This window comes from Companilactobacillus nuruki (assembly GCF_002872255.1).
Classification (GTDB): domain Bacteria; phylum Bacillota; class Bacilli; order Lactobacillales; family Lactobacillaceae; genus Companilactobacillus; species Companilactobacillus nuruki.
Genome location: NZ_NIPR01000005.1, coordinates 1 through 57,671 on the forward strand (window position 1 = coordinate 1; position 57,671 = coordinate 57,671).

A 57,671-nucleotide genomic window follows, 5' to 3' on the forward strand; every position below is an offset into this window, starting at 1 on the left:
TTAGATGTCATCTCAACAGACAACTTAATTATCTTACCGAAGATGCAAGATCAAGTCAAGCATTTCTTTAAAATAATTTGGAATCAACAGTCAAGCGATAAAGCTTGAAAGCGTTGATGCCATTGCTCTGTCGCAACAACAAGATATATATTACCTTTAAAGGTAAACTGATGCAAGTACTTTTTTGTATTTTTTTCAATTTATTTGCTTACGATTGATTATTTGCTTGTTTCTTCCTATTAATTAGCAAATAACAATTAATTTAAATAAAAAGATGGCCTTACCCTTTTGACCAATACTATAGCACGATTTTAATCCTAAAATATCACTACTTCTATACAATTTATTCGATAAAAAAGAGAGATGATCAAATACTAGCTCCCTTTTGCCTTATTCAATCTGAATATAACTTTTGTTTTTCCTATCACTAAAAGAACATCTTGCTAACTATAATTGTAAAAACTAATAGAACTATCGATGCCAAAAGCGACGCATACACGGCTTTTTTTCCACTATTCAAAAATACTTTGAAATTGACACTCATCCCTAATGCAGCCATAGCCATTCCTAGAACTATATACGCTAACTTAACTAACATATCCAGAGTTCCGTTCGACATTGGCACAAAAGTTCCTATTACACTTGTTAACAAGAAACCTGCCATAAACCAAGGTATTGGCAATTTTTCTTTTTCTGTACTAACGTACTTGTTTTGACGTTGATACCAAATTCCAATTATTAAGGCAGCCGGTGCTAATAACAATACCCTAGATAGTTTAGTAATAATCGCTGAACTTAGACTAACCGCACCGCCTGCTCCACCAGTTGCAATAGCATGAGCAATTTCATGTAACGATCCACCGGCCATTACACCGAACTGAGTTGGTGTCATATGCAACAATGGTTTTATAGCGATTTCAATTAACGTGAAAACTGTTCCCAAAATTGCAACAATTGCAACAGCTAGTACCTCATCATCATGTTTAGCGTTTTCTTCAGCCTTTGAAACTTTTATTTGAGGTGATATTCCCATAACAGCAGCTGCTCCACAAATTCCTGTTCCACTGGCAGTTAAAATAGCTAGTCTCTTACTAACTCCAAATTTTCGAGCAATATTATAGGTTAAGAATATAACTCCGCTAACGATAACAATCGCTAAAAGAATCGTTTTGATTCCCGCATTCGCTAAGTCTATCAGATTTAATTTGAATCCTAACAGAATGATCCCTAACCGTAAAAATTTATTAGAAATAAAACCAATCCCTACTTCAGCCTTTTCAATAGCTGGACGATACAATTGAAACATCATACCTAGTATCAAAGAAATAACTAAGGCCCCAATAATGGCTAAGTAAGGTAGTCCTCCCAGAAAACTACCAATAAGTGAACAAAGAAGTGTCATTAATAAAGCATAATAAAAACTTCTTTCGAATAATTTTGTATACATACTCTTTCCTCCATATTTAGATGATAATATAGAATACAGATAAGTAAAAATTAGTATTTATTTGATAGTCATAAGTAAAATTTATAAGGAGTTGTCAAAGATGTTAGACAAACGATACAAAACTTTTATGGTTCTTAACGAAACTGGGTCCTTTACACAAACGGCCCAAATGCTTTTTATCACTCAGCCAGCTGTTTCCCAACAGATCAGTTCTTTAGAAGCAGAATTAGAGCTTCAACTGGTCATAAGAGATCATGGTAAAATTTCTCTCACCAAAGAAGGAATAAAATTAGCTGTTTTTGCTAAACAAATTGATTTAGAAAGCCACAAAATTGTTGAATCATTAAAAAATGGAATTGAACATTTAAAAATGGGTTGTACCTTATCGCTTAGTTCTACTATCCTACCAAAATTCATTCAAAAATTATCTTCCAAAGCCAATATTATAACTACTAAAATCAACAATACCCAACACATTCTTCAAAATATACGTGATGGCAAAGTTGACTTTGGGCTAGTCGAAGGAAACTTTGACAAAGAAGAGTTTGATTCTTTTTTTGTTCAAAGAGAAAATTTTATTTGTATTGCTAGTAACAATATAACCGGTTCAACTATTGAAGATCTATTTAGTCAAACTCTACTATTAAGAGAGAACGGATCTGGTAGCCGTGCTATTTTTGAAAATTGGTTGGCAACTCAAAATTATCGCGTAACTGATTTTAAAGAATCGATGGAAATCGCTAGTCCATCAGCAATTATAGAGTTTCTCAAACAGAATCAAGGTATAAGTTTCATGTACGAATCACTAGTGACTGATGAATTGAGATCTAATCAATTAAAAAAACTAGACTTACAAGGATTTCACGTGGAACATCCCATCAGTCTAGTTTTTCTAAAAAATTCATATTTTAAAGATACTTATCGTAAAATATCAGAATCAATCTAGTCTGATATTTCTACACTTTCCATTACAATATCTTCTTTAGGTTTATCATTGCCATCACGTTTTGCTCGAGCAATTTCACGTACAACATCCATACCATCAATAACCTGACCAAAAACAGTATGTCTATGATCGAGCCATGGAGTACCACCATTTTTATACTCTGCTACAATTTCTTCAGGATAACCTGCATTAGCCATTTCCTTGATCATACGCTTAGGCATATTTTGATTAGAAACAATAAAGAATTGACTACCATTAGTATTGGGACCCGCATTAGCCATTGATAAAGCACCATCTAAGTTAAATAATTGATCAGTAAATTCATCTTCAAAACTAGCACCATAGATACTGTCTCCACCCATACCAGTTCCAGTTGGGTCTCCACCTTGAATCATAAAATCAGGAATTACACGATGAAAAATAATTCCATTATAATAACCTTTTTTTGCTAGTTCAACAAAGTTCTTAACCGTTTTGGGTACTAATTCATCAAAAAGTTGAATCTTGATCATACCATGATTGGTATTGATAGTTGCCACGCTACCTTTAGCGTTTTCTAAATCTAGTTGTGGATATGTCATTTTATTTTTCCCTTCTATAGTTGACCATTCAATGTAAAACTACTTTACCATACTTAGTTCATATGCCAAACGTTTACCATCAATAGCATCTGAGACATAAATAATTCCCGTATATTTAAATCCAAATTCTTTTACTAAATGCTGCATTCTCTTGTTCATTTCATGAGTGTCGATTCTCATATGATAAATTTCTTGGGAATAGGTATCACTAATTAGATTTGAGAAGAAAAACTTGCTCAACTTTAAGCCACGGAATTTCGAAGAAATGGCAATACGATGAATTGTTCCATAAGGATCAGTTGTGTCACTCCAACTACCTTCAATTTTGGCATAATTAGGGTCCGGAGCAGTCATTAAAGTCGCCGTTCCAGCAACCTCACCATCTACAATCAAAACTCTAGCAAAACCATGTTCAATATCATCAAGTAACAAAGCTCTATCTGGATGACCATCTTGCCACTGTGTACTTCCATCAGCTTTTAATAATGCTTTAGCTTCATCAATTATTTCCATCATTGCATCAATATCAGAAGTTTTTGCTTTTCTCATATAAATAAGTGCCATTAATTAACCTTCTTTTTAATTTCTTTTCTCTATAATATACTCCAAAACAAACTTCGAGTGCATTTTTCCTCAATTTGATACACTGATGTCAAACGATTATTAGGAGGGAAAAATGAAAAAGAAAGACATCTCCGATATGTTATTTAAAGATATTTATCCACTTTATATTCAAAAAGTTGAACGCAAAGGTCATACTAAATCTGAAGTAGATGAGATCATCTATTGGTTAACGGGGTATGATGAGACCGGCCTAAATGAACAATTAACCAAGGAATCTACACTAACTCAGTTTTTTAATGCCGAACCCCACCTAAATGATAATGCAAAATTTATTAAGGGCAGTATTTGTGGCATAAGGGTAGAAGAAATTAAAGATCCGCTCGTTCAAAAGATTCGTTACCTTGATAAATTGATTGATGAACTGGCTCATAATAAAGCTATTGATAAGATTTTGAGAACCTCTTAATCAAGTAAAATAATCCACTTATTAAGCGCCTATAATAAAGAATAAATATCCCAATGGTATCAAAAAGAACGGTTCATGCAGGATTCCATTTCCATCAACATTTGAACCAATTACCCTTGATAATAAAAAACAGATAATTCCTAAGAAAAATTCCGAAAACATCATATATAAAAATATTTTTGATTTTTTCATTATTCACCTCATATTATTTGTAGACTACAATATAGCACATATACGATCTGTATAATCGATTGCTATCTCTTTATAAAAGTTGTATTTTATAGTCCAACAAAACCTGAGGGAGTAACATTTTGATCACAGAAAACATTCAAGAATATACTTTAGGGCAAGATAGCCCTGTTTTAGATATTACCATCACAGGCGAAAGTGTTATTGATTGTTCACACGATGATTTAAAAATTGCTGCTGCAATCAAGCTCATTGAATCATGCGATAATATCAATTTCACACTTATGACCGGTGAACATGAACTATACGGAAACTTATCAGATAAATTATATGTTGCTGTTGCAGATTTTGTTCCTGATAGCTATATGAAAGACTAGGTAATCATCCTAGTCTTTTTTGTTTGCTATAATATATTTAGCTTTTTGAAAGGAATTACTATCTTGAAAACATCCCTCAACTTTAATACTTTTATCAAAAATCTTTTTCTCAAAATTAATTGGGAATCCGTCTTACAACATATTGGTGGAATAGTCTTCCAATTGATTTTCCTAACCATTGTCTTGTTGCTAATCAATTGGATTGGAAAAAAAATCATTCGACATATTTTTAAAACTGGATTGCGTAGTACCAGAGCCACTATTTCCCCCAAAAAATTAGATACTATTTATACTTTAGTACTCAACATTTTTAAATACGTTCTAATGTTCTTTTGGATTTATGCAATTCTTTCCGCCATTGGTATTCCTGTTGGAACCCTAGTTGCTGGTGCCGGGATCTTCAGTTTAGCTATTGGTCTTGGTGCTCAAGGGTTTGTTTCCGACATGGTTAATGGTTTCTTCATTATTTTGGAACAACAGATCAGTGTTGGCGATACTATTAAAATTAATAATGTTGAAGGCAGAGTTACCTATGTTGGTATCAGAACTACCCAAATTCAAAGTACCGATGGAACATTGAATTATATCCCCAATCGTAATATCACCGTTGTCAGCAACAAATCTCGCAATAATATGCAGGCCTTAATGGAAATTCCAATCTTTAATGATTCTCCATTTAATGAAATCACCAAAATTATCGAAGATGTTAATCAAAATCTAAAACTAGATGAACTTCAAATTACCAAAAGACCTGCAATTCTTGGATTTTCTAATCAAAACGATGGTACTTTAACCATTCAAGTTGCTGCTTACACCAAACCAGGTGCTCAATTTAATGCTAAAAATGTTTTACTAGAAAAATACTTATCTGCTATTCACGACCATGGAATAAAATTACCAAAGTAATAAAAAAGGGCATAGTTAATCTCTCTGATTGAGATAACTATGCCTTTCCTTACTTCTAATCTATCGAATCAATCATTTGCCAAGTCCAATGACTGACATATTTACCAATTGATGCTCCATTTTCACCAGATCTAAAGTTTAACTTTAGATTCTTTGTTATTTCATTAGTAAAATCTGTCGTTTGGAACCATTCGTGATTCTTATGACCTTCAGTTTTACCAACTATTAAATCTTTCGTACTTACTAGATTTTCCTTCCAAAAAACATCATGCATTAATGACTCTGGTTTATTGTCTGCCTTACTTGGAACGGCTTCTTCACTTCCATCTTCATCAGTATCATCACCGTCCCCATCAGCATTATCACCATCATCGCCGTTATCATCACCATCATCTTCATCCACCTTATAGAAAGTATCAATGGAGAGACTTAAAGAAATAGGATTTGAATCTTTCTCTCTAAAATCTTCAATCAATACTTTACCGTCATTTAGATTAGGCTTAATTGGATTATTAGTACTTGGAGTTACCGATAATGAACCAAAATCTATTTCTTCTGGGGCAACCAGTTTAACGCTCCCACCAATATGTCGGAAATAAAACTCTGTTGTACCAATATTTCCTTCCGCATCAGTAATCTGAAATTTGATCATATGAACATCAAAATCATTGAATTTTTTAATATCTAAATCATCTAGCGTCCATTTTACTAATGATCCCTTTTTACTATTCTTGATATTCTCTGAATGAACTAGCTCAGGGCCATCATCTATTTGATATGTAATTGATTTAATTTTTGAACTATCTCTATCTGACCAAAAACCTTTTAAACGCATATTCTCTGATATTGGTGCATATGGTTCTTTTTTTGTTCCTTTAGGAGAAGTAACTGCAATTTGAGGTTCTTTATTAGACACATCCATTAAGTTAAAAACATGTTCTTGCATCACTGACTTATTGCCATCTTCATCAATTGCAATCAAATAAATCTTATGAGGACCCTTTTCTAAACCTTGAATATCTATCTCAGAAGAAAATTCATTGAACTTTCCAACTTCGGCATCCTGAGGGGATTGTTTCCCATTTAACATGACTTTTTGCATATCTCCATCTTCTTTACTATCAATTCCATAATAAAGAGTCACGTTAGTACTATCAAAATCATACCAATGACCATCCAGAGCTATTTTTTTAGTTCCTAATGGCAAAACTTGAGGTTCATCATCTGTACCCAGATAATCATAAATAACTACTGGACTAAAAGTGCTTCCTGGAACATCGGTCATGGTACTATATTCCATTTCAACAGTTCCATTTACAATTAAATCTTTTGCATTAGTTCGAAGAGTCAAACCTGAATCCCACATTGGATCTTTTTCTCTTTCTGCTCCTAGACGTTTGCCTGACTTAAATAGCTTATCTTTATCACCTGAATCATTTGAACTTTCAAATGCATTATTATAACCCTTTGGAGTATAAGGGAATATATAATGATTCTCTTTATTATCAAAGAATCCACTATTTTGTTTCTTACCAACTTTCCATGGATAATAGGTTTCTTTATATATTGGTAACAAACTAATGAGGGTTTCACTAATATATCCTCTAGTAGCCAAGTAAGATCTACTTGCTGATCTGGCCGCCCAAGCGCCTGGTTCTTCTGGGTGATTTACATAAATACTAGTTCTAATTTCATTATTAGGAGCTTGCATATACATTCCCCTTTTATTGCCAAGTGCTCGCATAGGAATATAATTACCAATCTTTTCATCATAATTATTTCTTAACTCTGCCCCATCTTTGTTAAGAGACAAATCATGATTGGATAATCCGATAAATTTAGGGATAGTTGTTGTTCCGGTATTCTTGTAAGTAATGTGCGTAATAACTCGACCTGTTTTCGTAAATGATAACTTAATTGTGGTCGTTACTTCCGGATTATTTTTACCCTTTCTATTTTCCCACTTGGCTCTTTGGTTATAGACAAGTCGTTGCTCTTCAAAACCAGTACGAGGATCTACTCGATAATAAAGTTTTGGTGTATTAACCATAGCATAAGACTTTCCAATTTTATTAGGTCCAGATATTGATGGTCGATACTTATCATCAGACCTACTAACACTGTTATACAATGTATTTGATGTATAACTAGTAGGCGTTCCATAAGGTTTGTCTTCTGTTCTATCTAATGATACTGAATCATAATCACCCTTTTGATTATCTCCATAATGATTGGTATAAACATGATTAGTCAGAGATTTAGGGCCATCTTCTATCCTACTACCAGGTTCAGCATAAAGAATAGCTGTATTAGGTGCTGTTAAACTATTTTGACGTGATTTATCACCTCGTTGTAGCCAACTCTGTTCCAAAGTTGCACCAGGTCTAATCGTTTCTTCATAATCTCCAAAATAAAGATATGGCTGAACCATTGAACCATCGGCATGTTCAATAATTGGGCCCTTACTCAATCTTGGTTTGTCCACCCTTGTCCAAGTTGCTTCTTCAAATTGATCGTCGAATGTATCTTCATGTGAATCATACTTTTCCAGTTCATTAAACTGATAATCAAAAATCAATTCACCATCAGATTTCAAAACCGATAACAAAAATGGTTTCTCTTTATCAACGTACATTGTGAAATCTGTTGAATCAGGGTTATCTAATGTCAAAATCAATTCTTTTTTATCAGAATTTTCTTTGACTTTATCTTTACCTAATTCTTCTTTAAGTGCATGAACATCGATCATGTCTTTTTGATCTGTCTTCAAAATTAATTCTTTTTTATCTTCAAGAGCGTAACTGATTGTCACCTCAGTGTTGTCTTTTTGTTCAATAATATCTTCCAAACTAGCAGCTTCCGTCAGAGGAGTTGTGGTATCTTCAATTTCGGTCTCTGCCCTTATAAGGGTCGTAGTTAAGCTGGCTGAAAAAATCAACCAGAAACTGGCAAATATTATAGCTAATTTCATTTTTTTCAAAATTCGAACACCTCGCATAAAATGATTTGGTAATCTTATCATCACGATAAGAAAATCTTGATTCATTTTATTAAAACGAGTTTTTTACGAAATGAAGTACAAATTATTAATTCCGCTATGCTTTTTATTAATAATACCTAATGTATTTCTAATTTAGAAATCGATTTCAACTGCAAAACACTTTCTTTACAAATTGTATATACCAATATTAATCCTTTGGCACATCTAAAAAAGTTCAAATTATCTATTGATTAAAACCTATTGTTATTTCAACATAATATATCCTTACAAAAATTCTATTTTTGTTCGATAATTTATTTGCTTATATACCAATATTACTTTCCAACGATTTTCTCTAATCAAAACGGTTCTATTTGTAATTATTTAAATACCAAATTAACAAAATTTGGAACTCATTTTTAAAAACGTATATATATAAAAGGAATATATTCCAGTTTAATTAGAACTATTGATGCAAAAAACAAGCCATATTGATCATTAATTCGGTCAATATGGCTTTATTTTTATATGTGTTTTAAAACAAAAACTAATTCAACTTTTAGGGTAAATCATTGCCTGCAGCAAAATAAACATCGTACCACTCTTGTTTAGTAAGTTGGACATCAGCACCAGAAGCACTATCTTTAATATGTTCTGGATTCATTGTTCCAATAATTACTTGGATCTCCGCAGGATGTCTTAATATCCAAGCCGTTGCTATGGCATTCTTGCTTACACCATATTTATCAGCTAACTCCTGTAGTTTTTGATTCAACTCTGGGAATTTATCACTGCCAATAAAGGTTCCTTCAAACATACCATATTGGAAAGGTGACCAAGCTTGAATGGTCGTCCCCATGCGTCTAGAAAACTCTAATAATCCACCGTCGTGATTAATTGAACGTGCATCAGTCATATTAGTATGCATACCAAAATCAATCATACCTGTATGGGCAATACTAAATTGTAACTGATTAATCAATAATCTTTGATCAACAGATTCTTGGACTAGCTTAAATTGCTCTGGGTTAAAATTAGAAACACCAAAATGTCTAACTTTACCAGATTTTTGTAAATCATCAAAAGCCTCAGCGATTTCTTCTGGTTCCATCAACGGATCTGGTCGATGTAATAAGAAAGAGTCCAAATAATCAATTTGCATTCTTTGAAGAATTCCATCAACTGCTTCTTCAATATGCTTTTTAGAAAAGTCATAACGCTTACCAAAGACAAAACTCCCATGGCTACGAGCAGGATCAAACACAATTCCACCCTTTGATTGGATATATATATCATCACGTGAAATATTGGCTTCTTTCATAGCTTCACCAAATACTTTTTCCGAGTTACCCATTCCATAAATGTCAGCAGAATCAATATAGTTAATCCCACTATCTACTGCTGCTTCCAAGGCCTTAGCTGCATCCCTTGTGGATAAAGCTTCCATACGCATAATTCCTAAAGCGACTGCTGATGCAGACCAATTTGTACTACCAATATTTAATTGCTTCATAATTATCAAATTCCTTTCTTTTTCTCAACGACCTAACAATAATACTTAGAGTATGGTCTAGGTCAATTAATTTTTAAAAAAATTTGAATTATTTATCAATCCCATATTTTATTAATGCTTTAGCGGAATCTAAAACCGTTATTTCCGGCTCACGTTGTTCCCAACCCAAGTCATCTTCTGCAGCTGCTGTTGTGTGATGATATTTTCGATCAAGCATCGGAACCAATGAGCGCAACTCAGGCATAAAACGGGCAGCTATTTTCAAAACAAAATTAGGCATCATATGGATCTTAATTTTTTTATATGGAAAATTACTTTGATAAACTTTCTCAACTTCGGCCATAGTTAAAACCTGTGAAGCAGCTAAATATCTTTTTCCAACGGCAATAGGATTTTCGAATGCCAAACGATGTAAATGTGCTAAGTCACGAACATCAGAGATTTCTAACGGTACATTAGGCGTCATTGGCATTCCATTCAATAATCTCAATAAAACATTATTTGAACTAACTGCTTTATCTGACAAGATTGGTCCAAAAATTGCTCCTGGCAGAATCGTAGTTAATTCCATATTATTTTCATTGGCAAATTTCCAAGCAGCCTTTTCCGACTCAACTTTTGAAATTCGATATGGGTCCAAGTCAGGGTTATTAATATCTGTCCAAAAAGATTCATCCAGAATTTCACTACTGTTCCTTTCAGGAGTTGATGCTGCCTGAGAACTTGTCATAACAACCCTCCTAACCCCAGCTTCTTTGGCGGCCTTTAACACTGTCAACGCCCCATTCTTCGCAACTGTAACTAACTCTTCAACTGATTGAGTTCCGTTGCCCATTGGGGAAGCCACATGGATTACTCCTTGAGCCCCTTTAATATTCTCAATCCAATTTTTATCATCAGTCAAATCTGCTTCAAAAAAGCTTAGATTCTTCATTTCATCTTTAGAAACAGCCTTTGAAATTTCTTTTTCTAGACGATCGGCTTTCTTCATTGAACGAACACTTGTCGACACCTCATAACCTGCATTAAGGAATTCAACAATCACCCAACCTGCCACAAAACCTGTACCACCTGTTACAATAATTTTTTTCATAATTTATGTCCTTTTTGTTTAATTTAGACAAATAATACTATTAAGTGTCTAATATGTAAAAGAAATGATATAATTATTTTTGGAGGTATTAACACATGACACCTAAAGAAGAACTGATTATTAAGTTCAATCACATTATTTTAATCCAAGGATTTACTAATTTTTCAATGGTCGACTTGGCAAAGAAGGCTGATATTAGTCGTGCTAAACTATATTTATATTTTAAAAATAAAGATGAGATAGTTGAATCCGTAATAAATAGGCATATGGAATTTTTAACAAAGTATCCTATCCCACAGGGTGCCTCGGTTGAGAATTTATCATCAACTATTCTAAATTCTCTATTGTTATTAGGTTCGACAACCGACATGTTTGAAAATGAACTAAAACAAAAATATCCTCAATTATATAGAAATTTCATACAAGGATACGAGAGTTACCTAGAGAACTTAGTCACATTTTATAAAGATGCTCAAATTAAAAAATTAATCATTAATGACGTTTCAGCAGAGTTTCTACTTTTCCAAAATAAAATTAATATTCGTGGAATCTTGGACAATGTTTACACTAATCAGATTTCCCTAGATAAGGGTGAACAATATTTAAGAGAATATTTTATCTATCAAATTAAAACTTTACTAATTGATGAACAAAATCAATTTCCAGAAGGAGTTAAATCATTTGGTGAAACTGTTATAAAGGAATATTACGATACTTATTCACTAATCAACAATTAACTAATATCCAATTTGGATAACTATCTCAAACCAGTTATAATTAAGATACTAAATTCATAAAAGGGAGCTCTTTCATATCATGGAAAAACGTATCAAAGGTTCATGTACATCAATTTTAGTAGGAAAAAATGCTTCAATTGACGGTTCCACAATGATTTCTAGAAACGATGACGGTCATGAGGCTCTTGATCCACAACGTTTTGTGGTAGTTAATCCAGAAGACCAACCAAAAACTTACACATCTGTTATTAGCAAAGTTAAAGTTGATCTACCTGATAACCCTAAACGTTACACGTCGATCCCTAATTCAATTTTAACTAATGGTATCTGGCCAGCGGCCGGTATCAATAGCGATAACGTTGCCATGTCAGCTACTGAAACTATTACTACTAATTCACGTGTTTTAGGATTAGATCCATTCGTTGAAGGGGGATTAGGTGAAGAAGACCTTGTTACTGTAGTCCTTCCCTACATCAAAAATGCTCGCGAAGGTGTTAAACGCCTTGGTTCTTTACTAGAACAATATGGTACTTATGAGCCAAACGGAATTTCATTTGCTGACAACGATGAAGTTTGGTGGTTAGAAACAATTGGTGGACATCACTGGGCTGCGGTTCGTATTCCAGACGACGCATACGTTGTTGCCCCCAACCGTATGAACATTGATAATTTCAATTTTGATTCAGTTGACACTCTTTGTTCAGAAGATCTAAAGAGCCTGATTGATGAAAATAATCTTAATCCTGATTTTGAAAATTATAATTTAAGACATATCTTTGGTAGCGCATCAGTCAAAGATACTGTTTACAACAATCCTCGTACTTGGTATGGTCAAAAATTCTTTAGCCCTGAACAAACGGCTGATGATCCAATGGAACAAGATTTGCCATTTATTCGTCGTGCCAATCGCAAAATTTCTATTGAAGATGTTAAATTTGTTTTGAGTTCTCATTTTGAAAACACTAAATATGACGTCTATGGTAATGGTTCTGAAGACGACAAGAAACTCTTCCGTCCAATCGGTATCAACAGAAACCATAACGTTCACATCCTTCAAATCAGAAATAACGTTCCCGCTGAAATTGCCGGTATCCATTGGCTTGCTTATGGAGCCAACACTTTTAATACCGTTGTTCCTTTCTATACAAATGTTGAAGATACCCCTGCTCCTTACAAAAATGCAACCGGTAAATTCGATCTTAACAATATGTACTGGCTAAGTTGTACAACTGCTTTACTTGGAGATACTGATTATGATTTGTATGTTGATATGAGAAATGATTATGAACTTGACGCTATGAGTGCTTACCGTAAAATTCAAAATGACACTGATACCGATATTAAAAATCAAACAGACATTCAAAAAGCCCTAGAAAATGCTAATGAAGAATTAGCTAAAACAGCCTTTGAATTACAAACTAAATTGCTTGGAGACATGGTAATCATGGGTTCTGAACATATGAAATTACGTTATAACTTAAATGATTAATACAAAAAGGCGATAATTAATTATCGCCTTTTTCTATGTCCTTTTTCGAACACACGTTCTTTCAAAATGATATACTAAAAAAAGTAAATCATCATTAAACAAGATGCTCTGATACAATGAATTCAATTGGAGGGATTAACTATGAAACTATTACATACCGCTGACTGGCACATTGGCCGGACCCTCAACGGATATTCACTTTTAAATGAGCAAAAACATGCCTTTGAACAAATTTTAACGATTGCTAGAGACGAGCAAGTAGATGGAATCGTCATTGCTGGGGATATTTATGACCGGGCAGTGCCCAATCCCGAAGCAGTTACTGCTTTAACCGATATGCTCAAAAAAATGAATTTAGAAAATCATTTCCCTATCTATGCCATTTCTGGTAACCATGATAGTGCTACTCGCCTGAGTTCTGGTCGTGAATGGATGGAATATACTAATTTTCATTTGAATACCTTCTTAGAAGAAACTTTCACTCCGATTGAATTAGATACCGTTCAAATTTTTATGTTGCCTTTTTTCGACCCTTTAGACGCCAGAGTTTACTATCACCATCAAGGACTTGACGATGAAAAGGTTAAAAATATCGTTACAATTAATGATGCTATGAATCTTATTATCAAAGACATAATTAAAAAGTTTGATCCTAACAAACGACATATTTTAATTACCCACTTCTCTGTGACTCCTAATAAAGATAAGGAAATTGACCTAACCAGTGAAACAACCTCAAAAGTAGGTGGATTGGCAACCTTAACTACCGAACAGTTTAAAGATTTTGATTACGTAATGATGGGCCATATTCATACTCGCTTTGCCTCACCCAATAAAAACATTCGATATTCTGGCAGTCCCGTTAAATTCAACATTAAAGAAGCCCGTGTCAAAGGACAATCTAAGGGGGTCGATATCGTTAACATCGATGATGAAATTACCCGCGACTTTAAACCCATCACTCCAAAGACTGACCTAATAGTATTAGAGGAAAATTGGGATACTCTTTGTGACCAAAATTTTTATACAAAACAACCAGTAAAAGAGGCCTGGTTCGCTATCACAGTTAAAGACTTTGATCGTAGCGAACATGTACAATTGAATACTCGCTCTGAGCTAGAACAAATCTACGGTACTGTTGTTGAACTGAATTATGAAAGTAACTCTACCAGTCTGAGTCAACAAGATTTCACGACTGACATTACTGATCTAAGCCCAGAAAAAACAGTTTCAGAGTTCTTTCAAACAATCATGCAAGAACAACCGTCACACCAACAAAAACAACTTATTGAAACTATCTTCAATGAAGTAGAGAGAGATAACAAATGAAACCCGTTTACTTAGAAATGACCTATTTTGGTCCCCACGAACATTCCATTATTGATTTCCGCAAGCTAGAAGAATCGGCCATTTTCCTGATTGGTGGTGATACTGGTGCCGGAAAATCAACCATTTTCGATGCAATGACCTTCGCACTATTTGCCAGTACGACAAATAGTGACCGTGATGCAAAAGAATTACGTAGCCAATTTGCTCCTAATGATAAAGCCACCAAAGTTATCTTTTACTTCGAACAAAATGGCAAGATTTATAAAGTTGAAAGAACCCCTGAACAACTACTTCAAAAAAAGCGTGGTACAGGTCTAAAAATATCAAAATCAACCGCTAATTTATCCATAGTTGATGATATTAACGGCGTAGAATTGGAAAGTATTGCGACTTTACCTAGGGATGTTGGTAGTGAAATTGATAACATTTTGAAGCTGAAAGTTGATCAATTTAAAAAGATTATTTTACTACCACAAAATGATTTTTCTGAATTCTTAAAATCTTCAACCAATGATAAAGAAGCTATTCTGAAAAAGATCTTTGGTACTCAAATTTTTACAGACTTTACCAGCAGACTAAAAGCACGTTTTGACAAAGCCAATGAAACTAATGCCACTTATACGCAAGAGTTAAATAGTCAATTTAATTCAACTATTTGGACTGAGCAAGAGCAACTTGAATTAAAAGCTGCGCCTGACGAACAAAGGTTTTCTGTCTTGGAAAATATTGTAAAAGAACGCCACAATATTCTGCTTTCAACCCAAACAGAAGAAAATAAAATCAATGATTCTTGGAAAATAGCTAATACAAATTATTTAAACGCCCAGAATATTCAAAAGTTATTCGATGACCTAACTACTAATAAACGTAAATATCAAACCCAAATTGTCTCAAAGTCTGACATGATTATTCAGAAAAAAGAACATGTTACTGAATTGGAATGGGCCAAACCTTTAAGTGAAGTTATTCGTGACTTGGAAAAAGCAAAAACTGAGAGATTAAAGATTTCTCAAAATAAAGCCGATATCTCGAAATCTTTACAGACCGTCAAAACTAAATTTAATCAGGCAAAAACAAATTTAGATAAATTGAATGCCCAAAAAGATCTTTTTGATCAAAAAGACAAAGAATCCCAAGAATTGGTCATATTGATCAACAACGTTCATCATTCTGAAGAACTCATCCAAAACTTGCTTAATCTAAAACCAAAATTACACAATGCTGAAATATCCGTTCAGGAAAAGATTAATGAAATATCTGTTTTACAACAACAAATTGATGAAAAAAATAAAAATATTGTTTCTGTAGAGACACTTCAAAACAATAAGGACAAGTTAATCAGCGAACGTGATGAGTATCTTGATAGACTTACGCCACTAGTAAATAATCAAATAACTCTCAATAAAGATTTATCAAGAATTCAGAATAACCTAAATACACTAAATGATGAATTCAAAATCAAATCTAATCAATTAAACACCGCTCAAGTAGACTATGAAGCCAAGAAAAGAAACCGTCAATCTTTGATGATAGCGCAATTACGAAAAGAGCTTGTCGATGATAGGCCTTGTCCAGTTTGTGGTTCCATTGAACACCCCTATGCAGCAACGATCGTTGACGCCGATGAGGAACAACTTCGCAAGTCAATTGAAGACGTAGACCAATCTCAAAAAGATTTTGCGGCCGCTAATAATTCTGTTCAAATAGTTTCTGATAATATTGACCAAACAACCAAAGAATTAAGACAAAAGCAACAAGAATTATCTGAGGCCGATCAAAGATTAATCGAAACATATCAAACTGTTCTGAATGATTCCTCAATCGAATTACCAAAGAATTTTTCCTTAAAGGATGTTAAACAATCATTCAAAACAGCAACGGAGAACCTTGACGAAGAAATAGCTCAGGCTCAAAAAATAATTCAAACTATTAAAAAATTGGAAGAACAGTTAACCGACAGCAAGACCAAGTTGAATCAAAATAAATTAGAACTAAGCAACATCAAGTCAAAACGAGAAACTTGGTCAACCGATCTAGCTAAATATCAGGCAGAAATTCCTGATCTGAAAGTAACTAGTCTTGAATTGCAAACAACAAAAGAGGAATTAGAATCAGCTGTCGAGTCTTATCAAAAGGAACTTAAACTTGCAGAGAACCTACTTCATGCTAACGAAATAGATTTAAAACAAATCCAAACACAACTAGAAGATATTGAAAAGCAACTTAGTCAACACAATGAAATAATTGCTAGTCTAACTGCCCAAACAAATGATGCCCTAAATTCAAGCACTGCTAAAACAAATAACTTTGATATCTTAAAACAATGGATCACAGAACTTGAACATGATAAGTTGTCTGATTTCAAAGACGATATTGCCAGTTATAATAAGGAAAAAGAACTCCTTTCAACAGCAATCGAACAGCTTGAGACCAATCTGACAGGTAAAGAAAAGCCAAACCTAATGGTTCTAAAAGAAACCCTTGACGAACTTCAAAATCAAAGAACAGCGGCAATCAAAGCCTCAACCAGTGCCACTAATGCCTTTGATGATGCAGAAAAGATTCAACAACGGGTTCTCTCTATTGTCAAAAAGCAAGGCTCCTTCAAGGAAGAATTCAATGCTATTGCCAGCCTTTATAACGTTATCAATGGTAAAGGCAACGTCAATTCCAAATTGAAATTAGAAACATTTGTTGTTCAAAATTACCTACAGCAAGTTTTGAAATACGCTAATGAACATTTCTTAAATTTGCTTTCAGGCGGTCGTTATACCTTCGTTCTTGCCAGTGATGCTTCTGATATGCGTACCGATCATGGTTTAGATATTAACGTCTTTGATGGGGATACCGGTTTTGTTCGTTCATCAAAAACTCTATCTGGTGGTGAGACCTTTATTGCTGCTCTATCAATTGCCCTTTCACTTAGTGAGGTTGTTCAGTCTTCTTCAAACGGTGTCAAAATTGATGCCTTATTCATTGACGAAGGATTCGGATCACTTGATGATGAAACGCTTGATAAAGCTATGGAAGCCTTGGAGCGAATTGGTCAAAATCGTATGGTCGGTGTAATCAGTCACGTCGAGTCAATGAAAAATACGATAGGCCAACAATTGCTTATTAAAAAGCTTGGCAATGGACACAGTCGTGTTGAATTAATTAATAAATAATCCTCAATTAAATCTTTGGAATAAAAAAAGCTGATCTAGCAACTATTAAAATAGTCGCCAGATCAGCTTTTTTATAATGGATTAACGCTAATAAAACGTTTTTCTAACACTTTTAAAATTGCATTGGCAGTATCAAGAGATGTATACAATGGTACTGAATTTAGTACTGCATTCTGACGAATAATATACCCATCTGAATGATGACTCCTGCTCTCGCCCAAGGTATTGATCAACAGTTGAATCTTGTTGTGACCCAAATAATAAATAATATCCTCTTTGGCTTGTCCCACCTCAGGTACTACCTTGGCTTTAATACCACAATCGTTTAAATATTGTGCTGTTCCTTTAGTAGCCAAAACTTGGAAACCAACATCATGGAATCGTTTTGCTAAACCACAGGCTTCTTTTTTATCATTATCATTCACGGTAATTAATACATTACCTGCATCTTTAATATGTTGATTAGTAGCCTCAAAAGCTTTATATAATGCCTCTGTATAATCAATGCCTGATCCCATGACCTCACCAGTTGATTTCATTTCTGGTCCCAAGGCACTATCAACATCTTTCAATTTATTGAAGGAGAAAGTAGGCGCCTTAACATGAATCAAACGTGATTCCGGTTCTAGCCCTGGCTCTAATCCCAATGTTTCAAAATCAGCTCCTAATATTAACTTAGTGGCAATTCTTGCCATTTGAATACTTGTGACTTTACTCAAATATGGCACAGTTCGGCTTGCACGCGGATTTACTTCGATGACATAGGCTTGATTTTCATGAATTACAAATTGAATATTCATGATACCGATACACTTCAGTTCCTTAGCTAACAATTTAGCATAATTCACAATTTGGTTTTGTACCTCATCAGAAATATTTTGTGGTGGATAAACCGCCATCGAATCTCCAGAATGAACTCCGGATCTTTCAATATGTTCAATAATTCCTGGCAACAAAACATCCTTACCATCACTGAGGGCATCAATCTCACATTCTCTTCCAGTTAAGTAAGTATCAATCAAAACTGGATGATCATTTGAAACATGTACGGCTTCATGCATATACTTATCTAACTCTTGATCAGATCTCACTATTTCCATAGCACGTCCACCTAGAACATAGCTAGGACGAATCAAAACTGGATAACCAATTTTATGAGCTACATCTAAAGCACCCTTTTGGGAAGTTGCCGTTCCACCAGTCGGTTGAGGAATATTCAGTTTCTTGATTATTTGATCAAATAAATCTCGATCCTCCGCCCTATTAATATCTTCTACTTGTGTACCAAGAATTCTGATACCATTTTCTTTTAGCGGCTCAGCTAAATTAACTGACGTTTGTCCACCGAATTGGACAATGGCACCTACTGGTTGTTCTAAGTCACAAACATTTAGAACATCTTCCAAAGTTAAAGGTTCAAAGTATAATTTATCGGCAACCGAATAGTCTGTTGAAACTGTCTCAGGATTATTATTAATAACGATTGCCTTATATCCCATCTGTTGAACGGCTCTGACACAATGAACAGTTGAATAATCAAACTCAATTCCCTGACCAATTCTAATCGGCCCAGAACCAAGAATCAAAACTGCTTTGTCATACATTCGTTGTGATTCATTTTCTGTTTCATAAGTACTATAAAAGTATGGTGCCTCAGCTTCAAATTCACCTGCACATGTATCAACCATTTTATAAGTAGGTAAAATATCACTTTGTTTTCGAAAATGACGAATAATATCTTCATCCAAATTATTCAAACGCGCAATAGTCTTATCAGAATAGCCTAATCTTTTAGCCTCATAGACAATATTTTTGTCTAAAGTTCCTTCGGTCAAAACTTTTTCATAATCAACAATATTTTTTATTTTCGCCAAGAAATAGGGATTTATAGCAGTTAATTGATTAATAGTTTCAAACGAAACATCCCTTCTCAATAGTTCAGCAATATAAAACAGACGGTCATCAGTAGGATTTTGAACATATTCTTTCAAACTCTCTAATGATTGTTCAGCCAACGAATCCATTATCAAATCTTGTTGATCAATTTCTAACGAATGAACGGCTTTTTGAAGGGCTTCTTCGATATTTCTACCTAATGCCATTACCTCACCAGTGGCCTTCATTTGTGTACCAATCGTTCTATCAGCTTTGGAAAACTTATCAAATGGCCAACGAGGAATCTTACAAACTACGTAATCCAGTGCTGGTTCAAATTGAGCAAAAGTTTTCTCCGTAATTGGATTAACGATTTCATCCAGAGTTAAACCAACCGCAATTTTGGCCGCAATTTTGGCTATCGGATAACCAGTTGCTTTAGAAGCTAAAGCTGAGGAACGACTAACACGGGGATTTACTTCAATGATGTAGTAATTGCTAGTTTTTGTATCAATGGCCAATTGTACATTGCAGCCACCTTCGATTTTTAATGCTCGAATAATTTTCAAAGAAACATCACGTAACTTCTGTACTTCTGGGTCCGTCAAAGTTTGGATTGGTGACACAACAATAGAATCACCAGTATGAATTCCAACTGGATCAACGTTTTCCATATTACAAACAGCTAAAGCATTATCGGCACTATCACGCATTACTTCAAATTCAATTTCTTTAAAACCTGCAATACTCTGCTCGATCAAGACCTCGGTTGATGGCGACGCTTTGAGACCACGTTCAACAATTTCTTCTAATTCTTCATAATCATGAGCAACTCCACCACCGGTTCCACCCATAGTAAACGCTGGACGAATGATAACAGGAAAACCAATGTCATCAACAAATTTTTTGGCATCTTTATAAGTATAAGACGATTTAGAGGCTGGCACGGGTTCATGAAGTTGTTTCATTAGTTCTTTGAATTCTTCTCTATCTTCAGCTTCATTGATGGTAGCCAACTTAGTTCCAATAATTTCAATTCCTAGTTGATCCAAAATCCCAGCTTTTTGCAGTTGAACAGCCATGTTTAGGCCTGTTTGTCCACCAAGTGTTGGGATAATCGCATCAGGGTGCTCTTTAACTAAAACCTTTTCCACAAACTCTAATGTGATTGGTTCAATATAAACTTTATCAGCAATGTGCTTGTCAGTCATGATAGTCGCTGGATTGGAGTTAATCAAGACTGTTTCATAACCTTCTTCTTTTAGTGCTAAACATGCTTGTGTCCCAGAATAATCAAACTCAGCAGCCTGACCAATAATAATTGGACCAGAACCAATAATCATAATTTTTTTAATATCTGTTCTTTTTGGCAATTTATTTTCCCCCAACTATTTATTAATCATGTCCCAAAATTTGTTAAATAAGAAATCAGCATCATGTGGTCCTGGCTTAGCATCTGGATGAAATTGAACAGAAAAAGCATTATATTTTTTATGCTCAACTCCTTCGACAGTTCCGTCGGTTAACTCGATTTGAGTAACCTTTAATTCAGTCGGTTTAACTGATTCTTCATTCACAGCATACCCATGGTTTTGTGATGTAAAATAAATTCGACCCGTTGATAGATCTTTAACCGGATGATTAAATCCACGATGCCCAAACTTCATCTTGAATGTACTTGCACCATTGGCTAGACACAGCAATTGATGACCCATACAGATTCCAAAGAGTGGATATTTTTTTTCTAATTCTACGATCGTTGGTAAAACATCAGTATGTCTTGTAGGATCTCCAGGTCCATTGCTCAAAAGTATTCCGTCAGGGTTTAGTTTTTCAATTTCTTCTAATGACGTATTTCCAGGTACAACCGTCACCTTTAAACAACGTTTTGTTAATTCCGAAACGATGCTTTCTTTATAGCCAAAATCCAAAACAACGACATGTTTGCCGCTGCCTTCATAAGTAGTTGGTTTGGGGGTAATACTTTTTTGTAACTGGTGATCGTCTAATTGCCAAGTACTGAGTTGGTCAATTAAACCTGAGTCTAAATCGTCGACAATTGCTGCCTTCAAAGAGCCAGCTCTTCTAATTTTTAGAGTAATTGCACGTGTATCAATTCGTCGGATACCGGGGACATTTTCTTGCTTTAAGAATTCATCGATTGTCATTTCACTTTGATAATTTCCTGTGACATCGGTTATTTCTCGGGCTAATACGCCCATAATGGTAGGCCTTTGTGATTCATTAAATTTTTTAGCAACACCATAATTACCGATCATTGGTGCACAGAAATTAATAATTTGTCCATTGTATGATTGATCAGTAATTGCTTCTTGATATCCGCTCATCCCTGTTGTAAAAACAAGTTCACCGATTGTTTCTGTGTCGCTGCCAAAAGCCGTACCTTCAAAGTATGTTCCATCTTCAAAAACTAGGTATCTTTTCATATTTGTCCTCCGAATTGATAAAAATTTGGTACATAAAAAGGGATGCCGATAAGCATCCCTAAAGTTTTTGTCTTAGACGATTGATTTAGACTGAACCTTCGGGACCTCTCTGGATCTCATTAAAAATTCAAATTTCAAAACTTTTCACCAGTACGCTTAACTCAGAGAGTCCTCTCTGTAGTGCTTTCGCTTTCAAGACCTCACTGGGTCCCATTAAAAGTTATTGTTCCTATAATACAAACAAGCTAGTGAATAGTCAATACGTTTATTAGAATATTTCTAATAAAACGAATACATATATTAAATTAATTTAAGCAAATTAGATATGTAGCAATAAAAAACTTTCCTTGCCAGCAGACAAAGAAAGTTTTTGTTTTAGAGTTTAATACCCTATTTGTTTACCTTCTAAGCCTCACTGGACTTATTTAAAAGTTGTTGTACATATCATACAAAGGACTCAATGATTCGTCAATAGGATTATTGTTTAAAAATATGCTCACGATGATATCGTAAATAATTTTTATTAGGAGAATATTCTTTATTCATGTATATCTTTCTACTTTTATATTTATCTAATAATTGATTAATCTCTGGATTTGATGACGCCGTATCCGAAACAATGATATGTCCTTGATCGGTAAATGTAAAATATCCCTTTGTAAAAGCTTCAGAGAATAATTTTGATAAGCAAATACCATTGCGGGCATCCAAACGAGTATTCTTATCATCGTCCCAAGGAACAATTCTCGTAGCAATCAATTCAGATTCATCCTGGTTTGCTACAAGTACTGATTTATAATGATTATTAAATTTTACTTTATCAGAGAAAAATTTATTTACTGCATTAAAAGTAGATATTCCTTTGACTTCATCGTTGATAAAATATGATTCCATTTTTTCTGCTTGATAACACTTTACAGCAATCGACTCCTCTTCAGGAGACAACTCAGGCTCATCAGGTACCATATTTTTCTGCCGCTCAAGTAAACCAACAAAGTCAGCCTTAGAGATTTGGGTGATACCATTCATGTTGAAGAAATTCGACCACTTTCCTTTGAATTTTCTAAATTTCCAATCAAAAGTTCGTAAGTTTTGTTTCATTAAATGATGTGAGAACAAATAAGGGTTTTTGATAGTAACCAAGTTACTACCAGTTTCGGGGTCTTCACCAGCTACTTCACCGAACTCACCTGCACCATACAAATAAAACTCATTACCCCATTCGGACGCACTCCCAGATCTTCGATAAATGAATAGATCGCCAGTTGTTATTTGTTTATTACTTTTATTTTGGTAACTATAAAATTTAAAATCGACATCATTGTGTTCAGCACTAGAACTGGAGTCAACTATAAAATAATTAGTTTCCGAGTTATTTAATTGTTTATTATATTGATACATAATATATTCCTTAAATGTTTTTTATTAGTATAACTTAACACATACTAATTTGAAGAATCATCACCAACAATCGATATGTCCTTCTTCTGATATACTGGCCTTATTAGATTAATTTTGACGGAGATGGCTATATGAATAAAATTAAAACATTTGCTAAAACGAGATTTAACTATGAATACTGAACACGAAATTAATCAAGGAATTCATTTTGGCTTTATAGATAACACCACACAATCATTATCTCCCTATCAACCAGCATTGGTAACTAATCACAATGGATCTGTACTCGAAACTTTAGAAGAGGAACTGCATAACTCCAAATCATTCACCATCGCCGTTGCTTTTGTAACTTTGGGCGGTTTGCTGGATTTAAAGAGTACTCTAGCTGATCTCGCTAAACATGGAGTACATGGCAGGCTTATTACTTCAACCTACCTCAATTTTAACAATCCTAATGTTTTTGATGACTTATTGCGAATTCCAAATCTTGATGTTCGAATTTTAAATAAAGAAGGATTTCATACAAAAGCCTATTATTTTGATCATGAAGATTATAAGAGCATCTTGATTGGAAGCTCTAACTTGACACAAAATGCTTTGAAAAAAAATTTTGAATGGAATCTCCGCATAACTTCAACTGAACGTGGAGAGATAGTTTGCAACATCAAAAATGAATTAGACAATCTTTGGAAACAAGCAACTCCACTAAACACTTCATGGATAAATGATTACCGCCAAACTTGGCAACCAAATTTACCAATATCACAGCCCAAAGTAAAAACTAATAATCTGGGAAAAATAATCCCTAACGAAATGCAAGAATCAGCTCTGAATGCTTTAAAACATCTACGCGATGAAGAACACGCTAAAAAAGGCTTAGTGGTTGCAGCAACTGGTACCGGAAAAACCTATTTAGCTGCCTTTGATGTTCAACAATTTAAACCAAAACGTTTATTATTTGTTGTTCATCGTGAACAAATCTTACGTAAGGCTATGTCTAGCTTCAAAGAAATATTGGGTGGTCCCGATAGCGATTACGGAATTCTTAGTGGTAATCAAAAAGAATTTAACGCTCGTTATCTTTTTGCAACAGTTAATATGGTTTCTAAAAAATCAATTTGTGAACAATTAGGGGCAAACGCATTTGATTATATTATTATCGATGAGGCCCATCGTGTTGGTCAAAACCAAGCAGGTACAAGAGAATCAATGTACCAAAGATTAATGAATTTTTATACACCTCAATTCATGCTTGGAATGACGGCCACTCCTGAACGAACTGATGGAACTAATGTCTATGAATACTTTGATTACCATTTAGCCTATGAAATTTCATTATTAGATTCATTGGACCACGATTTACTTACACCTTTTCATTATATTGGTGTTACAGATTATGAAAGAAATGGTGAGATTATAGACGATAAAACCAGTCTTAAACACCTTATATCCAACGAACGTGTCGACTATATAATCGATAAAACTCACTACTACGGTCCACAAGATGTTCATGGTTTAATTTTCGTTAGTCGAATAGCTGAAGGATACGAATTAGCTATTAAACTCACAAATAGAGGAATCAATGCTCAATTTGTTTCGGCCGAAGATACAGTTGAGGCACGTGAAAAAGCCGTTCGTCAATTAACCGATGGCAAACTAAAATATATCATCACGGTCGATATATTCAATGAAGGTGTGGACATTCCCATTCTCAACCAAATTGTAATGATGCGCCCTACAAAATCCAGTATTATCTTTCTACAACAATTGGGACGTGGCTTACGTAAATTTAAAAACAAAGAATATGTCACAATTTTAGATTTCATTGGTAATTACGATGAAAATTACATGATTCCAATGGCATTTGACCGTTCCCATACTAGTAGTAAAGAAAAAATCCGTAAACAAATCATCAGTCCCAGCATATCTGGAGTTTCAACCATCCACTTTGAAGAGGTAGCACGCAAAAGAATTCTCGATTCCGTCTCCAGAGTACGCTTAAATGACATGAAGCAATTTAAAAATTCTTATCAAAATCTTAAAAACAAAATTGGTCGTCGCACTCCTATGTTATTAGACTTTGCAAAGATGGGAAATATTAATGTCGTTGATATTATTCATAAATTTGGAACTGTGTACGATATGCAACTTAAATTTGAAAATAACTTTCCAACCCTGCTTAATAAAGAACAATATTCATTTTTGAGTTTTATTTCTGCAGAGATCACTATATCGCAACGACCACTAGAAGCTTGGATCTTGAAGCAGATGTTACACAAAGGCGGTTTATCAGATAAGGAAATTCTTTCTGACCTTAACTCTCAAAATATTTTTTGCGATAACGAAACTTTGGACAGTTCAAGTTCAGTATTGGATTTGAGCTACTTTTCAAAAGTCAAACTCAAGAAGTATGGTGACGTTGCATTAATCAATCGAACTAATGGAATATGGAAGTTTACTGCTGAATTTCAAGCAATACTACACTCCCCAATATTCAAAAGATACTTTATCGATGCACTTGAAGCAAATCTATGGAGATTACACCAAAATCCAACAATATATAGTTCTCGATTTACTATTGGTGAAAAATATTATCGTTCAGACGTCATCAAAATGTTAAATTGGAAAAATGAGCCTAACTATTTAAGTATCGGTGGTTATAGTCTAAGACAAGATGGACGATTTCTTCCTGTTTTTATATCTTTAAAGAAGACTGAAAAGTTTCAGAATAAAATGGTATATAAGAACACATTTTTTGATCGTTCAACATTACCATGGTTTTCTAAAAGTGGGAGATCAACATCCAGTGCTACCGAACATCAGATTCTTGAGCATAAGGGCTTTGGGATGATCCAGTTATTTGTAAGGAAATCTACTGACGATAAGCTTGAGGGTACTGACTTCTATTATCTTGGATCTGCGAAGATAATAGGTGCTAAAGATATTATTGAAAAAAATGTTAATGGTAAACCAACAAAATTAGTTGATTTTACACTTCGTTTAGAGCATGAGATAGATCTTGGACTATATCGTGTTTTGACGGAATAACAGTCTATAATCCCCCCAAAAAACAAAAACCAGTTGGGAGATAATTTCAGAATAGTATAAAACTGCGACTTATATGTAGAACATAAATATAGCTTTTTCCGCTTAAATAAATAGGCCCCTAGTAATCAAAGTTCGATTACTAGGGGCCTATTTGTCTTAATGTTTGAACGTTGAACATGTTTTGTTCACTCTATTTTTACATCCAATTCAAAGCCCTTCATTACCCGTAGTATCAGCTTTCAATTCCAAGTTTTTTCTAATCAAATCGGTAATACGTTGTAATTCTTTTTGATCAGCAACCTCAAATTGTTGGCCTTTAACAGACTTAGTTGTGGCAGCAATATGTGTATCATCAACATATTCAGTAAAATGTTTATAGTTTTTAATAATTGTCGTTAAATCATCAAAGGTTATATCCGTCTGGATTTCATCTGTCAAAGTCTTAATGAAATCTTGATTCATCAATGCCTGAATCGAAGTACTCTTATGCATTATGGCAGCCAATACCTCTCCTTGACGAGAAACATGAGCATAGTATTCATTTGTGCTAGAGTCCGTTTCTTTTGAATAGGCTAACGCTTTGGTCCCATCCATATGAGTTTTTACACCCTTTTGGAATTCATATCCATAACTATTGAAACTGGCTGTCGGTTTAATATCAATACCACCAACCTTATCAATAACTTTTTTCATACCATTGATATTAATCAAAGCATAGTAATCAACTGGAACATTTAATAGTTTCTGAACCGTTTCAATACTTGCTTTGGCCTGACCATGTTCAAAAGCTTCACTCGCTTGTGCTGGATCATTATATCCTGGAATCTTTACTGCTAAATCATGTGGAATACTAGTAATAGTAGTCTTTTCAGTATGAGGATTGATTGTAAGTAACATCATTGTATCGGTTTTTCCAGAATAAGAACTATCAAAATCACTGGCACTAGTCCCCATCAGCAGAATGGAAATTGGTTTTTTATTCTTAATTAAATAATTAGTATCCCGACTGTTAGGTACTTGGGCTGAATCAAATGAATTATCAATTGAACCTTTGACCTCACGATATCGAATTAATCCAAATCCCAGTCCCACCATCAATATCAAAGCAACCACTGATAACAAAGTATTTCTCAAGATATGTTTTTTACTTATATGTTTCATATTCTTTACTCCCTTTGCCATTGATCATTGATTTGAAATCATCAATAATTTTTACTTTAAATATTATTAATAACACTACATAGAGAATAATTCCCAGAGCAATCTCTACAATCAACATCTTCCAAGTTCCGGGCAACACTCTATCTAATTCAAAGATGGTTTCAAACATCAAACCACCAGCAATTAAATACTTAGGTAAATCCCAAAATAATTTTTTATATTGAATTTGTTTCCTAACTGAAAACAATTGATAACAAGTGATTGCTAGTTCGGCCAAAACTGTTGAGGTCGTTGCTCCAACTGCACCCCATTTTAAAATCAAAGGGATATTGAATAAGATATTAACCACCGCCCCAATCACAATTGAAATCGTGTAGGTTTTCATTTGTTTGGTGGGAATAAGATATTGGATTCCCAATACATTACTCCAAGCAATCAACATGATGACAACTGATTCTATCAACATAATTGGAATTACTGGTAAAAAACTTTTCGTAAAAAATAAAGTTACAAACTTAGCCGTTACTGCCATCAAACCCATCATAATTGGAATCGCTATTGCGGTTACAAATTGAAAACTCTGATACAAATAATATTTAGTTTTTTCAACTTGCCCTTTAGAAAATGCACTAGCTACATGTGGCAACATCACCGTCCCAGTAGCCGTAACAATCGCTAAAGCCATTTTGACCATCTTATCTGATTGATCAAAATACCCAGTGGCTTCAACTGATACCATTATTCCTAACATAGTTTTATTTAAAACCCCGTAGACTTGTGTTGCCACTTGTGGCAGAAATAAAACTAATGATGGTTTTATATGCTTTTTCATCGACAATTCATGAAGATCTATTTTGACCAAATACTTTTTCAAACTTGGAAACATGATCAAATTTCCCAACAACATCGACATTGATAGTATCAAGATGTATAAATTCAAGTCATGATATGACTTAACGAAAATAAAGATACTGATTAATGTGATTAGTTTAATCAAGATATTTCTGGCAACTGTCACAAAGAAGTCTTCTAAGCCCATGAAAAACCAGGAAATATCAAAGGCAGCTGCTATTAAAGAAACTGATTGTGCTAAATAATAAATTTGATAGCTATCATTAATAACCAAGAAAATTGCAAAGGTCAAATACGATAAAACAATGGTGATCAATCTCATAAAAAATATTTCAAAGAATGTTTTCGTCAATTTCTTAGGATCATTTCTAACGAAAGCTACTTGCCGATTGCCATACAGATCAACACCGATACTGCCAAATACAATAAAATACTGCATGATCGAATTGGTATAGGAGTTAATTCCTACTCCTGTTGGACCAAGCACCCGCGCTAGATAAGGAATTGTCACTAAAGGAACCAGCAGAACAAAAATTTGGTAAAAAGCGTTATACAGGTAGTTTTTGATTATCTTCATACTTAGCCGAATTCACGTTTCACGATTTCAAATGCTGCCATAATAGTCTGATCCATATTGTAATAACGATACAAGCCTAACCTGCCACCAAAGATCACATTGGGATAGGTACTTTTTGCCAAATTTACATACTTTGAATATAACTGTTTATTCTCTTGATCATTAACCGGATAATAAGGTTCTCCACCACGTTGGAAATTCTTTGGATATTCTCTAGTTATTACGGTTTTATACTTATTCCCTTTGCCAAATTCAAAATGTTTATGTTCAATAATTCTAGTAAAGGGCGTTTGACTATCGGTATAGTTGACTACTGCGTTACCTTGAAAGTTATCCATATCTCTAATCTCAGTTTCAAATTTTAAACTACGATATGATAAATCTCCCAATTGATAATCAAAGAATTGATCAATCATCCCTGTAAAAACAACTATTTGATAATGTTTTAAATAACTATCCCTATCATTCAAAAAATCAGTGTTCAATTTTACATCTATTAATGGACTATCTAATAATTGTTCAATTATCTGAGTATACCCACCCATTGGTATACCCTGAAAAGGATCATTGAAATAATTATTATCATATGTAAAACGAACCGGTAGCCGTCGAATAATAAATGCCGGTAACTCGGTGGCCTTTTTACCCCATTGTTTTTCGGTATAGCCTTTTATTAATTTTTGATAAACATCAATTCCTACTAAAGACTCAGCTTGTTCCTCCAGATTCTTGGGGGGACCAGAAAGATTTAATTGTGCTTTTTGCTGATTAATTTTTTCTTGAGCCTGTTGCGGGGTTATTACATTCCAAAGTTTATTAAAAGTATTCATATTAAAGGGCAAGTTATAAATTTCATCATGAAAATTAGCAATCGGAGCATTAATATAATTATTAAATTCAGCAAATTGGTTAACATACTCCCAAACTTTTTTTGATTGAGTATGAAAGATATGGGCACCATAGACATGAACCTGAATGCCTTCAATCTCTTTAGTATAAATATTTCCACCAACGTGATCACGTTTCTCTAAAATAGTTACATGATGGCCTCTCTTAGCTGCCTCATAAGCAAAAACTGAGCCAAATAAGCCTGAACCTACAATTAGATATTCCATACTATTCACCTTCACTAATTTGAATAAGTTCGACAGTACGAGATTTTAGGATGGAAGAATCTCCCCGCAATCATTCCATGAAGTATAATTTTAGATTTTTGAAATCTTTTATCTACACTTGGTCCAAATATGACTCTGAGCAATTCCCAATCCATACCTGCATAGGATTTTAGTTTCACTTTTCCATGCTTCTTTTGAGCTAAAAAAGTTCGATTTCTAAATGAATAAAAATACCTATCTAATCGATTGCTTTGATCGGTTATTATATCTACACCACAATTTTGTTTCATCTTATGAATCACAATACTTTTGGGAACAAAGTAAGAAGTAAATTGTTGGCTAATTCTTGAAGTGTATTCAGTATCATCACCCCAAATGAAGAATTCTTTATATGGCAAACCGACTTTCTCAATAACTATTTTGGGAATCAATATTGAAACAAATGAAGCTGAGATTACAGTCGGTAAAAAATTATCCTTATCGGAGTTTTGATTCCATTTTCTTTGATCAACTACAGGCACATTCATCACAGCAGCTGATTTATCAATCCAGCGAACATTGCTAGCCAAAAATCCAAAGTTCTTATCTCCCGCCGCTTGGACAAGTTTCGATAAAGCATCAGTTTGCGGAATAGTATCATCGTCCATAATCCATAAATACTCTCCATAATTGTTTTCAACAAAATACTTTATTCCTTCAAAAAAACCACCTGAACCACCTAAATTTTTCTTCATAAAACAAATTTTCATATTAGAATCTGCTAACTGATGCAAATACTCAGTCGTTCCGTCACTACTATTGTTATCGACTACAATTATTTTTTGGACTGGTAATGTTTGGCTTTTAATCACATTCAAACATTCTTTTAACAAATCCAAACGATTATACGTTACTACTAAGGCTGTAATGTCCATCTTCTCGCCACCTTTAGAAATGAATTAAATTCATTTTCCAAATTGCTAAATAATGAATTGCTGGAAAGAGATAAAAATGTGATTTGATCAATAAACGAATTGGCAAATTAACATCCTCTGCTTCAAAGAAATAATCTTTTTGAACATGCTGGTAAAATTTTTTTAATTCAGTTTTCGTCTTAATACCAATTGGAGCTAAAGTAATTATTTTCAACTGTGTAGCAATCATTCGACTTAAGCGGTTAATCATCAATTCTTTTTGATTCTCATTCAAAATGTCCAAATGACCTGCAATATAGTCATTAACATGACTAACGACTAAATCATGCTGTTGCTTATTCTTATACATATTTTTCAAACTAATTGATTGTCCGGCTTGATTAACGCGGTAATTGTATAGTGGTAAATCAATAAATTTAAAAGTCTTCACATAAGGTATTGGATAAAGAATGTACTCAATATCAACATAATAAGCATGTTCATCTATTTTAATCTGGTGTTGCTGTAACAATTCGGTTTTTAATGTATAAGTATGCATTGATGGCACTGGTTCAATTTTTTGATTTTGTAAATAATACTGATATTTCCATTCAATATCTTCTGGTTTGATTTCTTTGAGATGTTTATTTTGGGTTTTATCGTTAAAAGCCCAAAATGGTGTCAAAATCAAATCTGAATCTTCATCTTCTAATATCTTTACAAATTGATCTAGATTAACACTATCTAACCAATCATCTGCATCAACTACTTTAAAATAGCGTCCTGTGGCGTACTTAATTCCCATATTAATGGTTGAACCATGTCCACCATTTTTTTTAGAAATCAATCTGATTGAAGCAGGATATTCTGTTACATATTTGTTAGCCACCAAGGTTGTCTTATCAGTTGAACCATCATCAATAATCAAAATATCCAATTGATCCAACGATTGACAGATAAGTAAATTTCCTAAGATATTATCCAAAAATTTTTCAGCATTATAACTTGGAATAACAATTGATAAAACTTTATCCATTGCTCTACCCCATTTCTTGTAACATTCTGACTAAGTTAGCGAAGTAGTTTTCACTGTAAAATCTATTAATTGATTGAGTTATTTTTTCTTGAGAGTAATCTTTTTGATAAACTTCCAACATTTTATTTTTTAATTCTTCGATATCACCCAAATGGTAAAGCATCCCATTTTCTCTAGTTATCTCATCTTCAGGACCCGTGGAAATACTGCTGGAAATCACAGGTATTCCATGTGACATTGCTTCAAGAATCGACATCGGTAATCCTTCATACGTTGAGGTCAAAACAAATGCCGTTGCAGAATCAATTTCTTTCCAAGGGGTCTTATACCATCCCTTAAACAAAACCGCTTCATCGAGTTGGAGTTGTTTGACGAGTGTTTTGATTTGATCGGTATCTTTTTTCAATCCATTTCCCCATAATTCTAAAGTCGCATCTGGAAATTTTTTTCTAACTAGGCAAAAGGCATGGATTAATTCTTGTAAATTCTTTTGATGTTGATATTCCAAACGCCCTACATAAATATACTTTGGTACTTTACTTGCCTTAATTTGGTAACAATTTGAATCAGTCGGATTAAAAACGGTGTTAATTTTCTCATCAGATATCCCCATATCCAATAACTGTTGCTTAATCCCTGTGGAAATAGCTAAATGGTAATCAGCCAATCTAAAATACTTGTCATTATTAACAAACATTTTTGTTAACGAAAAGTGTATCCAATTAGTAATACGGTATTTCTTATGGAAAATTCTCCGAATTTTGTAACTTAAACGAATATACTTTGGTGATAAGACAATCACCATATCAGACTTTGTAAATATCAAATCAGCAGCTAAATTAATCAAACCAATATACTTCATTAACTTATTATTGAAAGGTCGAATCCTTAAACCATCTTTATCAGATAATAATTGGCTGTCTCGATAGGCAAAGGGTTGAATGAATCTAACTTTTAGATCACCATCAGTATCCTTAAAATATTGCTTCCATTTTCTCAAGACGGTTTCCGTCCCACCAATATATGGTGGATAAAAATAAGGTACGATTACGTCTACAGATTTCATGCAACTACCCCGGATAGATATAATCTCTCAATTTTGTTCACCATATCTATCACATTATAATGTTTGGTAAATAACTGATAACTGGCATCCGAAAACTGTCTTTGAGCGACTATTACTGAATCGAATGCTTTGAGCAATTGCGAATCATCATTCAAAATAGCTTCTGTTAACAATATCCCGTTCTCTTTTACTAATTCCGTATGGCCGATCACATCGGTAATGATCAAGGGCATCTTCTCAGATATTGCTTCCAAAACCGAAAACGGCTGTCCTTCATAACGAGAGGTAGAAAAGAAAATATCAGCATCTTCTAAATATTTATAAGGATCATTTCTATAACCAACAAACTTTATTTTTGAACTTAATCCCAGATTAATAATTTTAGTTCGACATTCATTCAACAATGGACCATCTCCGACCCAAATAAAATTACTATTAGGACGTTCTTTGATTATCTTTTGAGCAATACTGATAAATAATTGTGGATTCTTTTGGAAGTCGCATCGAGCCACATTTACAAAGCTTACGGCTGAATGCTGTGTTCTATGAATTTGATGGAAGGGAACCCCATTATTAATTACTAGTGACTGATCCTTTTTTACTAATTTATTAGTTAAGGCATAGTTCTCTTCATCACTGGAAACATGAATTACTTTAGTAAAAAAATGGCTCATAAATTTTTCTGCAAGTTTTAATAATAAATTTTTAAAACTGCCTCGATTGATTTCTGAAAAATAGGCATGGGGCGTAAAAAAAATCGGTGGGCAGTCATGATACCGAATCTTATATAGAACCATTGTTATTCCGGCAACTGTACTGTGGGCATGAACCAACTGAATTTTTTTAGACGTTATTAATTTATGTAAACATTTCAAGATTGAGAAAAATTTAAAAATTTTTTTGGGAAAATCAGACATTCGATCATCAACTAGATACTTAGCTGGTATCTCTGCTCCTCTTTTGGAACTGACTAGTGTGATCATCTGTAAATTCTTCATATGTCCAAAACGATTCAAATAATCAACCTGGCGTTTAACTCCGCCACCATATGCTTCACAGATTTCTAGGACTTTCATAATATCACCTCATTAATAGGCTCCATTTGGTTTAAAAAATAAAACTACAGTTTTTAGTAAAACGTATAAATCTAATCTAAAATTGCAGCTATTTATGTATTCCCAATCCAGTAAAACCATTTCGTTAAAGCTAACATTGCTCCGTCCACTGATTTGCCATAATCCTGTACAGCCAGGTTTAACATTCAATCGTTGAATATCGAACATATCATAACGATTAACCTCATTAGGCAATGGTGGTCTAGGACCTACTAAACTCATTTGACCCAACACTACATTTAATAATTGTGGCAATTCATCCAGGCTATATTTGCGGATAAAATGACCAACTTTTGTCACTCTAGGATCATGTTTCATTTTGAACATTGCTCCAGCAACTTCGTTTTTTTGTGTCAATTGATTTAATTTTTGGTCTGCATCAACACACATTGAACGAAATTTGAACATTTGAAACTTTTTTTGCATTTTTCCAATTCGTACTTGCTGATAAAAAATTGGACCATGCGGATCATCAATCTTTATCGCAATAGCAATAACCAAAAAAATTGGTAATAATATTATTAACCCCATTAGACTGGCAAAAAAATCAAAACAACGTTTTGCAAATCGATAAATGTATCTTTGTTGTTGATATCCAGCATTAATAGAACTTTTCCAATATTCCATATATAAGCCTCCTTTAAATTTCCCATTAATTTAAAAGAGCCGATATTTCTATCTATACGCTCCGTAATTCATCCCGTAGTAACCTGTTTTCTGAACTGTTACTCGATTCATAATTGCTCCGATAATATTGGCATGAACCAATTCCAAAGATTCTTTAGCATGACGAACATCCAATTTGGTAGCAATTCCTTGTGGCACAACCATTACTACTCCATCAGTCACAGTTGCCAGAATTTGTGTATCCGTAACCGTATTAACTGGTGGTGAATCTAAAATTAATAGATCAAATTCTTTTCCCAATTCTTGTAACAAGTGCTTTAATCTATCACTGCCGATTAATTCAGCCGGATTTGGTGGAATTGGTCCGCTAGTTACAACATATAGATTCTGTATTGATGACGATTGAATTATTTCGTTTAGTTTGGCATTACCAGATAAATAATTTGATAGTCCTAAATTGTTCTTCAACCCAAATGTTTTGTGAATTGTTGGACGCCGTAGATCTGTATCTAGCAAAATGACCTTATTGCCTTGATCAGCACAAGTAATCGCAAAGTTATTACTAACTGTTGACTTACCTTCAGATGGTGCTGACGACGTGAAAACAATCGACTTTATCTTCTTATCAACTGCCGTAAATTGAATATTAGTTCGGATCGTTCTAAATTGTTCAGCAACAGAATTTCTAGGATCTGTATAAGTAATTAAATTAACACCGTATTTTTGACTAAAGTCATTTAATTTCTTTCTTTTATTGAACATTACTTATCACTCCGATCTTTTAAAATTGCACCACTGGCCATACTTGCGGATACATCATGCACTGGTCTGGGTTTATTAATTTCATCAACTTGTCCTAAATTTAACCATCCCATTGTATCGGTTAAGAATGACTCATTAAGAACTGTTTTGTCGGTCGCTTCACGTATCAATGCCAATCCCATTCCAAGAATCAAACCTACAATCAAACCACCTAAAAGATTCAGCCATTTATGAGGACTATATGGAATTTGACTTGGCGTTGCAGTTGAAACAATTGATACATTATTGATACTCATGATTTTTCCAATTTTTTGTTTAAAAACACTGGCTGTTTCATTCGCAATTGCTGCAGCCGTTTTAGCATTGGTAGATTTGGCTGTTACTGAAAACACTTGCGAATTTTGTTGACTCGTAATTGAAATAGCCTTCCTAAGCTCTGATTCTGAGCCCGGATAACCCGGATATTTATTCATGTCTTGAGCAACGACATCCAGCACCGTTGGACTAGTTATAATATCTTTATAAGTACTGATCAGCTGCACATTGGCTTGAACCTGTTGAAATTGAGCTGTTTGTAGGTCATCAGATAACTTACGATTAATCAAAATATCGGTTGTTGATTCATATTTGGGGACGATAACCAAAAATGTTACAAATCCCGTCATAAATACCGAAATGAGTGTAGTGACGATCACCATTTTGATGTGTTTACGAAAAACATCTAAAGCTTCAAGGATACTTATCGTATTAGTAGTTTTTTCAGATTTCACAGTTTCTTCCTCCAACCACTTTTTCCTACAAAAGATATTTTTTCTTTGTAGTACGGCAAATAATAATACGTGTTTAAACATATTAGTAATAAAATGTTTTTTTATTACAATTCGTATCATTCATCATATTTTTCCAATATATAATTCTGGACCACAAAAAAATACCACCCGTAACCGTCTGCCGCGATTACCAGTGGTATTCATTTCATAATGCGTTTAAACTGTATGGAATAATATCTCCCAAATTATGACTTAATTTATAATAAAAGATTACTAACCCGACAATTATTACAACTACTTCTAAAACAGTCTTAACAATTCTTTGATCAAACCTAGCAGTTAACTTAATTATTGCTTGTGGTATAAAAATTATCGCATATATTGCAAAATAATTAGCCATTCTAATAATCAATTGTGATTTGGAACCAAAAATAAATAATATTGCACCAATCGTCGTCATAAAAAGCGCAAAACTCATAATTTTTTCATCAGATATATCTATGAATATTACTGTTATTATTACCAATAACAACAAAAAAGCGCCTAGTAATAGGGTTCCACCACCTGATTCCAAAACCGCATCCGTATACATCTGATAATGATCAAAAATTTGTGAGAAATTATTTAGCAACTTATTCAAGAATAAATTTGATAAAGCCGCCAGTAAAACAACTGCTATAAAGGTTATTCTGTTTTTGCGTGCCATCCAAATTAAAAATCCAATCAATGCAAATATGGCTGTACTATGAATGCCAATAGCTAGTACTATCATTAATCCTGATTCAAAATAACACTTCTTTGATAAGAGTGCTATCGAAAACATGGTCATAGATATGGCTAGCATCTGTCTCTGAATATTAAAACTTTCAAAATAAAAATAAAAAGTTAGATAAATAAAGACACTCCAAAACATTAAATCCGGATCATTATCAAGAATTTCAATTGATTTTAAAATAAAAAATACTGTTGCTAATGACAATACAAATAAAAAGACATGGTAATTACCATTCGATATCCAGTTGATGAAGTTACTCAACGATGAATATACCAATGTTCCATTACCATTAAATCCTGTATTTTGTTCCAAATAGAATCCTACATACTGACTGGTATCAGTCCCCACTACACTGGAACGTAATCCTAGTAATAAGGTCAAATGAACTAGAACCAACCAGAAATATACTTTATGATTTTTATAATAGGTATTAGTAAATAAACTATAAATAATAAAAATTGCCAGATTAATTGAATAAAATATCATTATTCTTACCTCACAATTATATTTGTAAGTAGAATAATACACATGTTTATACATGTCTATTTATTTGAATTGCGATTCTATCTTAAATTTAATATGAAAATAGTCTGTATTGAAATCAACTATGTTTTTTCAAACACAATTGATAATCAATACAGACTATTTATTTTGGTTTATTAAAACCTAAAAAAATATTGTATCTAAATGGATTCTACTAATGACCATTCCAAACTAGTCGAGTAATTTCCTGGTGCCGTTATAACATTATTTATATAAAGTTGTGGACCTTCGCTATCTTCCCAGTTTACGGAGTTTAAACTTTCCCCTTCAACCGTCTCTGAAACAAGTGTTCCTTCGGAATTTAGAATATTATACGTACCATCATTTTGATAATATCGCAATTCTGAAGGAAGTTCATTTTGACCTGACTTAAATGGCAAGCTTTGAGCCAAATAGAGTTTCAGAGCCTTTTTCTCACGTCTGTTATCAGTAACTTCCAATGGACTGCTAGCTAATTTATTTCTGTTTATTAATTTTTGATAAGTATAGGCATTAATATTTCCATAATCCCAATCATTGGCTTTTAAAACAATACTATTGTTAGCAAAATTCAAATTCGTATTTTGTCCTTTGGTAGTGACTACATTATTATTTGAATTGTCAAAACCACTCAAAGAACTTTTTGAAACAAAGTTGGAAGTGAGCGTATCGCCAATTGTTGTATCTAATTGGATTGTAAGTTGCTTACTACTAGAAAAATTAAGATTATTTATCGTTATATACATATTCTCAGTATCTGACGTAACAGTATAATCATGATAATCTTGATTGTTCACTTTCAAGCCTTCAACAGTAGAATTAACCGGTATTGTTAAGCTAAATGTGGCCTTCGTCATCGAAGAATTTGTATTAGTATCATTCAAATTAGCATGATAACTAACTTTATCGCCCTTGGCTACATTATTAATTGTTGTATTACCAGAATCGTGGTCGTTATAACTATTATTAAAAATAGTGTTAGTTACAGTTACAGCTGGTGTTACATTTTTATTTACTGTTAATAGTGCTTGATTGGTGGTAATCGTACTAGTACTTGAACCAGAAGTAATGGTGATGACAGCGTAGTACTTACTTCCATTATCACTAGCGGTCGTTGTTGGAGTCGTATAAGTCATATTATTTCCACTATTATCAACAACTGTATCTTGCCCACTAGTAGATACTCGATGCCAAACTACTGAAGTCGGTTTTTGATCAAATTTTCCCTGAATTGAGAAGGTGGCCTTTTGACCTTCAGTAACTGTCTGATCATCTAATCCTCCACCAATTTTTATATTTACTGAGTCAGTAACACTAGTACCATCATGGTTGGTCATTGTACCAGTAACCTTGACCGTCCCCGATTTCTTATTTGTATTAGCTGTTACTAGACCCGTTTTACTATCAATTGTCGCCAAACTAGTATCATCAATTGACCAAGTTACATTTCCGGTTGCATTGATTGGTGTCGGCGTTGCTCTAGCAAAAGTAGTTGCCGCATTTTCTTGATTATTGTAGAGATAATTACTATCGGCTGTTACTTTTAAACTCGTAGCTTTAACTGGCGCATCAAAAGTAGTTACAAACGCAACTTTAGAATAAACCGTTGGACTTAAAGCGGTTGCAAACAATGTATACCACTGAGTTCTTTGTTGATAATAAACCGTTCCCACTTTATTAGGTGTTACCGTCAAATTTTTACCTGTTTGTGAGGACATCTGCGTCCAAGTTACTCCATCAGTTGATTGATACCAAGTGTAGTGTGGAGTATCTGTTAATCCCAACAACACATCCAGAACTGATCGACCAGCATCCGTATATAGCGTCTTGGGATTATTTACATATGTATACTGATTTTCTGGTTGTAAATCATAACCAGAAGTTAACCAGATAAATAGTAAGATAACCGGATCTGCTGTTGGCTCATGATAAGGTGTTACTGCAGCCTCAGCGGTTATATTTTCAGGAATGATTTTGGAGATCACTTCACTTGTAGAATTTTCTTTTGATGTATTTCTATCAAGACTGGTGGTTGTGAAAATCAATATCATGCTAAGTAAAATTGATATTAAAATTTTTCTCTTCATCATCTCATTTTCCCCTTTTATACAATTTTACGGGGTTCCTGAAATAAAAACATTTTATTACTTGACTAAAAAAGTCAACATATTTGATTAATATTTATTTATCCATAAGCAAAAGGGCTAATTTTTTAATACTTTCTTTGAACTCGTCACATTCAAGATATGCAAAAGATATCCTTATCGAACGATTATGCTTAAAATCATAGATATCTCCAGGATTTAAAAGAATTTTCTTTTTCAATGCTCGTTCAAAAATATCATCTACTTCAATACTTTCGTTAAATGTTAACCAAATGTAAAATCCACCAATAGGTTTATTCCATGTAGCTAATTGGCTAAAGTATTTAGTAAGACATTCCAACGCATTATCACGGCGTTTCTTTAATGTCTTTTTCAAATCAACTAAATATGAGCTATATTTTCCACTCTTTAAAAATTCTGCAAAGACAAGCTGTGATAGAGAACTGGCACCATAGTCCATCTGCATTTTAGCATCCCCTAGACGTTGAATAACTGGTTTTGAGGCAATTACCCAACCAATCCGCAAACCTGGTGCTAACGTTTTAGAAGCACTGCCCAAATACATCACCATTCCGTTATCATCAATTGATTTCAGTGGTTTGAATTGATCATTATCAAAACATAACTCTTGATAGGCGCCATCTTCAATAATTGGTAGCCTATTTTTTATACAAAAATCCATTAATTCTTTGCGTCGAATATCAGACATCGTTATTCCAGTTGGATTTTGATTCGTGGGAATAGTATAAAGGATCGATGACTCCGAATTTTTAATTTGGTTTTTAATTTTCCAATATTCTAAACCATCGTGATCCATCGTAATTCCATTTAACTTTAATCCTGCTGATTGAAACATTTGAAGTGACTTTAGATAGGTTGGTGCTTCTGTAAAAACAGTACTTCCTTCTTTTAACATACATGAAGCAATTAGTTGTAAAGCCTGCAGTGCACCTGAGGTCACTAGGATATTCTCCGTAGAAACATTGATTCCAAATTGTCGCATATGTTCTACTATTGCCTCTCGTAACTCCAGGATTCCCAACGGTTCCGCATACCCCCAAGAAGTTATCTCGGTACTCATCTTTTGTAATACTTCCGTCCACATCTTCTGAGGAAATAAACGTAGATCTAATTCTCCCGTACCTAAACGTGCAATATTGGGTTCAAACTCAAGCTGATTAATCTGTTGTAGACGATAATTGTTTTCTTGAAAGTAGCCTGATGAAATTAATTTTTTCCAACTCGGTTTGGTTGGTAACATCAAAGCCCAAGTATTACTGACTATCTGAGTTCCTGCACCAGATTTTCCTGAAATAATACCGTATGATGTTAACTCATCAATTGCTATTGAAATCGTACTACGATTAACATTAAATAATTTTGCCATTGTCCGTTGAGACGGTAATCTAGCCCCAATAACCCACTCTCCACTAGCTACTCTGTCGCAAACATATTGAATAATTTGTTTGTAAACAGGAATCACTTTATTTTTAGCTGGTTTCCAATTGATTTGAATTGGATCAATTCGTTTCATCATTTGCTCCTTTTGGTTGGGTAAATACCTTAGATTTGGTTGGTTACATTGAATTAGAATATCCATATAATCATTAATGTAGTCAATATATAACACATCATTTGGTTGGTAAAGGGGGCTAATCATGAATTTCTTTTTACAAGGATTAACTATGGGGATTGCATATGATGCACCAATCGGTTTGGCAAATCTATTTGTTATTAATGCAGCTTTGACACAAACGAAACGAAAATCATTTTTGACAGCTTTAATCATTATTATTTTTGACATTTCATTAGCATTCGCCTGTTTCTTTGGCATTGGTGCTATCATGAAAAAATTTGAATGGTTACAATTAGTTATACTTTTAGTTGGCAGTTTGATCGTAATTTACATGGGAATAAATTTACTTCGATCTCAAACTACCGACATTAGTGGTGAGGCTACACCTGAAATGACTGTTATAAAAACTATTACATCAGCCTTTGTAGTTATCTGGTTTAATCCTCAAGCTATTATTGATGGTTCAATGATGTTAGGCGCTTTTCAAGTTACTTTGCCGGCATATAGTTACCCAATTTTCATTACCGGAGTTGGAATTGCTTCAATACTTTGGTTCTTTATTCTCAATGCCGTAGTAACCAAATTCAAAGATAAATTTAACGCTAAAATTTTACGAATTATTAATCTAATCTGTGGAGCAATTATTATTTTATATGGCGGAAAATTATTACTAAACTTTTTTACCTTGTTAATGCATTAAAAGCCTTCAAGAATGGGTCTTTATAATTAAATTCAATCTAATAAATCAAATAAAGATTAATAAATTTCAAATTTTATTATTTACATTTTCAAAAAACATGCTAATATAAGTGTCACAAGATAAAAACGACAAGAAAGAAGAGTAAGACATTCCACACTGACAGTGAGTTGGGGCTGGTGAGAACCCAATCGGTAAATGGATTGTTTGAATAACACTTTCTTATGTTTCTGGCTAAAATGAGTAATCAAAGTAAGTTCAGACGTTAACCGGTACGTTACCATCGGTGGAGCATGTTAGTGCTCTTATTGAGGTGGTCTATTTTTATATAGACAACTTGGGTGGTACCGCGAAAAGTCTTTCGTCCCAGTTATTATTAGTTTAATAACTGGGACGAAAGACTTTTTTATTTTGCAATTATTATATAAAACAGGTTGATTAATGAATCAACCTAACTTGGAGGAAATTATTATGGACTTGATTATACCTAAGGACTACGATCCAAAACTATCTGTTAAAGAAACACAAAAAGCTATTCAATATATTCGTGAAACTTTCCAAGATGAATTTGGTAAAGAACTAAACTTGTCTCGTTTATCAGCACCTATGATGGTCGAAAAAGGTACTGGACTTAACGATAACCTAAATGGTGTCGAATCCCCTGTTTCCTTCACTATGAAAGGTATCCCCGGAGAAACAATTGAAATTGTTCACTCATTGGCCAAATGGAAACGACTAGCTTTGAAACGTTACGATTTTGATATGCATGAAGGTATTTATACAAACATGAATGCCATTAGAAAAGATGAAGACCTAGATAACATTCATTCAATTTACGTTGACCAATGGGATTGGGAAAAAATAATTGCTAAAGACGAACGTACGACTGAAACTTTGGAAAGTACTGTTAAACAAATCTTTAAAGTCATCAAACATATGGAGCACGAAGTTTGGTACAAATTCCCTACAGCTGTTCATCACCTACCAGACGAAATCCACTTCGTTACAACCCAAGAACTAGAGGACCGCTGGCCTGATAAGACCCCTAAAGAACGTGAAGATGCTATTTGTAAAGAACTTGGCTGTGTCTTCTTAATGCAAATTGGTGGTGCTATGAAGAGTGGTAAGAGACATGACGGACGTGCCCCTGATTATGACGATTGGAAACTAAACGGTGATATCTTATTTTGGTATGAGCCATTACAAAAGGCCCTAGAAATTTCAAGTATGGGTATCCGTGTTTCTGAAGAATCAATGAAAGAACAATTGAAGATTGCTGGCGCTGAAGACCGTGAAAGTCTTCCATTCCATAAAATGCTTCTAGCTGGAGAACTACCATATACAATTGGTGGTGGTATCGGACAATCACGTCTATGTATGTTATTGCTTGGTAAAGCACATGTTGGTGAGGTTCAAGCTGCTGTTTGGCCTGAAGACCTTCGTAAGAAATGTGATGAGAATGGTATTCATTTGCTTTAGGAATTTTTGATTCTCCCCTGTTTAAAAAAAGTTCACTTCATAATTAAGAAGTGAACTTTTTATTGTTTTCCATAAATTTATATATAATTAATCTTCAATCCAGACAATGAAACTAACCCTCGAATAGTAACACTAGGACTATCAGCAGCAACATCAGAGAACCCAACTTCACTAACGCCTCCTAAATTATTATCAATTTCCTTTATAACATTCCAATTTTTGGGTATATAAAGTTCAATACCACCTAAAGATGCTTTTACATTGATAACAGCTGAATCTTGAATCTTAACATTTTCAAAATAAACTTTGGCATCTCCCATTGAAACATCAATATCAGCTTTTTTGAAATCATCAGATTTAACATAGCGAATACTACTACCCATCTTCACATATACATTCACATCGGAATCACTGACCGTTTCTACATCAGGATCGGCGTGCGAATCAAAATTTACATATTCTTTACCATTCCAATGACCACCATAATTATGGTGTCTTAACCAAGGACGTTTCTTAGCAAGCAACGGTCTAAATATCAATGACAGACCAATCGAGATCAACAACGCAGCTCCCAGTATAGTCCATGGTGTTAATGCCATAATTCCCAATGGTTTAGCGTACAGAATCGCCAGAAAAGCCAAGGAAAAAACTGTTCCCGGAATAGCAAAGTAAACTAAGCTCTTAATTAAGACTGCTGCTAAAAAAATTGTTGCGACTATTGTCCAAAAACTAAAGGTGTATGTTATCAAATGTAATTGGCTAACTACTAAAATGGCTGCACTCAATAACAAGAACAAACCCCAGAAAATTCCATTTCTATTCCGCATATTTATAACTCCCTTTGACTTAATTTTATTTTCAACTCTTTTAAAAATCTCCGCGAAACATATATTTGTTTATAAGTATTTTTAAATTCAACCAAATTACCGGTTACCGACCTAGATAATGACAATATCTCGTTAACGTTTAAAATTGAAGATTTAGATACCCGCAAGAAGTTATCAGGTAAGTTCTCTTCTAATTCATACAACCGATAATGAATCAAAAAGGCATTGTTGACGGTATGTGCATAAACATTTCTATCATTGGTTTCAAAAAATAAAATCTCCTTTAATTGCAATGAATAAACCGTTTCACCGATATAACCACTGAGATGATTAAATTTATTTTCAACATCTTTCAAACTATTAATAATGGCACGAACTTCATCATCTTGCTTATTTGCTTTAATGATGACCTCTTTTTCATTGTAGTCTGACGAAATATCAAGTTTTATCAACACATTAAATCAACCCCCTTTCGCTAAAGGTATTACACCACATTGAAAATTTTATGTATAGCTTATTTGCTTAAGTGGTTCTTTTATAAAACTAAGTGGTAAAAAAATATAGCAACCATCGTGGTTACTATATCGGTATTCTTTATTTAATTATCAGCTACATAATTCAAAAATGACATAAAAATACTTTGTAAATTGTTTTTGGCAGTTGTAAAAGTTCCTACATCGACACCTGTCAGTTCTTCCTCCCCAAAATAGCGATTCTCAATATACATATGATAGGCCAATTCAATTTGAATAGCTTGTACTCTTTCATTTTCGCCATAACGAGAAGTAATGAATCCACCCGAAAACGGATGATTATTAGAAACCGTATATCCCTTCTTCTGAAATTGGTCGGTCAAAAATTCTCGTAATTTTCCAGTGGATGCTTTGTCATACTTATTCCCCAAGACCACATCATCGGTCTGTATATCCTCGTGAGGGTAAACGGCAAAACTATGTAAATCCAACAAATAAACCTTAGAAAAGTTTTTTAACTTATCATCAATTAATCTTTGTAATTGTTGATGATATGGTAGGTAAAATTGATTAATTCGTTGATGAATTTGATTTTTTGTTAATTCGTGCTTATAAATTGGCTTGTTAAAAGTTGTCTGACTATAAACAACCTCATGTCGATAATCCCCATCTAGATCAATCATTTTCGTATCTCGATTAGGATCAGCCACATAACGATGTAAATTATTTTCTAAAGTAGTAATCCCATTCTGGGGAACAAAGTCATACAAATCTTGTAGAAACCAATCAACATTTGTCAAAATACGATCTGGTAACATTTTTGTTTTAATTCCATTCGGAATCAACGTTCCACTATGTGGTAGATCAACAATTATTGGAAATTCATTAATTCCTTCATTATATACTGTAAAATTATTCAAGATTTTCTCCTAATTCCAATTTCCAAATGCCATTTCTTCTAACAATTCACTTTTGCATTTGGGACAATGCCAAATTTCATCATTATCTTCAAATTTTAATCTAGTTGTTCCACGTGTTCCCTTTGTAAATATAACTTGTTTTAAAACACTTTTACAATATGGACATGGATATTTTGATTCAAAATCATCAATTTTAAAATAAAATTTACTGAATAAATAAAAATCATTTGGACAAGCATATAGTTTGTGTCGATAACTATCATTTGGTTTTATCCCAGAATTTAACAAACTAAGTGCTTGATTTGAAATATCTTTATTATCAACTAATTCCACCAAACTTGGGTCTGACCCATAAAAAATATAATCAGGATGATACAACATCCCTATCCCAAGCCAGGCTTCAATTCCATAGCCACATTTACAACATCTTAAATTATGAATTTCTCCCATGAAACAACCATCTCATTTTCTTAATTAGTAAATAAATGTTATCATATTTTACAACAATTATAGTTACAACTTAGGAGGATTTTATGCAAACTGTAGACAAAGTTAAATCCACCGGATTGGCTAGATTCACATCCCTTGTATATCTTTATACAGGTTTAGGAATCGCCTTTTGGATGATTTGTGCACAAGCAATAGCTAATAACCGGGCCGTTTCGATGGCAATATTTCAAGGAATGGCGCAACACCGAATTATCTCAATGATTTTAATGCTTGGTATTCCATTTGCCTTCATTAGTCTTTGTGGTCGTTTTGCGACAAGATCTTATTTCTTAACTTTCTTAAGTTATTTAGGATTCTTAGCAACACTTTCGGTTATCGGTGTTCCCATTTTCTATATTTACTCAGCTAAGAGTATTATTCAATCTTTAACTGTAACATCTGCCGTTTTCATTGTATCGGCTGTTATTGGTTTCATTACTAAAAAAGATTTAACAAAATGGAATCGTACTTTAATGACTGGATTATTTGCTATCATCGCTGTTGAATTGATTAACGTTTTGATTTTTAAGAGTTCGCCATTGATGATGTTGACAAGTGCCGCAATTATTATTTTATTCTTGTTCTACATCGCCTATGATTCACAAAACATCAAACGTATTTATGCTAACAATTCTTCATCACAAAGTCTTGGTGCTTTAGCACTACTTGCTTCTGTAAACTTGGTACTTGATTTCATTAATGTATTCTTAAGTATCTTGCAAATCTTTGGTAATAATAATTAATATATGAAAAAGCCTCGTAGTTTTAACCAATACGGTTAAATTACGAGGCTTTTTCATTTTTCATAGCTAGTCTTTATACCAACTTTGATCATATTTAGAAGAATGTAATTCCCCATCTGAATAATCATATGATTCAACAATAGAACCGCCACCATCTTGATTAAACCTAATCTTGACGTGACCATTATTGTTCTCAACGATATCATAGGTACCGGTTTTATCACCTAAATCATAAGTCCCATCTGAGTACAGAGCTAAATCCGGATCAACGGTATACTGGCCTATCAAAGAATTATCAGATGAATCACTTGAATCATTGTCTGAATTGGTTTCTGAATTATCATCATCTTTTTCTTTAATGACTTTGGTTACAGTTTTAGTAGGTTCTGGGGCTTTCTTCACATTCATAGTAATTGTTGATTCATTATTATCAACCCCTATACTAATCTGCTTTTGTTTATTCTCTTCAGATTTACTTGTATTAGATATTTTCAAGTCATAAACACCAGGAGTCATCTTAGAAAGACGATACTCCCCGTTTATTACTTTAGCAGCTACACTTTTTCCATCAACCGTAAAAGCAGGATTATCTATATTAGTATCTACCATTACAAATTTTGTCTTCATAACAATTTTATATTTTGGATAAATCAGTAAATTTTTACCAAATTGTTTAATACTAAACACATTATTAGTTTGGTTCTCACTTATTTGCGATTCAATATCATGAACAACTGAATTATCTTTTAGATAAAGCCTTTTCAATGCACCAATTTGACTATCAGAGAATTGTTTTCCATCTTTATTCACTAATACATTCTTCATTTTAGAAGAACTACCACTAGTCAACTCATCCTGCAAAGATTGTTCCTGACGAGCTTCACTGTAATACATATTGCCTGCAAAGTATCCAACTACTAAAACAATGACCAAGATAATAATGGCAAAAATGGATCTATTATTGTCATTAGGTTCCTTCATAACTGGTTGGTTCTTAATCTTGCTTTCCCCTGACTTTACAGTCTTGGTATTCACATCCGATTCATCTGACTCATTTTCTTTAATATATTTTTTTATATCTAATCCACAATTGGGGCAAAATTCATCATTTTGATCTAATTTTGTTCCACATTGAGGACAATAATCTAATTTATCCATAATAAAAATCCCCTATTTTTTCTGTACTGTTTCATATAACAATCGAGCTATTTCCTGATGCCCTAATTGATTAGGATGAAATTGATCTTTTTGACGGTCATAAACTTGGCTATACCCCAAATCATTCGCTGTTACTTTAGGATTATTTTTCCAAATAGTTGATAGATCAACTATCGGAACATCATATTTTTTTGCAATGTTTTTTATTTGTTGATCATAAATCACATCATTTTCAATGTACTTACCGTCACTCGGAGACCAAGTTGTTAACAACAAAATTTTTGAATTAGTTTCTGATTTAACACGACTTATCAAAGTATCTAAATTATTAGTAAAATCACCTAGATTTTTAGAATCAGTTCCATATGCCGAATCATTAGTCCCAAATTCAATAGTCGTAATATCCGGTTGTTGATCTATCAAATACTGAACATTAGGTAACCCAAAATTAGTTACTGTCTTACCAACAGAAGAGTTATTGACTTCCTTAACTGTTTTGCCAGTACCCTTTTGTAAATCATCGGCAAATAAAGTAGTAAAACGATCGTTTTGATCATTTGAGAAAAGACCTACCGACAAAGAATCACCTAAAGCATAATAAACCAGTGAATCTTTTTTTGAATTCTTCAATGAATTTAATATTGTCATTTTTTTTGAAGTTTCTTCTGTTCTCTTAGTTTTCTTCTTTATCTCCGTTTTAACAGGTGTTCTTTTAGCAGATTGCTTTCTCGCTTGGGTACAAGCTGTTCCAAATATCAAAAGAAATATCATTGAAATGCAAAAAAAGAAATATCTTTTTTTCATTATCCAAGGACTCCCTTAAAAGCACCCCAACCAAGTGATGAATATTGAGAAGCTAAAGAATCATACATTAATTTAAAAATAAAATATAAAACAGCACTATTTAAGATTAATGTAATCACAGCAACATAAATTCTATCTAATTTCATTTTTCCTTTATCAACAATAATTGATGCAACATATGAAACCAGCCATATATTTGACATTAATACTAATAATACAATTAAGAACTTTACGAGACTCCAATCTGAAAATGAATCTAAGTTAGCTATATTACTTGGCATAGCCACAAATATTACTAACACCATAATGATTTCTAAAATAATCATAGAATTACTGAAACTAGCTAATTGATTGGCATAATCAAAAATTTTCACATTATTATCGATAAGATACTTCTTACATAGAAATCCAACAACTAAAAAGACAGCGAAGTATAAAAATGAGACAAAAAACAATTTCAAATATAACGACAATCCGTTGGGCATATTAATCACGTCACTATTAGTACCACCCAAGACCGATGCATATTCATTGGCAACTCTAAGTGCATCACTTATAGCTCTATGACCAATAATATAAACCGACCAAGCAACTAAAATTGCATTAATAAGAAATGAAACTAATCCAAAATATTTATTATCATAATTAACTTCAGATGGATTAATTATTGAATCTTTATACCAAGAAAAATAATTTAATGAATGTTTTTTAATCTTCTCAACCGTTGCTTTACTACTAATATTTTGAGATGCTGATTCTAAATCTTGATTGGCCTCAATTGGTGTCCCACATTTAGTACAAAACTTAACTCCTGGTTTTAGTTCCGCACCACAATTCTTGCACTTCTGCATAAAATTCCCCCGACTTTCTTAACAAATATATTTTCATAAATTAATTATAGCAAAATAAAACCTATATCAAGGAATAAAAATTATAATAAATACTTTTTCCCGCTATCTGCTAAACAAATAATTTGCAAACAAGAATATATGGTAGTAATATACGTATTTCATAAAGAGACTCAAAAACAGTTGGCCCTCATATGCTAGGTTTTTGAGTTTTTTTATTGAGCAAAAATGCCCTTGCAATGTGATTGCGAGGGCATTTTTAATTATTTAGATAAACCAGCATAGATTTTATCAATATTCCATTTCATCATTGAATAATAGGTATCACCAGTCGTACCCTTCTTAGCTAAAGAATCAGTAAAGATTTTCGAATAAATCTCTAGTCCAGATTCTTTTGACACTTTGTCCATTGATTTGGGTGATACCGAAGACTCTACAAACAAATGTTTTACATCTGAATTCTTAATCTTACTCAAAACTGATTTCATTTGTTCAGGTGTCCCTTGAGCCTCAGTATTAATTTCCCAGATATAGGCCGGGGTAACATGATAAGCTTCTGAGAAATATTTAAAGGCTCCTTCAGATGTAACCAATAGTCTCTGACTTTCAGGAATACTTAAATACTTCGACTGTGCTTCCTTATGCAACCTATCTAATTTAGCTATATAAGCTTCAGCATTATCTTGATAATAACTAGCATTCTTAGGGTCTTTCTCCTTTAAAACATTAGTTATAGTTCGGACATACATAATTCCATTTTTCAAATCCAACCAGGCATGCGGATCTTCTTCTTTAACATTAGTAGTTAAATGCTTAGCTTTCACATCTTCACTTGCCGAAAAGACCTCTTTATCAAAGCTCTTATGTGAAGTCTTGACTAACTTGGTAAACCAACCATTCCCACCTGTCTCAAGATTTAATCCATTATGGAAAATAACATCTGCATCAGATGATTTGGATACATCTGTTGGTTGAGGTTCGTATTCATGAGGATCAGTACCTCGCTTAACAATACTATAAAGTTCTATTCGCTCTTTACCAACGTTGTGAACCATATCTTCAAGAATAGAATTAGTAGTTACAACTTGTAGCTTTTGGTTTCTAGTAGCGGTACCTGCGTTATTATCACGATGATATAAAAACATGTAGACGCCACTTATCATTAGGATGACTCCAAGTAATGTAATCAAAATTCGTTTCATCGTGACACACTCCTTTTCAACTTAAAGAAGTTTTGTTTAGGTGAAAAGATAAATGATAATGCAAACAATAAAGCTGCCACTAAAACAATGGCCGGGCCTGATGCCCAATTGAATGTGTAACTAAAATACAATCCAGTCATGGATGATACAACGCCCATAACAGCAGATAAGATTAACATCGTTCCAAGTTTATCTGTCCATAAAAAGGCTGTTGCAGCGGGTGTTATCAACATAGCCACCACCAAAATAATCCCTACTGTTTGTAAAGCTGAAACTGTCACTAATGTAAGAACTAACATTAACGCATAATGAATCACTTGAACATTTAATCCATATGTTTTTGCATAAACCTCATCAAATGATGTTACTAGTAACTCTTTATAAAAGGTCACTACAAAGAGAATTACAATACCTAAAACTACTGCAGTCGTCATAATATCAGAATCGCTGACAGCTAGAATATTTCCAAATAGAATATGATGCAAATTGGTGGAACTTTCAGCCATTGAAATTAAAATAAATCCTAATGCGTAAAAAGCACTAAAAACTACTCCAATTGACGTATCAGTTTTGATCTTACTTCTTGAAGCCACAAAACCAATTAACAAAGCAGCCAAAACCCCAAATAGTGAAGCTCCAATCAAAATATTGATTCCCAACATATAAGCTACAGCAACACCTGGTAAAACCGCATGAGATATGGCATCTCCCATCAAAGACATTCCTCGTAGAATAATAAAACTACCAATAATTCCCGACATGATACCAACCATAATAGCGGTTAATAAAGCACTTTGAAGAAAATCATACTTTCCCAAAGCATTGAAAAATTCAATAATTGATGTCATCACTGCACACCTTCCTTTTCCTGAAACAATACCGAAGAAAGATCTGCACTAAAGGCACTTTCAATATTTTTAGAATTATAAACCTCATTAGCAGGTCCAAAATCTACAATTCCATGGTTCAAAATTACCAAATCATCAAAATATTTCGTTACTTTGTTTAAATCATGATGAATTACAATAATCGTTTTGTTCTCATCACGCCATTGTTTCAGTATATTCATAATGGCAGTCTCACTTTGTAAATCAATCCCCACAAATGGTTCGTCCAGAATAATGATTTCGGCTTCCTGAACAATTGCTCGTGCCACAAACACTCGTTGCAACTGTCCCCCAGAAAGATTACCAATTTGGCGCTTGGAAAACTCATTCAAAGATACTTGCTCTAAGGCATCATGACTAGCTTGTTTTTCCAACTTCCCTGGATTTTTAAACAGGCCTAATTTTCCATAAGTTCCCGTCATTACCAAATCAAAAACATCAATTGGAAAATTCAAATCCAAATCCTTTCGTTGTTCTACATACGCAATTTGTTTTTGAACTGATTTAATTGACTGACCATTGTAATCAACATTTCCTTTACGTACTTTGATAAAATTAAGAATTGCCTTGATCAAAGTAGATTTACCTGCACCATTCGGTCCAATGATTCCAGTGATTTTACCAGCGTTGAAATTAACGGCAACATCAGAAAATACTGGTGTGTCATCGTAAGCGACAGTGAGGTTCTTAACAGTTAACATAAAGAGCCTCCATTCTTTTAGCGGTCGTCCCGCTCTATTGTTAGAGTATCATATAGTTAAATAAGCTTCAACAAATATATTAGGCATACTTAATTGTTATTTTAATTGATATTAATATGCTTATATAAAAAAATAGCTCCAGTAATCAAAATCGATTACTAGAGCTATTAATTTAATCCTCTATTTATAAATTATTTATTTTCAGAAATGGCCTTGTTAACTGCCTCTTTTTCATCTTCAATTAACTTAACATTAGTTTCAATGATCTTAATATCCATCTTAATTTCACGTGTTAAACCAGGTGTATTAACCTTTGGTTCAAAGAAAGCTTTAAACTCTGCTAAACGTGCTGGTGTATGGAAGATCATTGATGTAACAGTAATATAAGTAGCAAATTCCATATCGCCACCGACTGTATCTTCAAGCCATGACCAATCATTTCTGATCCAATCCCAAGCGGCTTGTTGTGATTTTTCGTTAGCCAAAGTTCCACGATACCATGAACGAAGATCTTGAGGCTTAATAACTCCTGCATCTTCAAATTTACTGATTAGTTTGCCAATTAATTCAGCATCGGGTGTACTTGTAATAGCAACTGACAGATCTGCCTTGTAACTTGGATCTGCTGATTTAACATAATCATTTAATAAATTATCAATCAACTCTTTATTACCATAATTCTTAACTTCATTTCTTAAAACTAACAAGCGAATATCAGCTGACAAACCAACTAAATTATCCTTATTAGCAACAAAGATATCATGTGCTTTAGCAATGGCATCTTTATTTTCTGCATACAATGAAGCATTCAAGACATATGGTCGAGTCAATTGATCATCAATTGACTCATTAGCCTTTGGTTCCCAGCCCAAGCGCTGTACCTGTTTGGCACTTAGTTTATCATAAAAAGCTTTTAGGGCTTCTTCTTCATCTGAACCAGGTGCAACAAACTTCTTCAAATTATTGGCAACTCGATACAAAGCTGCATTAACGACAGTTGATGAACTTTGAGCAAACTTAGGCAATAGTGGCACGATTGAAGCATAAGAAATTTCACGTGCATCAGCCAACAAACGTAAATCTTGTAAGATAGCCAATTGTGAGATGTCATCAATTGAATCAACATTATCAAGAATATCTTTCAACAAAGTGTCATCATATTTAACAATAAAGTGAGAGTTATTGCCGACGTTTAGACGGAATGGAGCTTTGGCTGCATTATGCAATTCCTGATAATCACCCACAACAATTGTTTTATCAGACATAATTTGAGGAGCAGCACCATAATTGCTACTCAAAGGAATTTGCCATAAACGACCTTCATCTTTACCTTCACCAATAAAGAATTGTTGTTGCGATAATTGAATCTTTCCATCCACAACACTAGCAGAAACAACTGGATAACCAGGTTGTTCCAACCATGAATGCATAATTGCTCCGATATCCATACCAGAAGCATCACCTAGAGCATTCCAAAGATCGTCACCTTCAGCATTGCCATATTTATGTGCTTCAAAATACTTCTTCAACCCAGCACGTAAATTGTCATCACCTAATAAGGCACGAACCATAACTAACATTCTTGCACCTTTAGCATAAACAATTGCTGAATCGAAAAGTGAATCAATTTCGGCTGGATCATTAACTTGCACGTGAACTGATTGAACACCATCAGTAGCATCACGTTGTAAAGCAGCTGGAACATCTGATGTTTGGAACATTTCCCAAACGTGCCAATCAGGTTCAATTGCATCAACAGCAACGTATTCCATCATATTGGCAAAACTTTCATTTAACCAAAGGTCATCCCACCACTTCATAGTTACAAGGTCACCGAACCATTGGTGAGCCAATTCATGAGTAATCACAGTTGCAACAAGTTGTTTTGTGTCTAATGCCGTATTATCAGGATCGACCGTCAAATATGCTTCACGATAAGTTACTAATCCCCAGTTTTCCATCGCACCAGCTGAGAAATCTGGAAGAGCAAGTTGCCATGAATGTGGTAGCGGATATGGAGTTTGGTAGAAGTCTTCATAAAATTCAATCGCACGCTTAGCAATATCCAATGCAAAATCAAGTTCTTTAGGTTGATGAGCCTTTGTAGCGAATACACCAACCTCAACTCCACTCTTAGTTTTGGTAATCTTACTTTGTAAGTCACCAAATGCAAATGCAATTAAGTATGTTGAGATTTTAACAGTAGTATCAAAATAATGAATACCATTTTCAGTACGAATTTCTGGCATATTAGCCAAAATCGTTTCTCCTGGTTGTTCATCAAATTTAATTGCCATATCAAATTTAGCTTTTGCTTCTGGTTCATCAACACATGGAAAAGCTTGACGAGCAAAAGTTGTTTCAAATTGTGTCCCAATAATTTGTTTCTTAACTCCATCGACTTCATAATATGAAGGATAAATGCCCATCATTGAATCAGTCAACTTAGCATTATAGGTAATTGTTAAAGTAACTTGACCAGCCTTAACTAGATCAATATTAATAGCTTCATTTTCATTATCAATATCGAATTTAACATTTTGCCCATCAGCCTGAACTGATTCAATATTCAAATATTTTTGATTGATTGAAATTGAAGGTACTAAAGCCTCACCATCAATAACAGTTTTACCAGAAAATTGTTTTGTACCTCGATTAATATCTAAAAAGACATCATAGCGGTTTGGTTGAAATTTATCATAAAAACGTTTTATTTCAGTCATAAGTTCCCCTTTAATCATTTTTTAATATACTTCTAATTTATTATAATAATAACATTACATAACTTACAATAAAAAGATTACATACCGTCTAATTTATTCCGTTCATTCGTAAAGCGTGTAATTTTCTCATGTAAAAACGCTTTTTGTGATTCTATACTAGCAATTTTTTGATTTAAGCCCTCATTTAAACGTTTTAAAAAAGCAATTCCTTCATCATAACTATCAACATCAATTTTCTCATTAAATAATTGCATCATTCTTTTAATTTCAGAGATTGTTGCACCCAATTGTCGAAGATGAACTACTTTACTAAGTTCATCAAGATTATTATCAGAATATATTCTTCGATTATTGTTGTCTCGTTGAACATTGGTTAATAGATTTTCCTTCTCGTAATATCTTAAAGTATCATAACTGACTTCAAATTTTTTAGAAACTTCTTTGATTGAATACATTACTTCATCTCTTATCATTAATTTGCTTGCGCTAGTGTAACACCAGCATGCTAGAATAGCTATCAATAATATGATAAAGAGGATATTAATATGACCAATGAAATTATTACATTAGTAACCGGAGCTAATCGTGGTATGGGATTAGAAATTGTCAAAGAATTATCAAAAAAAGATCAACAAGTTATTTTAGGATCTCGTGATCTTGCTAAGGGTAAGGCTGCTGTTAGTAATTTGAACCAAAGTATTGATGTAGTCCAATTAGACGTCACCGATGAAAAATCAATTCAAGAAGCTGTAGAATTTGTTACCGATAAATATGGAAAGCTTGATATTTTAATTAACAACGCTGGTGCGGTATTTGATAATCGCAAGCTTCCTTCAGAAATTACACAAGATTCTCTAAGAGACGACTTTAACCTAAATTTCTTTGGACTCATAGCTGTTACCCAGGCCTTCTTGCCTTTATTAAAGCAAAGCTCACAGGCAAAAATAATTAACATTTCTAGCATGATGGGATCAATGACTGAGGCCTTAAATCCTAAATCTGAAGTCTATCAAGCTAGTGCCGTTGGTTACCAAGCCTCTAAATCTGCATTGAATATGTACACTGTTCAATTAGCCAAAGAATTACTCAAAGAAAATCTACCTATAACTGTTAATGCTATTGATCCCGGTATGGTTGCTACTGAATTTGGTGGCGTAAACCCAGAAATGGCTAAAAAAATGGGAGCCAAACCTATTGAACACGGAGTAGCTAGAACTATTGAATTAGCAACTGACTTCGACAATAAATCAACTGCTACCTTTACCAATACCAATGGAATTGTTGCTTGGTAGTATAGATTCAAAAAAGCCCAGTAATCGAAATTAATTACTAGGCTTTTTTGGTGTAGATAATACTATCTATTATTGAATAGCTTTTACCAAGTTATACCATATTTCATCTGCATGATTTGAATCCGCAATTCCTTTATTTTCAAAACCATTTTTCAAATAAAATGGTACGTTACGTTCCAAACTAGTCAATGAGATACTCTTGCGTTTTGCTAATTTGGCATTTTTCTCAATAGCATCTAATAATTTACTACCAATACTATGTCCTCGATATTCTGGATCAACCGCAATTGTAAAAATAATCTGGTTTCCTCCAGTTAATACGTTATCCGGTGTATGTTCATACATCCAATCTTCAACATACTCTTCTTCAGTAGCAGGACCGACTAGAAAACCGACAACCTTATTGTCTATTTTGGCCACCAGAAAAGTATCGTTTAATTTTTTGATTCTATCTTGATATTGTTCTTTAGTACCTGCTTCTTCAGAAGTAAACCCTAAGTTCTCAATTCTTAAAATCGCTTGTAAATCGTTCATTGTTACATTAGTTATTTCCATTTCTAATTCTCCATTTTTAATAGGTACTAGCGACCTGTTTAACAATAATCCACTTACCATTCTTCTTCTCATAGTACATTTTCATTTGTAAAGGCCAAGTATTGACACCACTGCCCCAGATTTTGGCCTGAACACGATTCTGACCTACTAAGCTGGCCTTACTACCATCAATTTCAATATCCTTAATATTATCTTCTTTCGAAGATAAATATTGCATCTCTTCATTTTGAATCTGATCGATCCATTCTAATTTTGGCTGAACGTAACCTGTCATATGAGTCAAATTCATTGATGGGTCCAAAATATCATTTAAACGATTAAGGTTCTTTTCCACCATTGCTGTATTTTCATCACGATATAATTGTA

At 33.6% G+C, this 57,671-nt stretch carries 50 protein-coding genes and 1 other annotated feature (1 of these 51 running past the window's edge); of the genes, 13 read left to right on the forward strand and 37 right to left on the reverse strand.

Annotation, left to right across the window (positions count from 1 at the left end):
* Positions 1-427: 427 nt before the first annotated feature.
* Entirely contained in the window at positions 428-1,447 is a 1,020-nt protein-coding gene (locus CBP76_RS02170; protein ID WP_102195294.1) for a YeiH family protein, read from the reverse strand.
* 100 nt (positions 1,448-1,547) lie between these two features.
* Here CBP76_RS02170 and CBP76_RS02175 point away from each other — a divergent pair, with 100 nt between their 5' ends.
* On the forward strand, positions 1,548-2,393 hold the full coding sequence (locus CBP76_RS02175; RefSeq protein WP_102195295.1) for a LysR family transcriptional regulator: 846 nt from the start codon (positions 1,548-1,550) through the stop codon (positions 2,391-2,393).
* Here the strand turns inward: CBP76_RS02175 and CBP76_RS02180 are convergent.
* Both CBP76_RS02180 and CBP76_RS02185 read right to left on the reverse strand, forming a co-directional pair.
* The gene (locus CBP76_RS02180; protein WP_102195296.1) at positions 2,390-2,974 is read right to left on the reverse strand and encodes a peptidylprolyl isomerase; all 585 of its coding nucleotides are present in this window, start codon (positions 2,972-2,974) and stop codon (positions 2,390-2,392) included. The two genes, CBP76_RS02175 and CBP76_RS02180, sit on opposite strands and share 4 nt — an antisense overlap.
* A gap of 39 nt (positions 2,975-3,013) precedes the next feature.
* On the reverse strand, positions 3,014-3,538 hold the full coding sequence (locus tag CBP76_RS02185; RefSeq protein ID WP_102195297.1) for a GNAT family N-acetyltransferase: 525 nt from the start codon (positions 3,536-3,538) through the stop codon (positions 3,014-3,016).
* A gap of 112 nt (positions 3,539-3,650) precedes the next feature.
* Between CBP76_RS02185 and CBP76_RS02190 the strand changes: the two genes are divergently transcribed.
* Positions 3,651-4,004 carry a DUF2200 domain-containing protein gene (locus tag CBP76_RS02190; RefSeq protein WP_102195298.1) on the forward strand — a complete coding sequence of 118 codons (354 nt, stop codon included), beginning with the start codon at positions 3,651-3,653 and terminating at the stop codon, positions 4,002-4,004.
* Positions 4,005-4,025: 21 nt separating this feature from the next.
* Here the strand turns inward: CBP76_RS02190 and CBP76_RS02195 are convergent, their stop codons facing one another.
* Positions 4,026-4,196, reverse strand: a complete 171-nt coding sequence (locus CBP76_RS02195) for a DUF3955 domain-containing protein (protein ID WP_217350192.1) — start codon at positions 4,194-4,196, stop codon at positions 4,026-4,028.
* 119 nt (positions 4,197-4,315) lie between these two features.
* Here CBP76_RS02195 and CBP76_RS02200 point away from each other — a divergent pair, with 119 nt between their 5' ends.
* Entirely contained in the window at positions 4,316-4,570 is a 255-nt protein-coding gene (locus CBP76_RS02200) for a hypothetical protein (RefSeq protein ID WP_102195299.1), read from the forward strand.
* A gap of 63 nt (positions 4,571-4,633) precedes the next feature.
* A complete protein-coding gene (locus CBP76_RS02205; protein WP_102195300.1) occupies positions 4,634-5,476 on the forward strand; it encodes a mechanosensitive ion channel family protein in 843 nt (280 codons plus the stop codon).
* 55 nt (positions 5,477-5,531) lie between these two features.
* Here the strand turns inward: CBP76_RS02205 and CBP76_RS02210 are convergent, their stop codons facing one another.
* The 3 genes from CBP76_RS02210 to CBP76_RS02220 form a co-directional block, all read right to left on the reverse strand.
* Positions 5,532-8,456: a hypothetical protein gene (locus CBP76_RS02210; RefSeq protein WP_102195301.1), complete on the reverse strand. Its 2,925-nt coding sequence runs from the start codon at positions 8,454-8,456 to the stop codon at positions 5,532-5,534.
* 559 nt (positions 8,457-9,015) lie between these two features.
* Positions 9,016-9,969 (reverse strand): aldo/keto reductase, encoded by a 954-nt coding sequence (locus CBP76_RS02215; protein WP_102195302.1) that lies wholly within the window; start codon positions 9,967-9,969, stop codon positions 9,016-9,018.
* A gap of 88 nt (positions 9,970-10,057) precedes the next feature.
* Positions 10,058-11,062 carry an NAD-dependent epimerase/dehydratase family protein gene (locus CBP76_RS02220; protein ID WP_102195303.1) on the reverse strand — a complete coding sequence of 335 codons (1,005 nt, stop codon included), beginning with the start codon at positions 11,060-11,062 and terminating at the stop codon, positions 10,058-10,060.
* 95 nt (positions 11,063-11,157) lie between these two features.
* Between CBP76_RS02220 and CBP76_RS02225 the strand changes: the two genes are divergently transcribed.
* The 4 genes from CBP76_RS02225 to CBP76_RS02240 all read left to right on the forward strand — a co-directional run bounded on the left by CBP76_RS02225 (position 11,158) and on the right by CBP76_RS02240 (position 17,784).
* A complete protein-coding gene (locus CBP76_RS02225) occupies positions 11,158-11,799 on the forward strand; it encodes a TetR/AcrR family transcriptional regulator (RefSeq protein ID WP_102195304.1) in 642 nt (213 codons plus the stop codon).
* A gap of 79 nt (positions 11,800-11,878) precedes the next feature.
* Positions 11,879-13,288, forward strand: coding sequence for a C69 family dipeptidase (locus tag CBP76_RS02230; RefSeq protein ID WP_102195305.1), 1,410 nt, complete (start codon positions 11,879-11,881; stop codon positions 13,286-13,288).
* A 141-nt stretch (positions 13,289-13,429) separates the two neighbouring features.
* Positions 13,430-14,617, forward strand: coding sequence for an exonuclease SbcCD subunit D (locus CBP76_RS02235; RefSeq protein WP_102195306.1), 1,188 nt, complete (start codon positions 13,430-13,432; stop codon positions 14,615-14,617).
* Positions 14,614-17,784 (forward strand): SbcC/MukB-like Walker B domain-containing protein, encoded by a 3,171-nt coding sequence (locus CBP76_RS02240; RefSeq protein WP_102195307.1) that lies wholly within the window; start codon positions 14,614-14,616, stop codon positions 17,782-17,784. The genes CBP76_RS02235 and CBP76_RS02240 overlap by 4 nt, the downstream gene beginning before the upstream one ends.
* A gap of 71 nt (positions 17,785-17,855) precedes the next feature.
* Here the strand turns inward: CBP76_RS02240 and carB are convergent, their stop codons facing one another.
* The 3 genes from carB to CBP76_RS02255 form a co-directional block, all read right to left on the reverse strand.
* Positions 17,856-21,032, reverse strand: coding sequence for a carbamoyl-phosphate synthase large subunit (carB, locus tag CBP76_RS02245; RefSeq protein WP_102195308.1), 3,177 nt, complete (start codon positions 21,030-21,032; stop codon positions 17,856-17,858).
* Between the two features lie 15 nt (positions 21,033-21,047).
* Positions 21,048-22,106 carry a carbamoyl phosphate synthase small subunit gene (locus CBP76_RS02250; protein ID WP_102195309.1) on the reverse strand — a complete coding sequence of 353 codons (1,059 nt, stop codon included), beginning with the start codon at positions 22,104-22,106 and terminating at the stop codon, positions 21,048-21,050.
* 477 nt (positions 22,107-22,583) lie between these two features.
* Positions 22,584-23,507: an HNH endonuclease gene (locus CBP76_RS02255; protein ID WP_102195310.1), complete on the reverse strand. Its 924-nt coding sequence runs from the start codon at positions 23,505-23,507 to the stop codon at positions 22,584-22,586.
* 171 nt (positions 23,508-23,678) lie between these two features.
* On the opposite strand from CBP76_RS02255, the gene CBP76_RS02260 reads away from it, so the two are divergent.
* A complete protein-coding gene (locus CBP76_RS02260; RefSeq protein ID WP_102195311.1) occupies positions 23,679-26,555 on the forward strand; it encodes a DEAD/DEAH box helicase in 2,877 nt (958 codons plus the stop codon).
* Positions 26,556-26,762: 207 nt separating this feature from the next.
* Here CBP76_RS02260 and CBP76_RS02265 read toward each other — a convergent pair whose 3' ends face one another.
* From CBP76_RS02265 to CBP76_RS02325, 13 genes are all read right to left on the reverse strand, one after another.
* Positions 26,763-27,716, reverse strand: a complete 954-nt coding sequence (locus CBP76_RS02265; RefSeq protein WP_166667154.1) for an LCP family protein — start codon at positions 27,714-27,716, stop codon at positions 26,763-26,765.
* On the reverse strand, positions 27,700-29,145 hold the full coding sequence (locus tag CBP76_RS02270) for a flippase (protein ID WP_102195313.1): 1,446 nt from the start codon (positions 29,143-29,145) through the stop codon (positions 27,700-27,702). Before CBP76_RS02270 ends, CBP76_RS02265 begins: the two co-directional genes overlap by 17 nt.
* Positions 29,146-29,147: 2 nt before the next feature.
* Positions 29,148-30,260 (reverse strand): UDP-galactopyranose mutase, encoded by a 1,113-nt coding sequence (gene glf, locus CBP76_RS02275; RefSeq protein WP_102195314.1) that lies wholly within the window; start codon positions 30,258-30,260, stop codon positions 29,148-29,150.
* Between the two features lie 14 nt (positions 30,261-30,274).
* Positions 30,275-31,174 carry a glycosyltransferase family 2 protein gene (locus CBP76_RS02280; protein ID WP_102195315.1) on the reverse strand — a complete coding sequence of 300 codons (900 nt, stop codon included), beginning with the start codon at positions 31,172-31,174 and terminating at the stop codon, positions 30,275-30,277.
* Positions 31,175-31,187: 13 nt separating this feature from the next.
* Complete coding sequence (locus tag CBP76_RS02285; RefSeq protein WP_102195316.1) at positions 31,188-32,189, reverse strand: glycosyltransferase family 2 protein; 1,002 nt, start codon at positions 32,187-32,189, stop codon at positions 31,188-31,190.
* A gap of 4 nt (positions 32,190-32,193) precedes the next feature.
* A complete protein-coding gene (locus tag CBP76_RS02290) occupies positions 32,194-33,255 on the reverse strand; it encodes a glycosyltransferase (RefSeq protein ID WP_102195317.1) in 1,062 nt (353 codons plus the stop codon).
* On the reverse strand, positions 33,252-34,331 hold the full coding sequence (locus CBP76_RS02295; RefSeq protein WP_102195318.1) for a glycosyltransferase: 1,080 nt from the start codon (positions 34,329-34,331) through the stop codon (positions 33,252-33,254). Before CBP76_RS02295 ends, CBP76_RS02290 begins: the two co-directional genes overlap by 4 nt.
* A gap of 12 nt (positions 34,332-34,343) precedes the next feature.
* Positions 34,344-34,997 (reverse strand): sugar transferase, encoded by a 654-nt coding sequence (locus CBP76_RS02300; RefSeq protein WP_102195319.1) that lies wholly within the window; start codon positions 34,995-34,997, stop codon positions 34,344-34,346.
* Positions 34,998-35,045: 48 nt separating this feature from the next.
* Entirely contained in the window at positions 35,046-35,759 is a 714-nt protein-coding gene (locus tag CBP76_RS02305) for a CpsD/CapB family tyrosine-protein kinase (protein ID WP_102195320.1), read from the reverse strand.
* On the reverse strand, positions 35,759-36,529 hold the full coding sequence (locus tag CBP76_RS02310) for a YveK family protein (RefSeq protein WP_245865550.1): 771 nt from the start codon (positions 36,527-36,529) through the stop codon (positions 35,759-35,761). The genes CBP76_RS02305 and CBP76_RS02310 overlap by 1 nt, the downstream gene beginning before the upstream one ends.
* Positions 36,530-36,734: 205 nt before the next feature.
* The gene (locus CBP76_RS02315) at positions 36,735-37,790 is read right to left on the reverse strand and encodes an EpsG family protein (RefSeq protein WP_166667155.1); all 1,056 of its coding nucleotides are present in this window, start codon (positions 37,788-37,790) and stop codon (positions 36,735-36,737) included.
* A gap of 197 nt (positions 37,791-37,987) precedes the next feature.
* On the reverse strand, positions 37,988-39,916 hold the full coding sequence (locus tag CBP76_RS02320; RefSeq protein WP_102195322.1) for an Ig-like domain-containing protein: 1,929 nt from the start codon (positions 39,914-39,916) through the stop codon (positions 37,988-37,990).
* Positions 39,917-40,007: 91 nt separating this feature from the next.
* Entirely contained in the window at positions 40,008-41,465 is a 1,458-nt protein-coding gene (locus CBP76_RS02325) for an aminotransferase-like domain-containing protein (RefSeq protein ID WP_166667156.1), read from the reverse strand.
* A gap of 124 nt (positions 41,466-41,589) precedes the next feature.
* Between CBP76_RS02325 and CBP76_RS02330 the strand changes: the two genes are divergently transcribed.
* Positions 41,590-42,207, forward strand: coding sequence for a LysE/ArgO family amino acid transporter (locus tag CBP76_RS02330; RefSeq protein WP_102195323.1), 618 nt, complete (start codon positions 41,590-41,592; stop codon positions 42,205-42,207).
* Positions 42,208-42,326: 119 nt separating this feature from the next.
* Positions 42,327-42,576: a binding site (T-box leader), on the forward strand.
* Between the two features lie 99 nt (positions 42,577-42,675).
* Positions 42,676-43,683, forward strand: coding sequence for an aspartate--ammonia ligase (asnA, locus tag CBP76_RS02335; protein ID WP_102195324.1), 1,008 nt, complete (start codon positions 42,676-42,678; stop codon positions 43,681-43,683).
* A 77-nt stretch (positions 43,684-43,760) separates the two neighbouring features.
* On the opposite strand, the gene CBP76_RS02340 is transcribed toward asnA, so the two are convergent.
* From CBP76_RS02340 to CBP76_RS02355, 4 genes are all read right to left on the reverse strand, one after another.
* The gene (locus CBP76_RS02340; RefSeq protein WP_102195325.1) at positions 43,761-44,510 is read right to left on the reverse strand and encodes a LiaF transmembrane domain-containing protein; all 750 of its coding nucleotides are present in this window, start codon (positions 44,508-44,510) and stop codon (positions 43,761-43,763) included.
* Positions 44,511-44,512: 2 nt separating this feature from the next.
* A complete protein-coding gene (locus CBP76_RS02345) occupies positions 44,513-44,965 on the reverse strand; it encodes a LytTR family DNA-binding domain-containing protein (RefSeq protein ID WP_102195326.1) in 453 nt (150 codons plus the stop codon).
* Positions 44,966-45,108: 143 nt separating this feature from the next.
* Entirely contained in the window at positions 45,109-45,903 is a 795-nt protein-coding gene (locus CBP76_RS02350; RefSeq protein WP_102195327.1) for an N-formylglutamate amidohydrolase, read from the reverse strand.
* 9 nt (positions 45,904-45,912) lie between these two features.
* Positions 45,913-46,353 (reverse strand): hypothetical protein, encoded by a 441-nt coding sequence (locus CBP76_RS02355; protein ID WP_102195328.1) that lies wholly within the window; start codon positions 46,351-46,353, stop codon positions 45,913-45,915.
* An 83-nt stretch (positions 46,354-46,436) separates the two neighbouring features.
* Here CBP76_RS02355 and CBP76_RS02360 point away from each other — a divergent pair, with 83 nt between their 5' ends.
* A complete protein-coding gene (locus tag CBP76_RS02360; protein WP_102195329.1) occupies positions 46,437-47,135 on the forward strand; it encodes a Bax inhibitor-1/YccA family protein in 699 nt (232 codons plus the stop codon).
* A gap of 66 nt (positions 47,136-47,201) precedes the next feature.
* Here the strand turns inward: CBP76_RS02360 and CBP76_RS02365 are convergent, their stop codons facing one another.
* From CBP76_RS02365 to CBP76_RS02400, 8 genes are all read right to left on the reverse strand, one after another.
* A complete protein-coding gene (locus tag CBP76_RS02365; protein WP_102195330.1) occupies positions 47,202-48,293 on the reverse strand; it encodes a zinc-ribbon domain-containing protein in 1,092 nt (363 codons plus the stop codon).
* Between the two features lie 12 nt (positions 48,294-48,305).
* The gene (locus CBP76_RS02370; RefSeq protein ID WP_102195331.1) at positions 48,306-49,097 is read right to left on the reverse strand and encodes an SGNH/GDSL hydrolase family protein; all 792 of its coding nucleotides are present in this window, start codon (positions 49,095-49,097) and stop codon (positions 48,306-48,308) included.
* Positions 49,097-49,948 (reverse strand): zinc ribbon domain-containing protein, encoded by an 852-nt coding sequence (locus tag CBP76_RS02375; RefSeq protein WP_102195332.1) that lies wholly within the window; start codon positions 49,946-49,948, stop codon positions 49,097-49,099. The genes CBP76_RS02370 and CBP76_RS02375 overlap by 1 nt, the downstream gene beginning before the upstream one ends.
* 260 nt (positions 49,949-50,208) lie before the next feature.
* Positions 50,209-51,147: a metal ABC transporter substrate-binding protein gene (locus tag CBP76_RS02380; RefSeq protein WP_102195333.1), complete on the reverse strand. Its 939-nt coding sequence runs from the start codon at positions 51,145-51,147 to the stop codon at positions 50,209-50,211.
* A complete protein-coding gene (locus CBP76_RS02385) occupies positions 51,144-51,995 on the reverse strand; it encodes a metal ABC transporter permease (RefSeq protein WP_102195334.1) in 852 nt (283 codons plus the stop codon). The genes CBP76_RS02380 and CBP76_RS02385 overlap by 4 nt, the downstream gene beginning before the upstream one ends.
* Entirely contained in the window at positions 51,995-52,735 is a 741-nt protein-coding gene (locus tag CBP76_RS02390; RefSeq protein ID WP_102195335.1) for a metal ABC transporter ATP-binding protein, read from the reverse strand. Before CBP76_RS02390 ends, CBP76_RS02385 begins: the two co-directional genes overlap by 1 nt.
* 191 nt (positions 52,736-52,926) lie before the next feature.
* Positions 52,927-55,458: a M1 family metallopeptidase gene (locus tag CBP76_RS02395; RefSeq protein WP_102195336.1), complete on the reverse strand. Its 2,532-nt coding sequence runs from the start codon at positions 55,456-55,458 to the stop codon at positions 52,927-52,929.
* A gap of 77 nt (positions 55,459-55,535) precedes the next feature.
* The gene (locus tag CBP76_RS02400) at positions 55,536-55,913 is read right to left on the reverse strand and encodes a MerR family transcriptional regulator (protein WP_166667157.1); all 378 of its coding nucleotides are present in this window, start codon (positions 55,911-55,913) and stop codon (positions 55,536-55,538) included.
* 90 nt (positions 55,914-56,003) lie between these two features.
* Here CBP76_RS02400 and CBP76_RS02405 point away from each other — a divergent pair, with 90 nt between their 5' ends.
* Positions 56,004-56,750, forward strand: coding sequence for an SDR family NAD(P)-dependent oxidoreductase (locus CBP76_RS02405; RefSeq protein ID WP_102195338.1), 747 nt, complete (start codon positions 56,004-56,006; stop codon positions 56,748-56,750).
* Positions 56,751-56,819: 69 nt separating this feature from the next.
* Here CBP76_RS02405 and CBP76_RS02410 read toward each other — a convergent pair whose 3' ends face one another.
* Positions 56,820-57,305: a GNAT family N-acetyltransferase gene (locus CBP76_RS02410; protein ID WP_102195339.1), complete on the reverse strand. Its 486-nt coding sequence runs from the start codon at positions 57,303-57,305 to the stop codon at positions 56,820-56,822.
* A 16-nt stretch (positions 57,306-57,321) separates the two neighbouring features.
* Positions 57,322-57,671, reverse strand: partial view of a nuclear transport factor 2 family protein gene (locus tag CBP76_RS02415; RefSeq protein WP_102195340.1) — the 3' portion only. Its footprint extends 22 nt past the window's final position; only the last 350 of its 372 coding nucleotides appear in the window; its start codon lies beyond the right edge, outside the window; its stop codon occupies positions 57,322-57,324.

Coding starts and splice junctions, on each gene's coding strand:
- CBP76_RS02170 (WP_102195294.1), bottom strand. CDS start 1,447: ATGTATACAAAATTATTCGAAAGAAGTTTTTATTATGCTTTATTAATG.
- CBP76_RS02175 (WP_102195295.1), top strand. CDS start 1,548: ATGTTAGACAAACGATACAAAACTTTTATGGTTCTTAACGAAACTGGG.
- CBP76_RS02180 (WP_102195296.1), bottom strand. CDS start 2,974: ATGACATATCCACAACTAGATTTAGAAAACGCTAAAGGTAGCGTGGCA.
- CBP76_RS02185 (WP_102195297.1), bottom strand. CDS start 3,538: ATGGCACTTATTTATATGAGAAAAGCAAAAACTTCTGATATTGATGCA.
- CBP76_RS02190 (WP_102195298.1), top strand. CDS start 3,651: ATGAAAAAGAAAGACATCTCCGATATGTTATTTAAAGATATTTATCCA.
- CBP76_RS02195 (WP_217350192.1), bottom strand. CDS start 4,196: ATGAAAAAATCAAAAATATTTTTATATATGATGTTTTCGGAATTTTTC.
- CBP76_RS02215 (WP_102195302.1), bottom strand. CDS start 9,969: ATGAAGCAATTAAATATTGGTAGTACAAATTGGTCTGCATCAGCAGTC.
- CBP76_RS02220 (WP_102195303.1), bottom strand. CDS start 11,062: ATGAAAAAAATTATTGTAACAGGTGGTACAGGTTTTGTGGCAGGTTGG.
- CBP76_RS02225 (WP_102195304.1), top strand. CDS start 11,158: ATGACACCTAAAGAAGAACTGATTATTAAGTTCAATCACATTATTTTA.
- CBP76_RS02230 (WP_102195305.1), top strand. CDS start 11,879: ATGGAAAAACGTATCAAAGGTTCATGTACATCAATTTTAGTAGGAAAA.
- CBP76_RS02235 (WP_102195306.1), top strand. CDS start 13,430: ATGAAACTATTACATACCGCTGACTGGCACATTGGCCGGACCCTCAAC.
- CBP76_RS02240 (WP_102195307.1), top strand. CDS start 14,614: ATGAAACCCGTTTACTTAGAAATGACCTATTTTGGTCCCCACGAACAT.
- CBP76_RS02250 (WP_102195309.1), bottom strand. CDS start 22,106: ATGAAAAGATACCTAGTTTTTGAAGATGGAACATACTTTGAAGGTACG.
- CBP76_RS02255 (WP_102195310.1), bottom strand. CDS start 23,507: ATGTATCAATATAATAAACAATTAAATAACTCGGAAACTAATTATTTT.
- CBP76_RS02260 (WP_102195311.1), top strand. CDS start 23,679: ATGAATACTGAACACGAAATTAATCAAGGAATTCATTTTGGCTTTATA.
- CBP76_RS02265 (WP_166667154.1), bottom strand. CDS start 27,716: ATGAAACATATAAGTAAAAAACATATCTTGAGAAATACTTTGTTATCA.
- CBP76_RS02270 (WP_102195313.1), bottom strand. CDS start 29,145: ATGAAGATAATCAAAAACTACCTGTATAACGCTTTTTACCAAATTTTT.
- glf (WP_102195314.1), bottom strand. CDS start 30,260: ATGGAATATCTAATTGTAGGTTCAGGCTTATTTGGCTCAGTTTTTGCT.
- CBP76_RS02280 (WP_102195315.1), bottom strand. CDS start 31,174: ATGGACATTACAGCCTTAGTAGTAACGTATAATCGTTTGGATTTGTTA.
- CBP76_RS02285 (WP_102195316.1), bottom strand. CDS start 32,189: ATGGATAAAGTTTTATCAATTGTTATTCCAAGTTATAATGCTGAAAAA.
- CBP76_RS02290 (WP_102195317.1), bottom strand. CDS start 33,255: ATGAAATCTGTAGACGTAATCGTACCTTATTTTTATCCACCATATATT.
- CBP76_RS02295 (WP_102195318.1), bottom strand. CDS start 34,331: ATGAAAGTCCTAGAAATCTGTGAAGCATATGGTGGCGGAGTTAAACGC.
- CBP76_RS02300 (WP_102195319.1), bottom strand. CDS start 34,997: ATGGAATATTGGAAAAGTTCTATTAATGCTGGATATCAACAACAAAGA.
- CBP76_RS02305 (WP_102195320.1), bottom strand. CDS start 35,759: ATGTTCAATAAAAGAAAGAAATTAAATGACTTTAGTCAAAAATACGGT.
- CBP76_RS02315 (WP_166667155.1), bottom strand. CDS start 37,790: ATGATATTTTATTCAATTAATCTGGCAATTTTTATTATTTATAGTTTA.
- CBP76_RS02320 (WP_102195322.1), bottom strand. CDS start 39,916: ATGATGAAGAGAAAAATTTTAATATCAATTTTACTTAGCATGATATTG.
- CBP76_RS02325 (WP_166667156.1), bottom strand. CDS start 41,465: ATGAAACGAATTGATCCAATTCAAATCAATTGGAAACCAGCTAAAAAT.
- CBP76_RS02330 (WP_102195323.1), top strand. CDS start 41,590: ATGAATTTCTTTTTACAAGGATTAACTATGGGGATTGCATATGATGCA.
- asnA (WP_102195324.1), top strand. CDS start 42,676: ATGGACTTGATTATACCTAAGGACTACGATCCAAAACTATCTGTTAAA.
- CBP76_RS02340 (WP_102195325.1), bottom strand. CDS start 44,510: ATGCGGAATAGAAATGGAATTTTCTGGGGTTTGTTCTTGTTATTGAGT.
- CBP76_RS02355 (WP_102195328.1), bottom strand. CDS start 46,353: ATGGGAGAAATTCATAATTTAAGATGTTGTAAATGTGGCTATGGAATT.
- CBP76_RS02360 (WP_102195329.1), top strand. CDS start 46,437: ATGCAAACTGTAGACAAAGTTAAATCCACCGGATTGGCTAGATTCACA.
- CBP76_RS02365 (WP_102195330.1), bottom strand. CDS start 48,293: ATGGATAAATTAGATTATTGTCCTCAATGTGGAACAAAATTAGATCAA.
- CBP76_RS02370 (WP_102195331.1), bottom strand. CDS start 49,097: ATGAAAAAAAGATATTTCTTTTTTTGCATTTCAATGATATTTCTTTTG.
- CBP76_RS02375 (WP_102195332.1), bottom strand. CDS start 49,948: ATGCAGAAGTGCAAGAATTGTGGTGCGGAACTAAAACCAGGAGTTAAG.
- CBP76_RS02380 (WP_102195333.1), bottom strand. CDS start 51,147: ATGAAACGAATTTTGATTACATTACTTGGAGTCATCCTAATGATAAGT.
- CBP76_RS02385 (WP_102195334.1), bottom strand. CDS start 51,995: ATGACATCAATTATTGAATTTTTCAATGCTTTGGGAAAGTATGATTTT.
- CBP76_RS02390 (WP_102195335.1), bottom strand. CDS start 52,735: ATGTTAACTGTTAAGAACCTCACTGTCGCTTACGATGACACACCAGTA.
- CBP76_RS02395 (WP_102195336.1), bottom strand. CDS start 55,458: ATGACTGAAATAAAACGTTTTTATGATAAATTTCAACCAAACCGCTAT.
- CBP76_RS02400 (WP_166667157.1), bottom strand. CDS start 55,913: ATGTATTCAATCAAAGAAGTTTCTAAAAAATTTGAAGTCAGTTATGAT.
- CBP76_RS02405 (WP_102195338.1), top strand. CDS start 56,004: ATGACCAATGAAATTATTACATTAGTAACCGGAGCTAATCGTGGTATG.
- CBP76_RS02410 (WP_102195339.1), bottom strand. CDS start 57,305: ATGGAAATAACTAATGTAACAATGAACGATTTACAAGCGATTTTAAGA.